The 53,840-nt window shown below is 57.9% G+C and carries 61 protein-coding genes, 1 other RNA gene and 2 pseudogenes (1 of these 64 running past the window's edge); 27 read left to right on the top strand and 37 right to left on the bottom strand.

The window, feature by feature from the left end; genetic code table 11:
- From ACLD9W_RS00005 to ACLD9W_RS00065, 13 genes are all read right to left on the bottom strand, one after another.
- A partial coding sequence (locus tag ACLD9W_RS00005) for a transposase (protein ID WP_410840238.1) occupies window positions 1-170 on the bottom strand: 170 nt, incomplete at its 3' end.
- Between the two features lie 334 nt (window positions 171-504).
- Entirely contained in the window at window positions 505-897 is a 393-nt protein-coding gene (rpsI, locus tag ACLD9W_RS00010) for a 30S ribosomal protein S9 (RefSeq protein WP_009426226.1), read from the bottom strand.
- A 9-nt stretch (window positions 898-906) separates the two neighbouring features.
- On the bottom strand, window positions 907-1,338 hold the full coding sequence (gene rplM, locus ACLD9W_RS00015; RefSeq protein ID WP_009426225.1) for a 50S ribosomal protein L13: 432 nt from the start codon (window positions 1,336-1,338) through the stop codon (window positions 907-909).
- Between the two features lie 144 nt (window positions 1,339-1,482).
- A non-coding RNA gene (gene ssrS / locus ACLD9W_RS00020) (6S RNA) lies at window positions 1,483-1,664 on the bottom strand.
- An 18-nt stretch (window positions 1,665-1,682) separates the two neighbouring features.
- Window positions 1,683-1,982, bottom strand: coding sequence for a cell division protein ZapA (locus ACLD9W_RS00025; protein ID WP_410840105.1), 300 nt, complete (start codon window positions 1,980-1,982; stop codon window positions 1,683-1,685).
- Complete coding sequence (locus tag ACLD9W_RS00030; RefSeq protein WP_395428702.1) at window positions 1,979-2,335, bottom strand: hypothetical protein; 357 nt, start codon at window positions 2,333-2,335, stop codon at window positions 1,979-1,981. Before ACLD9W_RS00030 ends, ACLD9W_RS00025 begins: the two co-directional genes overlap by 4 nt.
- Before the next feature lie 47 nt (window positions 2,336-2,382).
- On the bottom strand, window positions 2,383-3,372 hold the full coding sequence (locus ACLD9W_RS00035; protein WP_410840106.1) for an NAD(P)H-dependent glycerol-3-phosphate dehydrogenase: 990 nt from the start codon (window positions 3,370-3,372) through the stop codon (window positions 2,383-2,385).
- Window positions 3,373-3,613: 241 nt separating this feature from the next.
- Window positions 3,614-3,823 carry a hypothetical protein gene (locus ACLD9W_RS00040; RefSeq protein ID WP_410840107.1) on the bottom strand — a complete coding sequence of 70 codons (210 nt, stop codon included), beginning with the start codon at window positions 3,821-3,823 and terminating at the stop codon, window positions 3,614-3,616.
- A gap of 11 nt (window positions 3,824-3,834) precedes the next feature.
- On the bottom strand, window positions 3,835-3,972 hold the full coding sequence (locus ACLD9W_RS00045; RefSeq protein ID WP_410840108.1) for a hypothetical protein: 138 nt from the start codon (window positions 3,970-3,972) through the stop codon (window positions 3,835-3,837).
- 134 nt (window positions 3,973-4,106) lie between these two features.
- Complete coding sequence (gene glmS, locus ACLD9W_RS00050; protein ID WP_410840109.1) at window positions 4,107-5,945, bottom strand: glutamine--fructose-6-phosphate transaminase (isomerizing); 1,839 nt, start codon at window positions 5,943-5,945, stop codon at window positions 4,107-4,109.
- Window positions 5,946-6,116: 171 nt separating this feature from the next.
- Window positions 6,117-7,487 (bottom strand): bifunctional UDP-N-acetylglucosamine diphosphorylase/glucosamine-1-phosphate N-acetyltransferase GlmU, encoded by a 1,371-nt coding sequence (gene glmU, locus ACLD9W_RS00055; protein ID WP_410840110.1) that lies wholly within the window; start codon window positions 7,485-7,487, stop codon window positions 6,117-6,119.
- 134 nt (window positions 7,488-7,621) lie between these two features.
- Window positions 7,622-7,879: a spore cortex protein gene (locus ACLD9W_RS00060; RefSeq protein WP_410840111.1), complete on the bottom strand. Its 258-nt coding sequence runs from the start codon at window positions 7,877-7,879 to the stop codon at window positions 7,622-7,624.
- Window positions 7,880-8,010: 131 nt separating this feature from the next.
- A complete protein-coding gene (locus ACLD9W_RS00065) occupies window positions 8,011-8,802 on the bottom strand; it encodes a peptidoglycan DD-metalloendopeptidase family protein (protein WP_410840112.1) in 792 nt (263 codons plus the stop codon).
- A 246-nt stretch (window positions 8,803-9,048) separates the two neighbouring features.
- Here ACLD9W_RS00065 and ACLD9W_RS00070 point away from each other — a divergent pair, with 246 nt between their 5' ends.
- From ACLD9W_RS00070 to ACLD9W_RS00110, 9 genes are all read left to right on the top strand, one after another.
- Window positions 9,049-9,531: an FxsA family protein gene (locus ACLD9W_RS00070; RefSeq protein ID WP_410840113.1), complete on the top strand. Its 483-nt coding sequence runs from the start codon at window positions 9,049-9,051 to the stop codon at window positions 9,529-9,531.
- 149 nt (window positions 9,532-9,680) lie between these two features.
- Window positions 9,681-10,823: a molecular chaperone DnaJ gene (dnaJ, locus tag ACLD9W_RS00075; protein WP_410840114.1), complete on the top strand. Its 1,143-nt coding sequence runs from the start codon at window positions 9,681-9,683 to the stop codon at window positions 10,821-10,823.
- 180 nt (window positions 10,824-11,003) lie between these two features.
- Window positions 11,004-11,747 carry a UDP-2,3-diacylglucosamine diphosphatase gene (locus tag ACLD9W_RS00080; RefSeq protein ID WP_410840115.1) on the top strand — a complete coding sequence of 248 codons (744 nt, stop codon included), beginning with the start codon at window positions 11,004-11,006 and terminating at the stop codon, window positions 11,745-11,747.
- 165 nt (window positions 11,748-11,912) lie between these two features.
- Window positions 11,913-12,146, top strand: a complete 234-nt coding sequence (rpmB, locus tag ACLD9W_RS00085) for a 50S ribosomal protein L28 (protein WP_036496141.1) — start codon at window positions 11,913-11,915, stop codon at window positions 12,144-12,146.
- A 32-nt stretch (window positions 12,147-12,178) separates the two neighbouring features.
- Complete coding sequence (gene rpmG, locus ACLD9W_RS00090) at window positions 12,179-12,334, top strand: 50S ribosomal protein L33 (protein WP_009117634.1); 156 nt, start codon at window positions 12,179-12,181, stop codon at window positions 12,332-12,334.
- A 240-nt stretch (window positions 12,335-12,574) separates the two neighbouring features.
- Window positions 12,575-13,936, top strand: coding sequence for a Na+/H+ antiporter family protein (locus ACLD9W_RS00095; protein WP_410840116.1), 1,362 nt, complete (start codon window positions 12,575-12,577; stop codon window positions 13,934-13,936).
- Window positions 13,937-14,161: a SlyX family protein gene (locus ACLD9W_RS00100; protein WP_410840117.1), complete on the top strand. Its 225-nt coding sequence runs from the start codon at window positions 13,937-13,939 to the stop codon at window positions 14,159-14,161. It begins immediately after the preceding gene.
- A gap of 190 nt (window positions 14,162-14,351) precedes the next feature.
- On the top strand, window positions 14,352-14,570 hold the full coding sequence (gene rpmE / locus ACLD9W_RS00105) for a 50S ribosomal protein L31 (RefSeq protein WP_410840118.1): 219 nt from the start codon (window positions 14,352-14,354) through the stop codon (window positions 14,568-14,570).
- Between the two features lie 101 nt (window positions 14,571-14,671).
- The gene (locus tag ACLD9W_RS00110) at window positions 14,672-15,469 is read left to right on the top strand and encodes a competence/damage-inducible protein A (protein WP_410840119.1); all 798 of its coding nucleotides are present in this window, start codon (window positions 14,672-14,674) and stop codon (window positions 15,467-15,469) included.
- A 124-nt stretch (window positions 15,470-15,593) separates the two neighbouring features.
- Here ACLD9W_RS00110 and ACLD9W_RS00115 read toward each other — a convergent pair whose 3' ends face one another.
- Entirely contained in the window at window positions 15,594-16,067 is a 474-nt protein-coding gene (locus ACLD9W_RS00115) for an FKBP-type peptidyl-prolyl cis-trans isomerase (RefSeq protein WP_410840120.1), read from the bottom strand.
- 493 nt (window positions 16,068-16,560) lie between these two features.
- Here ACLD9W_RS00115 and ACLD9W_RS00120 point away from each other — a divergent pair, with 493 nt between their 5' ends.
- The 7 genes from ACLD9W_RS00120 to ACLD9W_RS00150 all read left to right on the top strand — a co-directional run bounded on the left by ACLD9W_RS00120 (window position 16,561) and on the right by ACLD9W_RS00150 (window position 21,735).
- A complete protein-coding gene (locus tag ACLD9W_RS00120) occupies window positions 16,561-16,815 on the top strand; it encodes a hypothetical protein (protein ID WP_410840239.1) in 255 nt (84 codons plus the stop codon).
- 193 nt (window positions 16,816-17,008) lie between these two features.
- On the top strand, window positions 17,009-18,379 hold the full coding sequence (locus tag ACLD9W_RS00125) for an FAD-binding oxidoreductase (RefSeq protein WP_410840121.1): 1,371 nt from the start codon (window positions 17,009-17,011) through the stop codon (window positions 18,377-18,379).
- A gap of 74 nt (window positions 18,380-18,453) precedes the next feature.
- Window positions 18,454-18,921, top strand: a complete 468-nt coding sequence (gene rnhA / locus ACLD9W_RS00130; RefSeq protein ID WP_410840122.1) for a ribonuclease HI — start codon at window positions 18,454-18,456, stop codon at window positions 18,919-18,921.
- 2 nt (window positions 18,922-18,923) lie between these two features.
- The gene (locus ACLD9W_RS00135) at window positions 18,924-19,370 is read left to right on the top strand and encodes a DciA family protein (RefSeq protein ID WP_410840123.1); all 447 of its coding nucleotides are present in this window, start codon (window positions 18,924-18,926) and stop codon (window positions 19,368-19,370) included.
- Window positions 19,371-19,502: 132 nt separating this feature from the next.
- Complete coding sequence (gene azu, locus ACLD9W_RS00140) at window positions 19,503-20,099, top strand: azurin (protein WP_410840124.1); 597 nt, start codon at window positions 19,503-19,505, stop codon at window positions 20,097-20,099.
- 185 nt (window positions 20,100-20,284) lie between these two features.
- Window positions 20,285-20,812, top strand: a complete 528-nt coding sequence (locus ACLD9W_RS00145; protein ID WP_410840125.1) for a hemerythrin domain-containing protein — start codon at window positions 20,285-20,287, stop codon at window positions 20,810-20,812.
- A complete protein-coding gene (locus ACLD9W_RS00150; protein WP_410840126.1) occupies window positions 20,812-21,735 on the top strand; it encodes an SMI1/KNR4 family protein in 924 nt (307 codons plus the stop codon). Before ACLD9W_RS00145 ends, ACLD9W_RS00150 begins: the two co-directional genes overlap by 1 nt.
- 145 nt (window positions 21,736-21,880) lie before the next feature.
- Here the strand turns inward: ACLD9W_RS00150 and ACLD9W_RS00155 are convergent, their stop codons facing one another.
- The 4 genes from ACLD9W_RS00155 to yjgA form a co-directional block, all read right to left on the bottom strand.
- Window positions 21,881-22,417, bottom strand: coding sequence for a MarR family transcriptional regulator (locus ACLD9W_RS00155; protein ID WP_410840127.1), 537 nt, complete (start codon window positions 22,415-22,417; stop codon window positions 21,881-21,883).
- A 186-nt stretch (window positions 22,418-22,603) separates the two neighbouring features.
- Window positions 22,604-23,833: a YihY family inner membrane protein gene (locus ACLD9W_RS00160; protein ID WP_410840128.1), complete on the bottom strand. Its 1,230-nt coding sequence runs from the start codon at window positions 23,831-23,833 to the stop codon at window positions 22,604-22,606.
- A 283-nt stretch (window positions 23,834-24,116) separates the two neighbouring features.
- A complete protein-coding gene (locus ACLD9W_RS00165; protein WP_410840129.1) occupies window positions 24,117-24,587 on the bottom strand; it encodes a DUF2750 domain-containing protein in 471 nt (156 codons plus the stop codon).
- Window positions 24,588-24,622: 35 nt separating this feature from the next.
- The gene (gene yjgA / locus ACLD9W_RS00170) at window positions 24,623-25,144 is read right to left on the bottom strand and encodes a ribosome biogenesis factor YjgA (protein ID WP_410840130.1); all 522 of its coding nucleotides are present in this window, start codon (window positions 25,142-25,144) and stop codon (window positions 24,623-24,625) included.
- 110 nt (window positions 25,145-25,254) lie between these two features.
- On the opposite strand from yjgA, the gene pmbA reads away from it, so the two are divergent.
- Together pmbA and ACLD9W_RS00180 are read left to right on the top strand one after the other, a co-directional pair.
- The gene (gene pmbA / locus ACLD9W_RS00175; protein WP_410840240.1) at window positions 25,255-26,586 is read left to right on the top strand and encodes a metalloprotease PmbA; all 1,332 of its coding nucleotides are present in this window, start codon (window positions 25,255-25,257) and stop codon (window positions 26,584-26,586) included.
- 457 nt (window positions 26,587-27,043) lie between these two features.
- Window positions 27,044-27,427, top strand: coding sequence for a hypothetical protein (locus ACLD9W_RS00180; RefSeq protein WP_410840131.1), 384 nt, complete (start codon window positions 27,044-27,046; stop codon window positions 27,425-27,427).
- Window positions 27,428-27,614: 187 nt separating this feature from the next.
- Here the strand turns inward: ACLD9W_RS00180 and ACLD9W_RS00185 are convergent, their stop codons facing one another.
- Window positions 27,615-27,749 (bottom strand): hypothetical protein, encoded by a 135-nt coding sequence (locus ACLD9W_RS00185; RefSeq protein ID WP_410840132.1) that lies wholly within the window; start codon window positions 27,747-27,749, stop codon window positions 27,615-27,617.
- Between the two features lie 211 nt (window positions 27,750-27,960).
- Between ACLD9W_RS00185 and ACLD9W_RS00190 the strand changes: the two genes are divergently transcribed.
- On the top strand, window positions 27,961-28,167 hold the full coding sequence (locus tag ACLD9W_RS00190; protein ID WP_410840133.1) for a hypothetical protein: 207 nt from the start codon (window positions 27,961-27,963) through the stop codon (window positions 28,165-28,167).
- A 285-nt stretch (window positions 28,168-28,452) separates the two neighbouring features.
- Here ACLD9W_RS00190 and asd read toward each other — a convergent pair whose 3' ends face one another.
- Together asd and hemN are read right to left on the bottom strand one after the other, a co-directional pair.
- The gene (asd, locus tag ACLD9W_RS00195) at window positions 28,453-29,568 is read right to left on the bottom strand and encodes an aspartate-semialdehyde dehydrogenase (protein WP_410840134.1); all 1,116 of its coding nucleotides are present in this window, start codon (window positions 29,566-29,568) and stop codon (window positions 28,453-28,455) included.
- Window positions 29,569-29,793: 225 nt separating this feature from the next.
- Window positions 29,794-31,200 (bottom strand): oxygen-independent coproporphyrinogen III oxidase, encoded by a 1,407-nt coding sequence (gene hemN / locus ACLD9W_RS00200; protein ID WP_410840135.1) that lies wholly within the window; start codon window positions 31,198-31,200, stop codon window positions 29,794-29,796.
- Window positions 31,201-31,336: 136 nt separating this feature from the next.
- Here hemN and fnr point away from each other — a divergent pair, with 136 nt between their 5' ends.
- A complete protein-coding gene (gene fnr / locus ACLD9W_RS00205; RefSeq protein WP_410840136.1) occupies window positions 31,337-32,071 on the top strand; it encodes a fumarate/nitrate reduction transcriptional regulator Fnr in 735 nt (244 codons plus the stop codon).
- Between the two features lie 346 nt (window positions 32,072-32,417).
- A pseudogene (locus tag ACLD9W_RS00210) lies at window positions 32,418-33,426 on the top strand (IS5 family transposase).
- Between the two features lie 309 nt (window positions 33,427-33,735).
- Here the strand turns inward: ACLD9W_RS00210 and ftnA (ACLD9W_RS00215) are convergent.
- Entirely contained in the window at window positions 33,736-34,233 is a 498-nt protein-coding gene (gene ftnA, locus ACLD9W_RS00215; protein ID WP_003686798.1) for a non-heme ferritin, read from the bottom strand.
- Between the two features lie 16 nt (window positions 34,234-34,249).
- Window positions 34,250-34,735: a non-heme ferritin gene (gene ftnA, locus ACLD9W_RS00220; protein WP_003686837.1), complete on the bottom strand. Its 486-nt coding sequence runs from the start codon at window positions 34,733-34,735 to the stop codon at window positions 34,250-34,252.
- 404 nt (window positions 34,736-35,139) lie between these two features.
- Here ftnA (ACLD9W_RS00220) and ACLD9W_RS00225 point away from each other — a divergent pair.
- Together ACLD9W_RS00225 and znuD are read left to right on the top strand one after the other, a co-directional pair.
- A pseudogene (locus tag ACLD9W_RS00225) lies at window positions 35,140-35,412 on the top strand (transposase); the annotation flags it as partial.
- A gap of 241 nt (window positions 35,413-35,653) precedes the next feature.
- Window positions 35,654-37,942, top strand: coding sequence for a TonB-dependent zinc receptor ZnuD (znuD, locus tag ACLD9W_RS00230; protein ID WP_395429096.1), 2,289 nt, complete (start codon window positions 35,654-35,656; stop codon window positions 37,940-37,942).
- A gap of 163 nt (window positions 37,943-38,105) precedes the next feature.
- Here znuD and ACLD9W_RS00235 read toward each other — a convergent pair whose 3' ends face one another.
- Together ACLD9W_RS00235 and ACLD9W_RS00240 are read right to left on the bottom strand one after the other, a co-directional pair.
- Window positions 38,106-39,113, bottom strand: coding sequence for an IS5 family transposase (locus ACLD9W_RS00235; protein WP_410840137.1), 1,008 nt, complete (start codon window positions 39,111-39,113; stop codon window positions 38,106-38,108).
- 67 nt (window positions 39,114-39,180) lie between these two features.
- Window positions 39,181-40,131, bottom strand: a complete 951-nt coding sequence (locus tag ACLD9W_RS00240) for a LysR substrate-binding domain-containing protein (protein WP_410840138.1) — start codon at window positions 40,129-40,131, stop codon at window positions 39,181-39,183.
- Window positions 40,132-40,531: 400 nt separating this feature from the next.
- Here ACLD9W_RS00240 and ACLD9W_RS00245 point away from each other — a divergent pair, with 400 nt between their 5' ends.
- Together ACLD9W_RS00245 and thiL are read left to right on the top strand one after the other, a co-directional pair.
- Complete coding sequence (locus ACLD9W_RS00245; RefSeq protein ID WP_410840139.1) at window positions 40,532-41,278, top strand: OmpA family protein; 747 nt, start codon at window positions 40,532-40,534, stop codon at window positions 41,276-41,278.
- A gap of 140 nt (window positions 41,279-41,418) precedes the next feature.
- Window positions 41,419-42,378 carry a thiamine-phosphate kinase gene (gene thiL, locus ACLD9W_RS00250; RefSeq protein ID WP_410840241.1) on the top strand — a complete coding sequence of 320 codons (960 nt, stop codon included), beginning with the start codon at window positions 41,419-41,421 and terminating at the stop codon, window positions 42,376-42,378.
- Between the two features lie 211 nt (window positions 42,379-42,589).
- On the opposite strand, the gene ACLD9W_RS00255 is transcribed toward thiL, so the two are convergent.
- Window positions 42,590-43,765: an MFS transporter gene (locus tag ACLD9W_RS00255; RefSeq protein WP_410840140.1), complete on the bottom strand. Its 1,176-nt coding sequence runs from the start codon at window positions 43,763-43,765 to the stop codon at window positions 42,590-42,592.
- A gap of 7 nt (window positions 43,766-43,772) precedes the next feature.
- The gene (gene dtd / locus ACLD9W_RS00260; RefSeq protein ID WP_410840141.1) at window positions 43,773-44,234 is read right to left on the bottom strand and encodes a D-aminoacyl-tRNA deacylase; all 462 of its coding nucleotides are present in this window, start codon (window positions 44,232-44,234) and stop codon (window positions 43,773-43,775) included.
- A gap of 404 nt (window positions 44,235-44,638) precedes the next feature.
- Between dtd and ACLD9W_RS00265 the strand changes: the two genes are divergently transcribed.
- Complete coding sequence (locus tag ACLD9W_RS00265; RefSeq protein ID WP_410840142.1) at window positions 44,639-45,196, top strand: hypothetical protein; 558 nt, start codon at window positions 44,639-44,641, stop codon at window positions 45,194-45,196.
- Between the two features lie 162 nt (window positions 45,197-45,358).
- On the opposite strand, the gene ACLD9W_RS00270 is transcribed toward ACLD9W_RS00265, so the two are convergent.
- Together ACLD9W_RS00270 and ACLD9W_RS00275 are read right to left on the bottom strand one after the other, a co-directional pair.
- Window positions 45,359-45,544: a hypothetical protein gene (locus ACLD9W_RS00270; RefSeq protein ID WP_410840143.1), complete on the bottom strand. Its 186-nt coding sequence runs from the start codon at window positions 45,542-45,544 to the stop codon at window positions 45,359-45,361.
- A 199-nt stretch (window positions 45,545-45,743) separates the two neighbouring features.
- On the bottom strand, window positions 45,744-46,091 hold the full coding sequence (locus ACLD9W_RS00275; RefSeq protein ID WP_410840144.1) for a hypothetical protein: 348 nt from the start codon (window positions 46,089-46,091) through the stop codon (window positions 45,744-45,746).
- Window positions 46,092-46,302: 211 nt separating this feature from the next.
- Here ACLD9W_RS00275 and ACLD9W_RS00280 point away from each other — a divergent pair, with 211 nt between their 5' ends.
- Window positions 46,303-46,656: a hypothetical protein gene (locus ACLD9W_RS00280; protein ID WP_410840145.1), complete on the top strand. Its 354-nt coding sequence runs from the start codon at window positions 46,303-46,305 to the stop codon at window positions 46,654-46,656.
- A 34-nt stretch (window positions 46,657-46,690) separates the two neighbouring features.
- Here ACLD9W_RS00280 and ACLD9W_RS00285 read toward each other — a convergent pair whose 3' ends face one another.
- The 8 genes from ACLD9W_RS00285 to ACLD9W_RS00320 form a co-directional block, all read right to left on the bottom strand.
- Window positions 46,691-47,380, bottom strand: a complete 690-nt coding sequence (locus tag ACLD9W_RS00285; protein ID WP_410840242.1) for a hypothetical protein — start codon at window positions 47,378-47,380, stop codon at window positions 46,691-46,693.
- Window positions 47,280-48,095, bottom strand: a complete 816-nt coding sequence (locus ACLD9W_RS00290; protein ID WP_410840146.1) for a DNA cytosine methyltransferase — start codon at window positions 48,093-48,095, stop codon at window positions 47,280-47,282. The genes ACLD9W_RS00285 and ACLD9W_RS00290 overlap by 101 nt, the downstream gene beginning before the upstream one ends.
- 84 nt (window positions 48,096-48,179) lie before the next feature.
- Window positions 48,180-48,287, bottom strand: coding sequence for a Com family DNA-binding transcriptional regulator (locus ACLD9W_RS00295; protein ID WP_410840147.1), 108 nt, complete (start codon window positions 48,285-48,287; stop codon window positions 48,180-48,182).
- Window positions 48,288-48,497: 210 nt separating this feature from the next.
- Window positions 48,498-48,725 carry a hypothetical protein gene (locus ACLD9W_RS00300; protein WP_410840148.1) on the bottom strand — a complete coding sequence of 76 codons (228 nt, stop codon included), beginning with the start codon at window positions 48,723-48,725 and terminating at the stop codon, window positions 48,498-48,500.
- 21 nt (window positions 48,726-48,746) lie between these two features.
- The gene (locus tag ACLD9W_RS00305) at window positions 48,747-50,579 is read right to left on the bottom strand and encodes a hypothetical protein (protein WP_410840149.1); all 1,833 of its coding nucleotides are present in this window, start codon (window positions 50,577-50,579) and stop codon (window positions 48,747-48,749) included.
- Between the two features lie 11 nt (window positions 50,580-50,590).
- Window positions 50,591-50,956 (bottom strand): hypothetical protein, encoded by a 366-nt coding sequence (locus ACLD9W_RS00310; RefSeq protein WP_410840150.1) that lies wholly within the window; start codon window positions 50,954-50,956, stop codon window positions 50,591-50,593.
- 1 nt (window position 50,957) lies between these two features.
- Window positions 50,958-51,845, bottom strand: coding sequence for a hypothetical protein (locus tag ACLD9W_RS00315; protein ID WP_410840151.1), 888 nt, complete (start codon window positions 51,843-51,845; stop codon window positions 50,958-50,960).
- Between the two features lie 82 nt (window positions 51,846-51,927).
- Window positions 51,928-53,840, bottom strand: partial view of a hypothetical protein gene (locus tag ACLD9W_RS00320; RefSeq protein WP_410840152.1) — the 3' portion only. It continues 1,642 nt past the right edge of the window; 1,913 of the gene's 3,555 nt are visible here — the last part of the coding sequence; its start codon lies off the right edge, out of view; the stop codon is at window positions 51,928-51,930.

The following is a 53,840-nucleotide window of genomic DNA, read 5'->3' on the forward strand; positions in this document are numbered from 1 at the left end:
CCGAACTCCTGTGGCAGATCGCGCCACGGACTGCCGGTGCGGACTATCCACAGTACGGCCTCAAGAAACAGGCGGTTGTCTTTGGCGGTTTTACCCGGGTCGGTTTGTTTACCCGGACAAAGCGGTTCGATGGCTGTCCACTGGGCATCGGATAGGGTATATCTGGTCATATCTGTATGATACTGTGAAAAATTGAATGTCAACAGTCCCTAGTGAGTCAAAATAAAAAAGATACAAGGCAGCAAGCCGCAGATAGTACAGGCAGTACGGTGCTGGTTTTCTTGTCATTTTTAATGCCGTAGAAAACCGACCCTCTTTGAGCTAAGGCGCAGCATTTTTTATTTTGGCGCACTGTTGGCCGTCTGGTGTTTTCAGACGGCCTGCTGTTCGCGGCAGGCTGCGGCCGTTCAAACTTATCAAACCCGTACGTTCAGACGGCCTGCCGGTTTTAAAATACGGAAACAAAAACCCTGCCGGAAAAGCAGGGTTTTTGCAGAAAACGGATTAACGTTTCGAGAACTGTTTGGCGCGGCGTGCTTTGCGCAGACCCGGTTTTTTACGCTCCACTTCGCGGGCGTCGCGGGTAACGAAACCGGCTTGCGACAGCGCGGATTTCAATGCGGCGTCGTAGTCGATCAGCGCGCGGGTAATGCCGTGGCGGATGGCGCCGGACTGGCCGGTTTCGCCGCCACCGGTGACGTTGACTTTGATGTCGAAGGATTCGGCATTTTCAGTCAGAACCAAGGGCTGGCGCACGACCATGCGGCTGGTTTCGCGGGCGAAGAATTCGTCGACGGGACGGCCGTTTACGATAATCTGGCCGCTGCCTTTTTGCAGGAATACGCGGGCAACCGAACTTTTGCGGCGGCCTGTGCCGTAGTAGTATTTACCGTTCATGTTGCGTCCTTATTTCAATTCCAAAACTTTGGGCTGTTGTGCGGCGTGTGCGTGTTCGGCACCAGCATACACTTTCAGTTTTTTAATCATGGCATAACCCAAAGGGCCTTTGGGCAGCATGCCTTTAACGGCTTTTTCCAAAGCGCGGCCGGGGAACTGTTCCTGCATTTCGCGGAAAGTGCGCTCGTAGATGCCGCCGGGGAAGCCGGAATGGCGGTAGTATTTTTTGCCTTCGAATTTGGCGCCGGTTACACGCAGTTTGTCGGCGTTGATGACGATGATGTAGTCGCCGGTGTCGACGTGCGGAGTGTATTCGGGCTTGTGTTTGCCGCGCAGGCGGCTGGCAACTTCGGCTGCTAAGCGACCCAGAACTTTGTCTTCCGCGTCGATCACAAACCATTCGCGCTTCACCTCGTGCGGTTTGGCTGAAAAGGTTTTCATAAGGATTGATCCAAAGAGATATAGAAAGTTGTGGATTTTAGTGTCTTATCGGAAGACTGTCAATCTGAAGTGCAGGAGAATCCTGCGGGTCGGGATAAAGTGTGGGAAAAGGAAAAGCACCGTATGGATTCGGTGCTTTTTTAGGGATTCCCCGCGGGCGGCGTTTCGGCTCAATCCGCTTGAACCTTGTCAAACAAGGCGGCTGTCTCGGGCAGCTTCGGGTGCGTTTCCCGTAGGAACGCTCGCGCCTGCTGCATCTCCCGACAACCTGAAGCGAACTTATTGGTTCAAAGGAATGTATGCCTTGGCGCTCGCCGCAGGGAAAAGGGGGTGGAGGTTGGTTGTCAAGGCACTTTGGCCAGTGCTTTGTCGCACACCTCTGTCATATGGGTTATTCTACGCTCAAATTCGCCTATTGCCAAACCGTCTTTCATCGACATTTTCAGCAGGTCGTGGACGACGTTGAGGGCGGCGATGATGATGATTTTGTCGCTTTCGACGATGCGTCCGCCGCTTTCCACGGCTTCGATTTTTTTGTTGAGCATGTCGAGCGCCTGCAAGAGGGTGTCTTTTTCGGAGGCGGGGGTGCCGATGCTGAATGTGCGCCCCATGACGGAGACGGGGATTTGTTCGATGCTGCTCATGGTTCTGCTCCCGGGTTGTGTGCGGCGGTTTCAGACGGCCTCTCCTGCGGCAGGCGGCCGGACAGGCGGCGCAGTTCGGCGGCGGTGTCGGCCAGGAGGGCGCGGTAGGTTTGGTTTTCGGCGCTCAGGGCGTCGATTTTGCTTTGCAGGTCTTCTTTCAGTTTGCCGACCTGCACCAACAGGGCTTCGCTCAATTCGTCGACGGCGGCCTGATGCTGGTCGTCTTTGCGTTTCTGTTCGGCTTTGAGGCGGACGTTTTCAAGCTGCTGTTTGCGGCTTTCGCTGAGCAGGGTTTCGAATTTCTGCGACAGCTGGTAGACGCGGGCTTCGAGTTTGTCCAATGGTTTGTTCATGTTCGGCTCCTGAGGCTGTCTGAAAGTTTCAGACGGCCTTTTTCGGTTTACTCGGGTTTGGTTTCGCGCAGCATCAGGCATTCGGCAGCGTCGTGTGCCGTGGTTTCGCCGCGCACGAGTCTGTGCAGGGCTTGGGTGACGGGCATGTCGATGTCGTGGCGGTGGGCGGCGCGCAGGACTTCGTCGATGGCGGGCACGCCTTCGGCGACGTGGCCGATTTCGGCGAGGACTTGGGGCAGGGGTTTGCCCGCGGCAAGGCCGAGTCCGACTTTGCGGTTGCGCGAGAGTGCGCCGGTGCAGGTCAGGATGAGGTCGCCCATGCCGGCCAGCCCCATCATGGTTTTCTGCTGCGCACCCATGGCGACGGCGAGGCGGGTAATTTCTGCCAAGCCGCGTGTAATCAGTGCGGCACGGGCGTTGAGGCCGTATTCGAGGCCGTCTGAAAGGCCGGTGGCGATGGCCATGACGTTTTTCACTGCGCCGCCGACGGCAACGCCGACGGTGTCGGTGTTGGCGTAGAGGCGCAGGACGGTGGTGTTGAGTTCGCGGGCGAGGCTGCTTATCCAGGCTTCGTTTTCGGCGGCGAGGACGACGGCGCAGGGCAGTTGCTGCGCCAGTTCCTGCGCGAAACTGGGGCCGGAGAGCAGGCCGGTTTTGTCGTTTTCGGGCAGTACTTCGCGCAAGACCTGATGGGGCAGCAGGCCGGTGGACAATTCGAAACCTTTGCAGGCGGCGAGAACGGGCAAGCTGCCGAATCCTGCTGCTTTGATTTGTTCCGCCGCGTTGCGCAGTCCGGCAACGGGGGTGACGATCAGAACAAGGTCGCTGCCGTTCAGGGCGGCGGCGGGGTCGGCGTGCACGGTCAGTGCGTCGGGGAAGGGGAAGCCGGGGAAGTAGCGTTTGTTTTCGCGTTCGGCCTGCATGGCGGCGGTTTGTTCGCGGCTGCGCGTCCACAGGGAAACGCAGTTGCCGTGCCGGGCGAAGTGTACGGCCAGTGCGCTGCCCCACGCGCCTGCGCCGATAACGGTGATGTTCATGGCTGTTGTCCGTCGGCGGACGGTCTGTTGCAAACGGGCGGCATTATGGCATTTTGAGGGGGTTTTCTCAAACTGAAGCGGAGCGGTGGGAGGCTGTTTGTGAAAAATATTTTTTGCCGTTGAAAGGCTGTTTGAAGTGGAGATTCAGCGAAGTTCAAACTATGTTTAAAGGGTTTTCAGACGGCCTTTGCTTGAAACGGTGAAACTGCGTGTCGCAGGGTGACGACCTGACTGCTGCTTTTCAGACGGCCTTTGTGCTGCCAGAAGCCGTTCCCGCCTGTGCGGGAATGACGTTTCTGAAAACGGTTTGTTCAAGCGTGTCGGCGAATGCGGCCAAATCGCGCCGCCATTGCATGGGGTTGTTTTTGGAAAAATACAGTGAAAGATGAGGGGCGTTTTCGACGTGGCAGCCGTAGCTTTGTTCTATCGGCAACGCGGACAGCTTGCCCATGCCTTCGAATATCAGGCGGACGGCGGCGGGTGCGGCGGGATGGCGCAGCGTCCAAACGGCGGAAATGTCAAACCGTTGCCCGCGGATTCGTCTATTCGCAGGTTGCGGGTGGTGAGTGTGCGGTATAAGTCGTCGAGGTGTCGCTGCATGGTGCGGTCTCTCTATAAGGAATAAGGATAAAGGCCGTCTGAAAAGCGGTTTTCTTTTTTCAGACGGCCTTGCGCTTGTGTCGGAGGGCGTCTGAAACCATGTCTCAAAAGTTTTCAGACGGCCTTTCCGTACCTTATTCCACCGTTACCGATTTGGCCAGGTTGCGCGGCTTGTCCACGTCGGTGCCGCGTGCGAGGGCGGCGTGGTAGGAAAGAAGCTGTACGGGGATGGTGTGCACAATCGGCGAGAGTACGCCGACGTGGCGCGGGGTGCGGATAACGTGTACGCCGTCGGACTCGGTGAAATTGCTGTCCAAATCGGCAAAGACAAACAATTCGCCGCCGCGCGCGCCGACTTCCTGCATATTGGCTTTGACTTTGTCCAACAGCGCGTCGTTGGGTGCGATGACGACTACGGGCATATTTTCGTCAACCAGCGCCAAGGGGCCGTGTTTGAGCTCGCCTGCGGGGTAGGATTCGGCGTGGATGTAGGTGATTTCTTTGAGTTTTAACGCGCCTTCGAGGGCAATCGGGTAGTGGATGCCGCGCCCTAAGAACAGGGCGCTGTCTTTTTTGGCAAACTTTTGCGCCCAAGCGGCGATTTGCGGCTCGAGGTTGAGCGCGTGCTGGATGCTGCTGGGGAGCTGGCGCAATTCGTCGAGGTAGCCGCGCGCCTGTTCTTCGGACACGAAGCCGCGCAGTTTGCCCAAGGTTACGGCCAGACCGAACAAGACGACCAGCTGGGTAGTGAAGGCTTTGGTGGAGGCGACGCCGATTTCCGCACCGGCGCGGGTGTACAGCACCAATTCGCTTTCGCGCGGCAGGGCGGATTCCATCACGTTGCACACCGACAGGCTGTGACTTTGGCCGAGCGATTGGGCGTATTTCAGGGCTTCCATCGTGTCGAGGGTTTCGCCCGATTGCGAGATAGTTACGACAAGCTGCTCGGGGTCGGCAATCACGTCGCGGTAGCGGTATTCGCTGGCGATTTCGACATCGGTGGGGATTTTGGCGATGGATTCGAGCCAGTAGCGGGCGGTGAGTGCAGCGTAGTAGGACGTGCCGCAGGCGAGGATTTTGATGCTGCGGATTTTGCCGAACACCTCGCGTGCGGCCGCGCCGAAGTTTTCCGGCTCGAAGCCGCCGTCGATGAACACTTCGGCGGTGTCGGCGATGGCGCGCGGCTGTTCGTGGATTTCTTTTTGCATGAAGTGGCTGTATGGGCCGAGTTCCAGCGAGGCCAGCGACAGTTCGGACACTTTGACTTTGCGCTCGGCCTCGTTGCCGGTTTTGTCAATCAGGCGGCGGATGCCGTCTGAACCGATTTGGGCGATGTCGCCGTCTTCGAGATAAACGATGCGGCGGGTAAAGGCAATCACGGCCGATACGTCGGAGGCGATAAAGGTTTCATCGTCGCCCAATGCCACCAAAAGCGGGCAGCCCATGCGGGCGACGACCATTTCAGACGGCCGATCCTGCGCCATCACGGCAATGGCGTATGCGCCGTGAAAACGTGCGGCGGCGGTTTGTACGGCGGCAAACAGGTCGCCGCCGTTTTGCGTGTATTCGTGGTTGATGCTGTGGGCGATGACTTCGGTATCGGTTTGCGATTCAAAGGTGTAGCCCAAGCCTTGCAGGCGTTCGCGCTCGGCTTCGAAGTTTTCGATGATGCCGTTGTGCACCACGGCGATGTTGCCGCCGGAGATGTGGGGGTGGGCGTTGGGCTCGGTGACGCCGCCGTGGGTTGCCCAGCGCGTGTGGCCGATGCCGGTGTGGCCGAACAGCCCTTTTTCACGCGCCGCGTCTTCCATCAGCTGCACGCGGCCGACGCGGCGCACGCGCTTGATTTTGCCTTCGGCGTAAACGGCGATGCCGGAGGAGTCGTAACCCCGGTATTCGAGGCGTTTGAGGCCGTCTGTTAAAAAATCGACAACATTATGATTGGCGCGCACTGCGCCGACGATACCGCACATAAAAGTTCCTTAGTATCAGATTGGAGCGGCTGCTCCGTTGGTAAAACCCGCGCCGCTGACTTTCAGACGGCCGCGGGGCGAAAGGGGGAAACAGGTTTTTCACTTCGTTGAAGCTGCGCTTTCAGACGGCCTTTTGCTGCGTTGCACCCGCATCGGAGGCCGTCTGAAACCCTATTTGCGTTCTTTTTCGGGGCGCACCCAGCCTTCGATTATGGTTTGGCGGGCGCGGGCGAGGGCGAGTTTGCCTTCGGGGCAGTTTTGGGTAATCGCGCTGCCTGCGCCGGTGGTGGCGCGGCTGCCTACGGTTACGGGGGCGACGAGTACGGTATTCGAGCCGATGCGGACTTCGTCGCCGATGACGGTGTGGTGTTTGTTGACGCCGTCGTAGTTGGCGACGATTGTGCCGGCGCCGATGTTGGTTTTGCGGCCGACGGTGGCGTCGCCGATGTAGGTGAGGTGGTTGGCTTTGCTGCCTTCGCCGAGGGTGGCGTTTTTGACTTCGACGAAGTTGCCGATGTGTACGCCGTCGGCAAGGCGGGCGTTGGGGCGCAGGCGGGCGTAGGGGCCGATGTGGGCGGCGGCGCCGATTTCGCAGTCTTCGAGATGGGAGAAGGCGGCGATTTTTGTGCCTGCGCCGATTTTGGCGTTTTTGATGACGCAGTTTGCGCCGATTTCCACGCCGTCGGCCAACTCGACTTCGCCTTCGAGCACGACGTTGACGTCTATCACGACATCTTGGCCGTGTTTCAGACGGCCCCGTAAGTCGAAGCGGGCGGGGTCGCGCAGGGTGAGGCCGGCTTTGAGCAGATCGGCGGCCTGCTCGGCTTGGAAGATGCGTTCGAGTTCGGCAAGCTGGACTTTGTTGTTGACGCCTGCGGCCAGATGGGAGGCGCGCACTTGTACGGGGTGTACGGCGATGCCGTCTGCTACGGCCATGGCGATGAGGTCGGTGAGGTAATATTCGCCTTGGGCGTTGCCGTTGGAGAGGCGGTTGAGCCAGCCTGCCAGATATTTGTTGGGCAAGACGAGAATACCGGTGTTGGTTTCTTTGATGGTTTTTTGTGCGGGGTCGGCGTCTTTTTCTTCGACGATGGCAATCACTTTGCCTGCTTCGTCGCGCACGATGCGGCCGTAGCCTGCGGGGTCGTCGGGCAGGTCGGTCAGGAGGGCAACTTCTTTGCCTGCAGCATCGAGCAGGGTTTGCAGGGTGGCGGTGTCGGTAAGGGGTACGTCGCCGTAGAGTACGAGGGTGAGGCCGTTGTCGGGCAGGTGGGGCAGGGCGGTTTTGACGGCGTGGCCGGTACCGAGCTGCTCGGTTTGTTCGACCCATGCGATGTCGCGTTTGATGGTGTCGAGCACCTGCTCTTTGCCGTGGCCGATGACGGCAATGATTTGGGCGGGATTGAGCGCGGCGGCGGTGTCGATGACGCGCTCGAGCATGGGGCGGCCGCCGATTTGGTGCAGCACTTTGGGCATTTTGGAATACATGCGCGTGCCTTTGCCGGCGGCGAGAATGACGATGTGAAGGTTGGGACGGTTCATGGGCATCTCTCTCTTTGCAGATTGTGCGGATAAGGGGAAGGCCGTCTTAAACGGCTTGCGGCTTCGGACGGCGGGAAACGGGGAAAGGCTGTCTGAAAAAACGGTTTCAGACAGCCTTTGTGCCGCGGGGCGGCTTATTGCGGGCGGATTTTTTCCCAGTGCGTGCCGCGTACTTCCTGTTCCTGACCGCTGCGGGCGGGCAGAACGGCGTGTTGTTCGGGGCGGTATTGGTTGTTGCGCATATTGCGCGAGTAGGTGCCGTCCTGATAGGCGACGCCTGTTCCGGCGGGGTATTTCTGACGCAGCGCGGTGCGGCCTTCGCTGTTTTGGTAGGTTTCCCAAGAGCAGGCGGACAGGGCGGCGAGGAGGGCGAGGGGGAGCAGGTAACGCATGGTTTTTCCTTTTTGAAAAAACGCATTCTAGCGGATTTGGCGGGGGAAAGACAGCCGCAGAAAGGCCGTCTGAAAGCAGGTGCGGCGGGCGGAACGCGCTTTCAGACGGCCTCTTGCGCCCTTGCGGAAACTCACTCCGCCGCAGGCGTTTCCGCAGCGGGTGCGGGCGGCGGTTCCTCCGTTTCGGCGGCGACGGCGGTTTCTGCGGCAACGGTTTGCGCCGGTGCGGCGGGAACGGGGAAGGGGACGGGTGTCGGCGCGGCGGACGCAGGCAGCGGCGGCAGATAGTTTTCGGGATTGACGGCCTTGCCTGCGGCGCGCACTTCGAAATGCAGTTTCACGCGTTCGGCATCACTGCTGCCCATCAGCGCCACGGTGTCGCCCGCGCGCACGGTTTGGTCTTTTTGTACCAAGAGTTTGTCGTTGTGGGCGTAGGCGGTGAGCACGCCGCCGCCGTGGCTGATGAGGACGAGGTTGCCGTAGCCGCGCACGCCGTTGCCCGCATAGAGCACCTTGCCCGCGGCGGCGGCTTTCACAGGGTCGCCCGCGCTGCCTGCGAAATCGACGCCTTTGTTCGCGCCGCCGAAACGGGCGAGGACGGGATTGGCGCTGGGCAGGTGCATGGAGAGTTTGTTGGTTTGCGGCACGGGACGGCTTTGGCCTGCGGCGGTATCGGACGTGCGCGGGGCGTTTTTGCCGACGCGCAGCATCTGGCCGACGGTGATTTTCGACGGGTCGCTGAGTTTGTTCCATTTGGCCAGCGTGGCGGGCGACTGGCCGACGCGGGCGGCGATGCGGTGCAGCGTGTCGCCCGGGCGGACGCGGTAGTAGCCGTCGGAAGGGGATTGGGAGGCGCAGGCCGCGAGCAGGAGCAGAGCGGCGGCGGAGAAGGTTTTGAGTGGGGTGGGAAGCGGTGTTTTCATGGCGCAAAGCATAGCAAAAGCCGCTGAGCCCGTGAACAGGGCATACGGGCAGACGCGGAATGCAGACGCCGCTGCGCCGCGCCGCCCGATGCCGTTTGCGCCGCGCTTTCAGACGGCCTCCTGCACCGCGTTTCCCACCGCGCTGCTTTACTTTTTTTTACCGCCCATTGTCGCGCTTCTGCGTTGAAATCGCCGCTTTTGTCTGTATGTTTCGCCCCCGCAACCACTCATTACAAAGGACAAACTATGCGGAACGCCGGTATCGGTTTTCTTGTTTTCATCGTGCTGGAAATTCTGTCGATCGCCCAAGTGGCGGGCAGAATCGGCGCGGCGCCCGCTATCTTGCTGATGGCGCTCAGCGCGATGGCGGGCGTGTTCATGCTGCGGCGCATGGGGCTGTCGGGCGTATTGCTGGCGGCGGCGGCCGTGCGCGGCGGCGGCAAAGTGTCGGCCTACCAGCTTTTGTGGCCGGTGCGCTATGCCGTGGCCGCCATGCTGCTCATCAGCCCGGGTTTTGTGTCCACCGTGCTTGCCGTGCTGCTGATGCTGCCCTTCAAAGGCGGCTCGCCGGTGGAACAGGCGCAGGGCGCGGCGCAGTTCGGCGGCTTCGGCCAAGCACGGCGCGGCGGCGCGGACGACGACATTATCGAAGGCGATTTCCACACGGTGGACGGCAGGCCGTCTGAAAACGGCACAAACCGCCGCATCGAAGACCGCAGCCGTTCTTAAAGCCCGCGTTTTCAAACCAAATCCCGCAGAGGCCGTCTGAAAACACAATGCCGCCGCGTGCAGCGACAATTTTCAGACGGCCTGCTTTAATTTTCAGACGGCCGCCCATACCTACCGCGCCGTTCCAAACTACCCGCAAAAACACAACCATGAGCAACCGCGATTTTTACGAAACACTCGGCGTCGCCCGCAGCGCCACCGACGACGAAATCAAAAAAGCCTACCGCAAGCTGGCGATGAAATACCATCCCGACCGCAACCCCGGCGACAAAGCGGCCGAAGAAAAATTCAAAGAAGTGCAAAAAGCCTACGACACCTTGTCCGACAAAGAAAAACGCGCCATGTACGACCAATACGGCCACGCCGCTTTCGAGCAGGGCGCGGGCGGCTTCGGCGGCGGAGGTTTCGGCGGCTTCGGCGGCGCACAGGGCTTCGATTTCAGCGACATTTTCAGTCAGATGTTCGGCGGCGGAGGCGGAGCCTCGCGCCAGCAGAGCTATCAGGGCGCGGATTTGCAGTACGACGTACAAATCAGCCTCGAAGAAGCGGCGCAGGGCGTGAAAAAACGCTTCACCATACCGACCTACGAAGACTGTGACGTCTGCCACGGCAGCGGCGCCAAACCCGGCACGTCGGCCACCACCTGCTCCACCTGCCGCGGCACGGGCACCGTCCACATCCGCCAGGCCATCTTCCAAATGCAGCAAACCTGCCCCGCCTGCCACGGCAGCGGCAAAGAAATCAAAGACCCCTGCGTCAAATGCCGCGGCGAAGGCCGCGTGAAAGCGAGCAAAACCGTCGAAGTCAACATCCCCGCCGGTATCGACGACGGCCAGCGCATCCGCCTCTCCGGCGAAGGCGAACCCGGCCGCAACGGTGCACCCGCAGGCGACCTCTACGTTGCCGTCCATGTGAAACAGCACAAAATCTTCGAGCGCGACGGCGTTGACCTGCATTGCGAACTGCCCGTCAGCTTCACCGTCGCCGCACTCGGCGGCGAAGTGGAAGTGCCCACCCTCGAAGGCAAAGTCAAACTCACCATCCCGAAAGAAACGCAAACCGGCCGCCGCATGCGCGTCAAAGGCAAAGGCATCAAATCCCTGCGTTCGGGCGCTGTTGGCGACCTCTACTGCCATGTTGTCGTCGAAACCCCGGTCAATCTCACCGACCGCCAAAAAGAGCTGCTGGAAGAATTTGAAAAAATCTCCACCGGCCTCGACCGCAGCCAAACCCCGCGCAAGAAATCGTTTTGGGACAAGGTGGAAGACAAAGTGAACGACTTGTTCAACTAATCTTGTCGCCGCTATTGCCGAAACGGGAGAAAGGCCGTCTGAAACATTCAGACGGCCTTTCTGCACCCGTTGCCTGCCGTTTTAATTTTGTTGAAACTGCGCTTTCAGACGGCCTTCGCCGCAGGCGCGCCAAACCGTTCCGCTATATAATCGCCGCCGTTTTGTCCGACAAACCACCTCATGCGCCGCACCGTTTTCATCGCCGACCTCCACCTATCCGACGACACGCCCGACCTCAACCGCCTGTTCGCGCAGGCGCTGCGCGGCTGGGAAAACGATACCGACGCGCTCTATATATTGGGCGACCTATTTGAAGCCTGGCTGGGCGACGATATGCCCGACAAGGCGGCGCAGGACGCGGCGGCGGCGCTGAAAGCTTTTTCCGCCCATACGCCCGTTTATTTCATCTGCGGCAACCGCGATTTCCTGCTCGGCAAAAAATACGCCGCTGCCGCAGGCATGACTCTGCTGCCCGAGACGGAAGAATTGGTGCTTTACGGCAAAACCTGCCTGATTTCCCACGGCGACGAAATGTGTACCGACGACACCTCCTACCAACATTTCCGACGCGTCATGCGCAATCAAGCCGTGCAGAAAATCCTGCTGTCGCTGCCGCAGAAATGGCGCAGGAAAATCGCTGCCGATATGCGTGCCGCCAGCAAAAAGCGCAAACGCGAAATCGGCATGGGCAGCATCTCAGACGTGACGCAAAAAGGCGTCTGCCAAGCCCTGTCGCGGCATCCGCAGGCCGAAATCCTGATCCACGGCCACACCCACCGCCCGGCCGTTCACCGTCACACCTGCGGCAGCCGAACCGTTACGCGCTACGTCTTGCCCGACTGGCACGACGGGCGCGGCGGTTTTTTGTCGGTATCGGAAAAGGGTTGCGAAATCCTGCCTCTGGTTTTGCATGAGGCCGTCTGAAAAGAATGCGTGCAAAAGCGCGGGGGAAGGGTGTTTGGATAAAAAGCCACATTTTCATCGGTTTGCCCGGCACAAACGGCGTGCGGAAAAAATGTGTGCTTGCTGCGGATTGCGGGTTTGTGGTATAAACCGCGTTTTACTTTTTCAGAAGTTTGGAGTTAAACCATGGCACGAGTTTGTAAAGTGACCGGAAAACGCCCGATGAGTGGCAACAACGTGTCGCACGCCAATAATAAGACCAAACGCCGTTTTTTGCCTAACTTGCAAACACGCCGTTTTTGGGTTGAGAGTGAAAACCGCTGGGTGCGCCTGCGCGTATCCAATGCAGCATTGCGCACCATCGACAAGCTCGGCATCGATGCCGTTTTGGCCGATCTGCGCGCGCGCGGCGAAGCTTGATTTTGAAGATTTTCGATTAAGGAATTACTGCTATGCGCGATAAAATCAAACTGGAATCGAGTGCCGGTACTGGCCACTTCTACACCACAACCAAAAACAAACGTACCATGCCCGGCAAGCTGGAAATCAAAAAATTTGATCCCGTTGCCCGCAAACACGTTATGTACAAAGAAACCAAGCTGAAATAATCCGGTTTCGCCAAAACCGCATAAAGCCGATGGCTTTATGCGGTTTTTTACGGTTTTCAGACGGCCTCTGCCTGCCGAATCCCACATTCGGACGGTTTCATGTTGTTGCTGCCAATATTGTTATGTTAATATTTGCAAAATGTTGACAATTCAGGCCGTCTGAAAACAAGTTCTGCCGCACCGCCGAAGCGGTGGCAGGGATTGCTGTTTTTTCAGACGGCCGTCTGAAAGGAGAAAACCATGAATGCTGTTGTGATTGCCGTAATTGTGATGCTCGCGCTGTCGCTTTTGCGCGTACACGTTGTGTTGAGCCTCACCATCGGTGCGTTTGTCGGCGGGCTTTTGGCCGGCATGCCGCTTGCCGACGTGATGGCGGACGACAAAGTGGTGCAGGAAGGCATCATCACCGTGTTTCAAACCGGCCTCTCTGGCGGCGCGAAAATCGCGCTTTCATATGCCATGCTCGGCGCGTTTGCGATGGCGATTACCCATTCCGGCCTGCCGCAGCAGCTGGCGGGTGCGGTGGTGCGCAAACTCAACCGCTCGGAATCGGACGCGGGCAAACTCAAATGGGGGCTGCTGCTGCTGATTCTGGCGATGGGCGTGATGAGCCAAAACGTCGTCCCCATCCACATCGCCTTTATCCCGATGATTATCCCGCCGCTTCTGCTGGTGTTTAACCGCCTAAAAGTCGACCGCCGCCTGATTGCCTGCGTGATAACCTTCGGCCTGGTTACAACCTATATGTTTCTGCCCTACGGCTTCGGCGCGATTTTCTTAAACGAAATCCTGCTGGGCAACATCGAAAAAGCGGGGCTGAACGTCAAACACATCAACGTGATGCAGGCGATGGCCATCCCTACGCTGGGCATGGTGGTCGGGCTGTTGCTCGCCTTTGTTCGTTTCCGCAAACCGCGCGTGTACCAAAGCAGAGAAATCGATTTGGCCGACAACCAAAGCGCCGCCGACACGCCCGCGCCCTCGTCCTACCGCAGCTTGGTTGCTGCCGTAGCGATTGCCGTGTGCTTTGTCATCCAGTTGGTTTATAAAGACGCGCTTTTGCTCGGCGCGATGGTGGGCTTTGCCGTATTCATGACGCTGGGCGTGGTCAAACGCCATGATGCCAACGACGTGTTCGGCGAGGGCATCAAAATGATGGCGATGGTGGGCTTTATTATGATTGCCGCGCAGGGTTTCGCTGCTGTGATGCAGGCCACCGGCCACATCCGGCCGCTGGTTGACGGCAGCATGCAGATGTTCGGCGGCAGCAAAGGCATGGCCGCGCTGGCCATGCTCTTGGTCGGTCTTTTGGTAACGATGGGCATCGGCTCGTCGTTTTCCACCCTGCCGATTATCACCGCGATTTATGTACCGCTGTGCATCAGCCTTGGCTTCTCGCCGCTGGCCACTGTAGCGATTGTCGGCACGGCAGGCGCGCTGGGTGATGCCGGTTCGCCCGCGTCCGATTCCACGCTCGGCCCCACCATGGGCTTGAACGCCGACGGCCAGCACGACCACATCCGCGACTCGGTTATCCCCACCTTCATCCACTATAACATCCCGCTGACCATCGCCGGCTGGATTGCCGCCATGGTATTGTAAATGAACGACATTCAAGATTTGGAACACCGCATCACCGAGCTGGAAATTCAGACGGCCTTACAGGACGATTTGATTACCCGCCTAAGCGACACCATCGCCCAAATGCGCCAAACGCTCGACTTGCAGCAGTCGCAACTGCAGCTGCTCTACCGCCGGCTGCAAGACAAAAGCAGCGGCGAAGCCGAGCCTTACAGCCTGCGCGACGAAATCCCGCCGCATTATTAGATTAGCCGCATTATTAAACACCGCACGCAAAGGCCGTCTGAAAACCCCGAAACCGTGCTTTCAGACGGCCTGAACGTTCCTATAAAGCTTGCAAAAAACAAGTGCCTGCGCGATAATCCGCCGCTTGCCCGCAAGGGTGCATTGAAGCACAGGTACAGTCCCTGTGCCCGCTAACATAAAGGACATTCACATGAAACAAGGCATTCACCCCAATTACCACGAAGTAAACGTTACCTGCTCCTGCGGCAACAAATTCGTGACCCAATCCGCCATGGAAAAAGAAAACTTCAACATCGAGGTTTGCTCCAACTGCCACCCCTTCTACACCGGCACCCAAAAAATCGTCGACACCACCGGCCGCGTCGACAAATTCAACAGCAAATTCGGCAACCTGTTCAAACGCGGTTAAACCGCCGAAACCTGAAAAAAAAAGACTGCTTACCGGCAGTCTTTTTTGTTTCAAACGGCCTGCCTTGCTATCATGCCCGCTTTTTTCAGACGGCCTCAACCATGAACCGCTTCAACCTCATCATTATCGGCGACGAAATCCTGCACGGCAGCCGCCAAGACAAACATTTCTCCTTTTTCAAAAACCTGCTCGAAACACGCGGCCTCAAGCTCAACCAGGTGCAATACCTGCCCGACGAACGCGGCCTGCTGGTAAGGCAGCTTTCCCGCAGCTTTTCAGACGGCCTGCCCGCCTTCGTCACCGGCGGCATAGGCTCGACGCCCGACGACCACACCCGCCAGGCCGCTGCCGAAGCCCTCGGCCTGCCGCTGGTGCGCCATCCCGAAGCCGCCGCACTGATTGCGGGTGTTACCGCCAAGCGCGGTGAAAGCCCCGATTCTCCCGAACACCGCCAACGCCTGAAAATGGCCGACTTCCCGCAGGGCGCGGACATCATCCCCAACAGTTTCAACAATATCGCCGGATTTTCCATCCGCGAACATTACTTCCTGCCCGGCTTCCCCGTGATGGCGCACCCGATGGCCGAATGGGTGCTGGAAAACCGCTACGCCGACCGCTTCCACCGCCTCCGCAGCGACGGGCGCGGTATTTGGATATTCGGCCTGCCCGAATCGCGCATCACGCCGCTGATGGAGCGTATCGAACGCGATTACGCGGGTATCCGCACATACAGCCTGCCCAGCGTCGGCCGCACCGAAGCCGACGGCAGCCGTGTTGCGCCGCATATCGAGTTCGGCATCAAAGCCGAAGGTGCGGCCTGCACGCTGCTTGATGAGGCTTGGGAAAAGGCGTTGCGCGAATTGGACGCGTTGGGTGGCGAAATGCGTGAAATCGCTTAGGAATAAAGCCGCTTTAAGGCAGACGCCGATATGTCCGAGGCCGTCTGAAAAAAGACGCGGCGGAGCATATAAAGAAAAGGCCGTCTGAAACTTTTCAGACGGCCTTATTAGTGTGGTGCAATGCTTAGTGATGGTGGCCGTGCGGGCCGTGGACGTGGCCGTGCTCGGTTTCTTCTTTTGTCGCTTCGCGGATGCTGTCCACCTTCGCTTTGAAACGGATTTTCATGCCTGCCAGCGGATGGTTGCCGTCGACCACCACTTTGCCTTCGGCCACATTGGTCACGCGGAAGATAACCACGTCACCGTCGGGCATGTCGGCTTCAAACATCATGCCCGGCTTCACTTCGGCGGGGAAAGCGTCGGCCGGTTCGATGCGGATCAGCTCGGGATCTTGCTCTCCGAACGCGTCGTCGGGTTGGAGCACAACATCTACTTCGTCGCCGATGTTTTTCTCGTGCAGGGCTTCTTCCACCAGCGGGAAAATGCCGTCATAGCCGCCGTGCAGGTAAACGATGGGCTGCTGCGTTTCATCGATGAGCTGGTCGTTGGCGTCGAACATTTGGTAATGCAGGCCGACAACGGTGTCTTTTTTAATCATGGCTGTCTTTCGGAACAGGTTGTAAAAGCGCGCATTGTATCATCAAGCCGCAGGCGCAGATGGTTTATTTCGGCCCGTTTTTACGGTGCGATCCGAGTGTTCTGCGGGGGATGTGCGGATGTTGTTGCGTTTTTGCTACCGGAAAACAGAATGGATGGGCTTGGGAGGGCGGTGGACGGGATCAAGGACGGCGTGAAAAATAAAACAGTATGTTTCCAAAAGGTTTTATTGGAGCCGTACGGGAAATGCGGTTTCGCCTGCGTGCTTGCGGCAGCGCTCTGACGTGCCGACGGAAAACGGCGGATACTATCCCGTCGGCACAGCGACGAATGTGACGCAAATCAAAGTATGATTGATTTTGCACGGTCTGATAGGCATAATGGCGGCCGTTCAGCATAAATCCGCAAAAGCCCGCAACGGCAGCGCTGTTGTAGGGCGTTATTATTTGCTGATGTTTTTGGTTAATTTATCTTTTGCAATAGGTGTTTTAAAAATGAAAAAATCTCTTTTGGCCGCTACCCTGATGTCCCTGTTCCTGGCCGCTTGCGGCGACAACGCTGCAAACAACGCCGCTTCTGCCGTTGACGCTGCCGCTTCCGCTGCTTCCGAAGCCGCCGCTTCTGCCGCTTCCATGGCTGAAACTGCCGCTGCTTCCGCAACCGAAGCTACTGAAGCCGCTGCATCTGCTACCGAAGCTGCCGCATCTGCTGTTGAAGCTGCCGCTTCCGAAGCTGCTGCCAGCAAATAATCGGGATTTTCCCTTTGCGACAGAGCGCTTCGGCGCTCTGTTTTGCATGGCGCAAAGGCCGTCTGAACGTTTCAGACGGCCTTTGCGCCTTTGTTCTGAAAACAGCGGCACGAATCGGAACGGCGTGCGGTAGGCGTGCCATTGCGTCCCGCTATATAATCCGCCGCTTTGCCCGACAGCCTTGGAAACGATTATGCCCGCCGACCTCAGCGAACTGGCCGCCCTTTTGCACGAAGACGAAATCCTGCGCGATGCCGACGCCCTGCTCACCGACCAGCGCCGCCGCTACACGGGAAAAGCCGCATTGGTGCTGCGGCCGCAAAGCACCGAATCCGTGCAAAAAATCATGCGCTTTTGCTTTGCAAACCGCATTCCCGTCACCCCGCAGGGCGGCAACACCGGCCTGTGCGGCGCGGCCGTGCCGCAGGGCGGCGTTCTGCTCAACTTAGGCCGTCTGAACCGCATCCGCAGCATCAGCGCCGCCGATAACGCCGTCACCGTCGAAGCGGGCTGCATCCTGCAAAACGTCCAACAGGCGGCCGCCGCAGCGGGGCGGCTGTTTCCCCTCAGCCTCGCCAGCGAAGGCTCGTGCCAGATCGGCGGCAACATCGCCTGCAATGCCGGCGGCCTCAACGTCCTGCGCTACGGCACCATGCGCGACCTCGTCCTCGGCATCGAAGCTGTTTTGCCCGACGGTGAACTCGTCTCCCAACTCGTCCCCCTGCACAAAAACACCACCGGCTACGACCTGCGCCAGCTCCTTATCGGCAGCGAAGGCACGCTCGCCGTCATCACCGCCGCCACCCTCAAACTCTTCCCTCTGCCGCAAACCTGCGAAACCGCCTGGGTCGGCGTCGACAGCATCGATCGCGCCGTCGGACTCCTCGCCCTCGTGCAACAACGCTTCGGCGAGCGGCTCACCAGTTTCGAGCTGGTCGGCAGCCGCGCCCTCGAACTCTCCGCCGCCTACAGCCGCAGCACCGCCCCCGTTTCCGCCCCCTGGCACGTCCTGCTCGAACTGGCCGACGCCGAACCGCGCGACGACCTCGGCGGCCTGCTCGCCGAATACCTGCTGCAACACGGCTTTGACAACAGCGTCCTCGCCCAATCCGCAAGCGAAAGGCAAACCCTGTGGACGCTGCGCGAAAACATCTCCGCCGCCCAACGCAGTCTCGGCGTCAGCATCAAACACGACATCGCCCTGCCCATCGAGCGCGTCGCCGAATTTGTCGGCAGCTGCGGCGCCGCGCTGCGCCAAGCGTTCGCGGGCATCGACATCGTCCTCTTCGGCCACCTCGGCGACGGCAGCCTGCACTACAACACCTTCCTGACCGCCGCGACAGGCAACGACGCCTACGCCTATGAATACGCCGTCAACACCGTCGTTTACGAACACGTCCTCGCCTGCGGCGGCACGATAGCCGCCGAACACGGTGTCGGCATCGTCAAACGCCACTGGCTGCCCCGCGTGCGCAGCGCGGCCGAACTGCGGCTGATGGGCGCCGTCAAAGCCGCCTTCGACCCGCACAACATCATGAACCCCGGCAAACTGCTGCCCGATTGAACCCCGGAGGCCGTCTGAAAGCACATTTCAGACGGCCTGCTATAATCCGCCGCTGCAAAACAGGGCATACCGACATGGAACAAACCGTTTACCTCTACACCGACGGCGCCTGCAAAGGCAATCCCGGCACGGGCGGCTGGGGCGCACTGCTGCGCTACGGCTGCCACGAAAAAGAACTCAGCGGCGGCGCGCGCGACACCACCAACAACCGCATGGAGCTCACCGCCGTCATCGAAGGGCTCAAAGCCCTCAAACGCAAAAGCCGCATCGAAATCTGCACCGACTCGCAATACGTCAAAAATGGCATGGAAAGCTGGATACGCGGCTGGAAGAAAAACGGCTGGAAAACATCGGCCAAACAGCCGGTGAAAAACGAAGACCTGTGGCGCGAACTCGACCGCCTCGTCGCCGAACACGACGTCGTCTGGACATGGGTCAAAGGTCATGCCGGACATCCTGAAAACGAACGTGCCGATGCCTTGGCCAACCAAGGCGCGGCAGCGGCAAAACAAAGCGGCGAGAGGCCGCAGGAGGCCGTCTGAAAATGGATTTGGAACAAATCGGCAAACGCGGCAGCCGCGCCGCTGCCTCCGACGCCGACCCGCAGTTGCAATTTCTCCTGCAAAGCGCCAAAGCGTGGCGGCAGCTCGATAACATCGTCAAACAGGAATTGCCCGCCAACCTGCATCCGCACGTTCAGACGGCCTGCATCGAAGAAGGCGCGCTGGTGCTGCTGGCCGCCAACAACATGGCCGCCTCGCGCCTGAAAATGATCGCCCCCGCCCTGCTGCCGCGCTTGCAGCAGTACAGCGATCTGATACAAAGCGTGCGCGTCAAAACCGTGCCCAAGCCCGCCGCGCCGCCGAAAGAAAACAGCCTGCGCCTGAGCGCCGCCGCCGCCGAAAGTTTCCGCCGCAGCGCCGAGCAGCTGCAACACCATCCGCAACTGGCCGCCGCTCTTCGCCGTTTGGCGGGCAAATATCAAAAATAATTATCTTTCGTTGGGGTTTTGTGGTAGATTCCGCTTCTGACGCCCGCGCCGCAGAGGCCGCAGGCGGAACGGGAGCAAGAGTCAGACCTTTGTTTCCCCGACTTATTTTTTAACATCATCAGGAGATGAAACATGAAGGCATACTTAGCACTGATTTCCGCAGCCGCACTGGCGCTGAGCGCGTGTGGCGACAACAAACCGGCCGAAACCCCCGCCGCGCCGCCTGCCGCTTCTGCCGAAGCCGCGCCCGCGTCTGCCGCCTCCGAAGCCGAACCCGCCGCGCCTGCCGCTTCCGAAGCCGCGCCCGCAGCATCCGCCGAAGCTCCTGCCGCCGCAGCCGGCGCGTGCGAAACCGTGGTCGAATCCGACGACATGATGAACTTCAACACCAAAGAACTGGTTATCGACAAAACCAACTGCAAAGAGTTCAAAGTCACCCTGAAACACACCGGCAAAATGCCGAAAACCGCAATGGGTCACAACATCGTGATTTCCAAAGCCGAAGACACCCAGGCCGTGATTAAAGACGGCGCGGGCGCAGGCGCCGACGGCGACTACGTCAAAGCGGGCGACGAGCGCGTGATCGGGCACACCAAACTGATCGGCGGCGGCGAAGAAACCAGCGTCACCGTCGACACAAGCAAATTCGCCGACGGCGGCAAATACGAGTTCTACTGCTCCTTCCCCGCCCACTCCTCGCAAATGCTCGGCCACATCACCCTGAAATAAGCCCCGCGCATTTTCAGACGGCCTGCCATCCGGCAGGCCGTTTCTGTTTTTGCGGCACACGGAAGGGCGTATACTCCGCGCCTTTCGCAAACCAAAGATTCAGGCCGTCTGAAAGCGCCAAACGCCGCCGCCCGCATAAGATTGGCGGCGCAAAATTGTTCGGACGGCCGCAAGGGACGACAGACATGAACCTTTTCAACACCCGCAGCGTCACTTTCGACGAACCCATCGAAATGCTCTACGCCTGCCACGGCAAAGTGCGCCGCTTCTGCGAACAGGTCGGCATGCTCGACGGCTATATCGCCGAAAACGGCCGCAACGACATCGTCTTGCGCACCATCCGCCAGATTGCGCAGTATTTCGACGTTGCCGCGCCGCTGCACCACGAAGACGAAGAACTCGATTATTTCCCGCTGCTGCTGCGTTACGCGCCGCAGGCGCAGGCCGACGTGGACGAGCTGCTGCGCCAGCACGTTGTCCTACACGCCAACTGGGCGGCGGTGGCCGATGAGTTTGCCAAGCTGGAAGCCGACGAACACTACCGCCCTGATGCCGCCGCCTTCCAAGCCTTTGTCGACGGCTACGCCGTGCATCTGGTTTTGGAAGAAGGCTTGTTCGAGCTGGGCAAAACGCATATCCCCGCCGACGAATTGGCGCGCATCGGCAAGAATATGGCGCAGCGGCGCAAGCCAAGGCCGTCTGAAAGCCCCTGATGCGGCTGTTCCATACCCTGCAAGACCTTGCCGCCGCCCTGCCCGAGATGCCGCGCGACGGCCTGATCCTGATTCCCAAAACGATTGCCGTCCTTATCCATCCCGTCCCGCACGGGGCGTTTTCCGCCCTGTTTTCTCCACAAGCCCGTTTTATCGTCCAAGCCGCCGGCGAGCGCGCGCGCTTTGCTTATCGCGCATGGCTGTCCGTGCCCGTATTCGCCCGCATCGCGCAGAGTCTGCCCGCCGCTGTCGGCGACGGGCAATGGCAGGCCGCGTTGTCCGCCTATTTTGTGCCGCCGCCTGAAATGCCGACGGCGCAAACGCGGCACCATCCCGCGCCCCTGACTCTGCCGCCGCTGCCCGACGAGGCGGCGCGTTTGGCCTGGTGGGCGCAGTGCGTCCGCGCCTACTTGGATTTGTGGGGAGGCGATCGTTCGTTTTTCCCCATTTCCCGCGCCGATTTGGCCGACTGCGAACGGCGTATCGGCTGCCCGCTGCCGCCCGTGCTGCGTGCCTACCACGAACATATCGGCGTGCAGTATCTGGCTTGGACAATTTATACGCCCGAGCTTATCGGGCCGCTGGCCGATGCTTGTTTTTGGTTGGACGGTATTTGGGCGGAACTGCCTGCCGCCGAAGCCGACGCAATCCTCGCACAGGCCGACGGGCTGCTTGTCTTCGGCGAAAGCCCGGACGACGGCAGCCTGTGGTGTTTCCACCGGAACACCGGCCGCATCTGGCGTTGCGGCTGCGGCGACGGATATTTGACGCAGGTTTCTGCCGACGCGGGCGGCTGGCTCGATGCGGTGATGATTCTGTCGGCGGCACGGGCGCACGGACAGGAGGGCGGGGCGGCCGCAGCGCTGTTGCGGCAGAGATTGGGCGGCGCGGCTGCGGATAAGTTGGTGGGGAAGGCCGTCTGAAAGCGTTGAGGCCGTCTGAAACGGGTAAGGGTTTCAGACGGCCTTTTCTGCGTCCGCGCGGCGCCTGCCTGTGTGGGTATGCAAAACGGCGGAGGCCGTCCGAACCGGTTTTTCAGACGGCCTCCGTGTTGCTGCGGGGCAGGGTTTAGTTTTCCTCTTCTTCCTGTCCTTCCTGCGCTTCGGCGTTTTGGCTTTCTAGGTTGTCGATCAGTTTGCCGAGCAAGCGTTGCAGTTCGCGGTGGTCGGCTTCGTCGAAGCCTGCCCAGATGGGGCTGCGTTTTTCGGTAATTTCCGGCTGCATGCGGCGGATGAATGCTTCGCCTTCTTCGGTGAGTTTCAGCACGGTTTGCCGGCGGTCTTGGGCGTTGCCGCCGCGTTCGACCCAGCCGCGTGCGACCATGTCGTCGGACAGGCGGGTGGCGCTGGTGCGGGTGAGGCAGAGCAGGTCGCTCATGCGCGAGGGCAGGGTTTCGCGGTTGGGGGCGGCGTAGAGCGAGAGCAGGGCGAACCAGAGGTTTTCGGTGATGCCTTCGGCTTTGAGGCATTGGTTGAGGTTGGTGCCGAGGCGTTCGGCGGCGAGGCGCACCATACGGAAGGTGAGGGTGCGGTCGAGGGGGAAATCGGGCAGGTTTTCTGCGAGGACGGTGAGTTGTTTGGCGGTTTCGGTGTGGGAAAAGGTCATGCTGCTTCCATACTTTCATTAATGCGGCCTTCCGATGCTATTTGCTTAAAATCATCGGTTTGGCGGTGCGGTATCATAAAACGGTAACAGGTAAACAAGTGTTTTGCCCGATAATCGGTTGCGGAATTTTTTTAAGCGGTAGGAAGCGGGAGGCCGTCTGAAAGCGTGCGGGCGGCTTGGTGTGTTTCAGACGGCCTCCTGCGGCGGCCGGGTGCGGCGGTCGAATGCTTCGAGCGAGAGGTTCATGCTTTCGAGGCCGGGGGTCATGATTTGCGAGACGGCCTGGCCGACGGAGTCGCCGGGGTCGGCAGCGGGGCGGTAGACGAAGAGTTGGAAGAGTTCTTCGAGGCGGATGTTGGCGGCTGTGGTTTTGAGTACCCAGCCGAGGTTGCCGTGGTAGATGTAGCCGTACCGCGCGAGTTTGTCGAGCAAATCGCCCAATTCGTCGTAGCCCATGTCGATGTGGCGGCGGAAGTCTTGGATGCGCAGGGTTTGTCCGCTGCTTTGTGCGCGGTTGAGCAGCAGGAGGATTTTCAACACGTCGTCGAAGCGGCCGCGCGCACCGAAGCTGCGGCGGAAGGCGTCGCCCTGCCAGTAGGACAGGGAGGAGGTGAAGACGGCACCGCCCAGCAGGAGCATCCACAGCAGGTTGAGCCACATGAGGAAGACGGGCACGGCGGCGAAGGCGCCGTAGATGAGGGTGTAGCTGTTGAAGGTGCCGATGTACCAGGCGAAGCCGCGCCGCAGCAGATCGAGAAGGACGGCGGTGAGGGCGGCGCCGATGAGGGCGTGGCGGGCGGGGACGTAGCGGTTGGGCACGAGGTGGTAGAGCAGCCAGAGGGCGGCGGTGTCGAGGGCGAGCGAGCCGGCGGTTTTGAGGCCGTCTGAAAGCCAAGCGGGCAGGGCGGCGAGGCTGCTGTGCGAGAGCAGAAGTTCCCAAACGGAGAAGGCCGCGCCGACGGTGAGCGGGGCGAAGGTGAGCAGCATCCAGTAGACGAGAAACTGCATCCACAGCGGGCGCAGGTTTTTGACCTGCCAGATGCGGTTGAAGGTTTGGTCGATGGTGCGGATGAGCAAAACGGAGGTGACGACGAGGAAGGCGATGCCGATGGCGGTGAGGTTGGCGGCGTTGCTTTGGAAGCGCGCGAGGTATTCGCGCACGACGCCCGCGCCCTGCGGCACGAGGTTGCCGTCGATAAAGCCGAGCACGGAGGCGGACAGGCGGTCGTACATCGGGAAGGCCGAGAGTATGGACAGGACGACGGTCAGCACGGGCACGAGGGCGAGCAGGGAGGTGAAGGTGAGGCTGGCCGACACTTGCGGCACGTCCACTTCGTCGAAGCGGCGGTAGAGGAAGGCGGCGAAACTGAAGGCGCGGGATTCGCGCACGGTGTGCCATGAGAAGGTTTTCCGCATGAGGGTTCTCCGTGGTGTCTGTTTGCCTGTGCGGTTTGCGGCCGTCTGAAAAGGCGGCGCGGGCGGTATGGGAAGCGTCAGGCCGTCTGAAAACGGGGAAACGGGTTTTGACTTCGTTGCAACTTCACTTTCAGACGGCCTTTCGGGTTTCAGACTGTCTTTTGAGGCCGTCTGAAACGGCGGAAGCTGCGCTCCTTCTCCCGTGCGGGCGCAGAGGAGGGGGTGAAAAGGCCGTCTGAAAACGGGGAAACGGGTTTTCAGACGGCCTGATGCGGGGTGGCGTTCAGTTGAGGCGGTTTTGCCCCGCCATTTCGCGTTCCCATTCGAGTCGGTAGTTCATCAGTTCGCCGTAGCCGTCGATCATTTCGGTGCACTGCATCTGTTCGGCGGCATCGAGGATGTCGGCCAGCACTTCGACGGGTTCGATTTCCAGGCCGTAGAGCTGCGGGTCGAAGTCGATGCCCAAGAGCACGGCGTCCTGATCCATGCCCACCAGCCATTCGTGCAGGAAAAAGTCCAGCGGCAGCTCGTCGACTTCGTGATCCGCCCATTCGTCGGCAATGCAGGCTTCGGCTTGGGCGCGGTCGTGCCAGACGCAGAAGACGGGCACGGGTTCGCCGTCGTCTTCTTCGTATTCGGCCGACGGGCATTCGGCAACGTCGTCTTCGGGGGAGACCAGGGTGTAGAGGGTGCGGCTGCCGAGGGCGGCACGGATAAAGCGGTTGTATTCTTCGTCGTCGGGGTGAGGGAACATGGGTTTCCTTTCTGAAAAGGCCGTCTGAAAACGGTTTATTCGTCTGCCGCGCCGCCCGATTCGGTGGCTTCCATTTCGGCTTTCACTGCCTGATAGAGGGCGCGGAAGTTTTTCGGCGGCTTGTTCTGCTCTTTTTCTTTGCGCGCGTTGCGGATGAGGGTGCGCAGCGCGGAGAGGTCGGCCTGCGGGTGGGCGGCGGCAAATTCGGTAAACGCTTCGTCGTCGGCAAGCAGGTGTTCGCGCATCTGCTCGACGCGCTGCAAAAAGGCGTTGTGCGCCTGGTTTTCGCCTTTGAGGCGGGCGAGAAATTCGCGGATGGGCTCGGGGTCGGTGTCGCGCATCAGGCGGCCTATGTATTGCGTTTGCCGTTTCAGGGCGCTGTTGGAGGTGATTTTTTTGTAGTCGCGCACGGCCTGGTGCAAATCTTCGGGCAGGCCGATTTTTTTCAGCGTTTCCGCCGACAGGCGCGTCAGCTCCATGCCCAAATCCTGCAATTCGTTCATGCGTTTTTTCATTTGGGTTTTGCTGACCCATTCTTCCGTGTCGTTTGCGCTCATACGCTTGGTTTCCGCTGTTTGGCAAGGGGCGGCATTTTAGCAGCAATGCGGCTTGTTTTCGCACAAAAGCGGGTAAAATGCCGTCTGAAAACCCCACCACGGAGCATTTTATGTTCAACCACACGCCGCAGGAACTGACGGATTTGTGCGCCTTCGCCCTCGATGCCGCCAAACGCAGGGGCGCAAGCGCCGCCGAAGCCGATTTGAGCGAATCGCTCGGCCAGAGCGTCCAAGTGCGTTTGCAGGAAATCGAGCAGATCGAGCACCAGCAGGACAAATCCCTCGACATCACCGTCTATCTCGGGCAAAGCAAAGGCCGCGCCAGCACCGCCGACTTCTCCCGCCGCGCCATAGAAGAAACCGTGCAGGCCGCCCTCGACATCGCCCGCTACACCGCGCAGGACGACTGCGCCGGCCTCGCCGATGCCGAATTGATGGCCACCCGCTTCGGCGATCTCGACAAATTCCATCCGTGGGACTTGTCCGCCGAAGAAGCCGCCGAACTCGCCCGCCGCTGCGAAGCCGCCGCCCTCGACACCGACCCGCGCATCAACAATTCCGAAGGCGCGGGCATCCAAACCTCGCACTACCAGTTTGCCTACGGCAACAGCCACGGCTTTCTGCAACACGAACGCGGCACGCGCCACAGCGTTTCGTGCAGCGTTGTCGCCGCCGACAGCGACGGCGCCATGCAGCGCGACTACTGGTACGACCTCGCCCGCAGCAAAGAAGAACTCGACAGCATGGAAAACATCGGCCGCACCGCCGCCGAACGCACCGTACGCCGTCTGAACGCCCGCAGCCTGCCCACCGGCAGCGTGCCCGTCCTCTTCGACGCCACCGTCTCCGCCGGCCTTGTCGGCCACATCGTCGGCGGCCTCTCCGGCGGCGCGCTCTACCGCCAGAGCAGCTTTCTCGCCGACAGCATCGGCAAAAAAATCCTGCCCGAATTCCTCAGCCTGCGCGAAGAGCCGCACATCCCCCGCGCCTGGGGCAGCAGCTGGTTCGACAGCGAAGGCGTCGCCACACACCCGCGCTTCGTTATCGAAAACGGCGTCGTGCAGGGCTATTTTTTATCGTCGTACAGTGCGCGCAAACTCGGTATGCAGACCACGGGCAACGCGGGCGGCGCGCACAACCTGATTCTCAACGCCACCTGTCCGACACAGGCCGACCTGCTGCGCCAAATGGGCAGCGGCCTGCTCGTCACCGAATTGATGGGGCAGGGCGTCAATATGCTCACCGGCGACTATTCGCGCGGTGCGGCAGGCTTTTGGGTGGAAAACGGCGTGATCCAATATCCCGTCGAAGAAATCACCATTGCCGGACGCTTGCAGGATATGCTGCTTGGTATTGCGGGCGTGGCCGACGACGCCCTGCGCCGCTCCTCGCACAAAGTCGGCTCGATACTGATAGACAAAATGACCGTGGCCGGGCAGTAGCCGCCGCGTTTGCCCGTAAGCAAAGAGGCCGTCTGAAAAGCATAGGGCAGCCTGAAAACCGCTGCGGAGTAGGTTGGGCATTGATGCCGACATGGTGAACCGGATTTGTCGGATATACCCCGAACTTGTATCTTCCTCCCAACAGGGGTAAACCCGCGATTTACCCCCACCGGTATGGCGGCATTCTGCATCCGACCTTTTATCTGCTTTCAGACGGCCTTAAACTTGAACCGCGTGCGTGGCGAAACCACACCCTACAACTTACACCACCCCACAACAAAAACGCCCCGCCAAAAACAAAGGCGGGGCATCTGCATAATCCAATAATCTTTACAAAAATTTGCGTGCAGTGTGCAGTGTGCAGTGTGCAGTGTGCAGTGTGCAGTGTGCAGTATAATTTTAACAATTTTCATTGATTTGAACGGTATTTTTTAACAACTTTTTTATGGATAAAAACATGAAAACCAACAAAATCTTACAAATTGCAATGATAACAACCTTGCTCGCAGCACCAATGGCAGCATCCGCGTATGAATTGGGGGAGAAAGGCATAAGCGCAGCGGATGCCAAGTTATACAGCCAAATAGGTTATGACAGCACGGGTCGTTATGAGTATTTGAATGGCAGAGCACAGGAATCTTTGGTTAAAGTTAGTGGCAAGGGTGCTGCTAAAAATGGGGTAAAACCAAGTAAGAAACGGGTTGCGAAACAGGCTAAGGGAGAACCTGCTGTTGGAAGTAAAGAATGGAAAGCTAATGTAAGACGTTATGCTCGTGAAACGGCAAGGAAACGTGAAGCTGACCGCAAGGCTGGACGTAGTGTTTTTGATGAATATCTATGATTAAAACATCATCAATAAAAACAGTGCCCAATGGGCACTGTTTTTACATCTGATATTGCTGAGAGTTTCTTTGGTTTTCTTCAACCGTATCTTGCTGGCTATGAACATCTGACAGATTTGGTGTGGGTTGTAGTTTTTTGTGCTCCATATTACTAGGGTGTGTTGACATTCAGCTTGTCAGCACAACCTAACGCGCGTGCCGCTGGCGGTAGGTTTCGACATCGAGCACGCAGATGGGAAAAGACACGCCCGCGTCGGGATGGTTTGCACCGCCGCTCAAGTCCAGGCACAGATCGTCGTAGAGCCATGCCTGCACCGCCATGCCCAGCCGAAAAGCGGCCGGCAGCAGAATTAGAAACAGAATCCGGCGGATGTAAATTCGTTTTTTAACAGTGTTTATAGTCGGCTTTCGGGTTGTGGGAAGGGCATTGCGCTGTAAGGCTGTCTGAAAGGGTTTCAGACGGCCTTCGGGCTTTCAGGCTGCCAAAGCGATAGGTCGGGCATTCATCCCCGACATCTTACTGAACCGGGATTTGTCGGGCATAAATGCTCGACCTACGGAAAATGCTTACCAAGGCTGCGTAGTCGAGCCGATGGTGAACTCGCTTCTTGCCGTGCGCGAGCTGCCCTTTGCCGTGCGCGGCTACGACAAGCTCCTCGTCTGGCACGAGCGCAGCCACGCCGACCCCGCGCAACAATGGTTGCGCGAACAGCTGGCAACAACTGCAAAGGCCGTCTGAAAGGGCAGGGCGGACAGACAAAAAAGGCCGTCTGAAAAGCCCTTTTCGGGGTTTTCAGATGGCCTGATGCAAATCTTGTGCCGCAACTTTGCCGTTTTGCATCAATAAAATAAAGAAAGACACAGGCCGTCTGAAAGCGACTTTTTGCTTTTCAGACGGCCTGTGTCGGATAAAGCGGAGCGGTGTTTCGCGCAGCCTGTTTGCAAACCCAAATCGGGAAAAAGGCCGTCTGAAAAAACCTTTTCGGCTTTTCAGACGGCCTCTACCCGGCCAAACGGTACGGTGTTACAGCGAGCCCAAGATAATCCGCAAGACGCGGCGCAGGGGTTCGGCCGCGCCCCACAGGAGTTGGTCGCCTACGGTAAACGCGCTGATGTATTCGCCGCCCATGCCGAGTTTGCGGATGCGGCCGACGGGTACGGACAGCGTGCCGGTGACTTTGGCGGGAGTCAGCTCATGGATGCTGGCTTCTTTTTCGTTGGGGATGACTTTCACCCAGTCGTTCGCGCCGGCCAAGATGCTTTCGATTTCGGCCACAGGCAGGTCTTTTTTCAGCTTCAGGGTGATGGCCTGGCTGTGGCAGCGCATGGAGCCGATGCGCACGCACAGGCCGTCGATGACAGTAGGATTCGCGCTGCGGCCGAGGATTTTGTTGGTTTCCACGCCGCCTTTCCATTCTTCTTTCGACTGGCCGTTGCCCAAATCGGCGTCAATCCACGGAATCAGGCTGCCTGCGAGCGGTACGCCGAAGTTGGCTTTGGGGTAATCTTCGCTGCGCAAAAAGTCGGACACTTTGCGGTCGATGTTGAGAATCGCGCTGGACGGGTCAGCCAATTCGCCTGCGACTTGTGCGTGAATCGCGCCCATGCCGCTGATGAGTTCGCGCATATTTTTTGCACCCGCGCCGGAGGCGGCCTGGTAGGTCATGCTGGTTGCCCATTCGACGAGGTCGTTTTGGAACAGGCCGCCGAGTGCCATCAGCATCAGGGAGACGGTGCAGTTGCCGCCGATGTAGTTTTTCACGCCGTTTTGCAGACCGGCATCGATGACGTTGCGGTTGACGGGGTCGAGCACGATGATGGCGTCGTCGTTCATGCGCAGTGAGGATGCGGCGTCAATCCAGTAGCCGCTCCAGCCCGAACCGCGCAGGTTTTGGTACACGGATTTGGTGTAGTCGCCGCCCTGGCAGGTAACGATGATGTCCATTTTGGACAACTCGCCGACATCGTTGGCATCGAGCAGCGTTTTGGCGGCCTGGCCGAAATCGGGCGCGGCGCCGCCTACGTTGGATGTGGTGAAGAAATACGCGTCGGGGATGTGGGCGAAGTCGTTTTCTTCGCGCATACGCTGCATCAATACCGAGCCGACCATGCCGCGCCAGCCGACGAAACCTACTTTCATGATGTGTCTCCGTTTGGGTGTTGGTGAAGAAAGGAAAGCGCGCGTTTTAAACCTGCGCGGGGGAAAAGTAAAGTTTTTTATGCGGCACTCTTTTCAGACGGCCTTTTTGGGCTTTGAGGCCGTCTGAAAAGGGTGTTTTCCTGTTTTCAGACGGCCTTTTGCCGGAAGGGTTGACGCGCGGGGAATGGAGCCGTCTGAACGGGTTTCAGACGGCCTTGGTGCGCTTTATACGGTTTGCGAGTATTGGGCGGTGGTTTCGCGGTGGCGCAGGTGGTAGTCGAAGACCATGGCGATGTTGCGGATGAGGAAGCGGCCTTTGGGGGTGACGGTGAGGCCGTTGGTTTTGAGTTTGACCAGGCCGAGGCGTTCCATTTGTTCGAGGTCGGCCAGTTCGTCGGCGAAGTATTGGGAGAAGGGGATGGCGAAGGTGTCTTGGTAGACGCGGAAGTCGAGGGCGAAGCGGCACATGAGGTCTTGGATGATGTTGCGGCGCAGGATGTCGTCGCGGGTGAGGCGGTAGCCGCGCATGATGGGGAGGTGTCCGGCGTCGAGGGCGGCGTAGTAGTCGGTGATGTTGCGCTCGTTTTGTTCGTAGGTGCAGCCGATTTTGCCGATGGCGGAAACGCCGATGGCGACGAGGTCGCAGTCGGCGTAGGTGGAGTAGCCTTGGAAGTTGCGTTGCAGAAAGCCTTCGCGCAGGGCGACGGAGAGTTCGTCATCGGGTTTGGCGAAGTGATCCATGCCGATGAAGACGTAGCCTGCGTCGGAGAGGCGTTCGACGGCGTATTGCAGGATGTCGAGTTTTTCTTCGCTGGAGGGGACGGCATTGGTGTCGATGCGCCGCTGGGGTTTGAAGATGTGGGGGAGGTGGGCGTAGTGGTAGAGGGCGAGGCGGTCGGGGTCGAGGGAGAGGACGGTGTCGATGGTGGGCTTGATGCTTGCGAGGCTTTGGTGGGGCAGGCCGTATATGAGGTCGACGCTGACGGATTTGAAGCCGGCTTCGCGGGCGGCTTCGATAACGGTGCGGGTTTCTTCGACGCTTTGGATGCGGTTGACGGCCTGCTGCACTTTGGGGTCGAAATCCTGGATGCCGACGCTCATGCGGTTGAAGCCGAGGCGGCCGAGGTGGTGCACGGTTTCGCGGCTGACTTTGCGCGGGTCGATTTCGATGGAGTATTCGCCGTCGGACAGGAGGTTGAAGTGGCGGCGTATCATGGCGAAGACGCGGTCGAGTTGGCCGTCTGAAAGGAAGGTGGGGGTGCCGCCGCCGAAGTGGAGTTGGGCGAGGGGATTTTTGCCTCCGAGGTGGGGGGCGAGCAGTTCCATTTCGCGTTCGAGATAGCCGAGGTACTCGTCGGCGCGGGTTTTGTCTTTGGTGATGATTTTGTTGCAGCCGCAGTAGTAGCAGATGGTGTCGCAGAAGGGGATGTGGATGTAGAGGGACAGGGGTTTGTTGAGTGCGCCCGCGCTGCGCAGGGCGAGGGTTTCGATGTATTCGTTTTCACCGAAATCTTTGTGGAAGCGGTCGGCAGTGGGGTAGGAGGTGTAGCGCGGGCCGCTGGCGGGGAGTGAAGCGATGAGGTTGCGGTCGAATTCCGGCTTTTCTTTGTTGATTATGTTGATGATTTTCATGCGGAAGGGTTTGATGTTGGTAAATGTATGGTAGTTTGCTAGAATGGCACAAAGCCAATGATGATACTTTGATATTAGTCAAGGCGAATTGTATACAGTTTGCCTCAGGTGCAAAAAATTAAGGACTGTAACCAGTATGGTCACACACACTTTGCTACAACCGATGAAGACGCTTTGTTCGACCTGTTCGCTGCGCGAGCTGTGCCTGCCCGTCGGCCTGCGTCCCAATGAATTCGAGCAGTTGGACACCGTTATCCGACAGAGCCACAGGCTGAAAAAAGGCGAGTTTCTGTTCCGTTCGGGCGAGTCTTTCCATTCCCTTTTCGCCATCCGCACCGGTTTTTTCAAAACGACTGTCGCTTCGCAGGATGGTCGCGATCAGGTAACCGGTTTTTTTATGTCCGGTGAATTGATCGGGATGGACGGCATCTGCACCCATGCGCACACCTGCGATGCGGTGGCTTTGGAGGACAGCGAGGTGTGTGAGCTGCCGTTCGGCCATATGGAGGAGTTGAGCAAAGTCATTCCGAGCATCCAAACGCATTTCTTCCGCCTGATGAGCCGCGAGATTGTGCGCGATCAAGGCGTAATGTTGTTGTTGGGCAATATGCGCGCCGAAGAGCGGATTGCCGCCTTTTTGCTGAACTTGTCGCAAAGGCTGCACCACAGGGGTTTTGCCGCCAACGATTTCATCCTGCGTATGTCGCGCGAGGAAATCGGCAGCTATTTGGGGCTGAAGCTGGAAACAGTCAGCCGCACGCTTTCGCGTTTCCATCAGGAGGAGCTGATTTCGGTGGAGCACAAGCACATCAAGTTACTGAAGCCGGAAGTATTGAACAGAATGGTGTCCGGCGGTACGCACGCCGTCTGAAAGAGGCCGTCTGAAAAAGCAAAAGCACCGTAGAAAACTTATTCTGCGGTGCTTTTGCTTTTTCAGACGGCCTGAGACCTTTGCAAAAAAGCCCTTCCTTCGACAGCCGGAACCCAAAAACAGGTTTTCGGCTGTTTTCGCCCCCAATCACTCCTGATTTTACCCAAATATCCCCTTAATCCTCCCCAGATACCGGATTATCAGGCATCCGGGCCGCCTTTTAGGCGGCAACAGGCACACTTAGCCTGTTAGCCGCTTTCAACAGGTTTAAACACATCGCCTGAGACCTTTGCAAAATCCCCCCAAAATCCCCTAAATTCCCACCAAGACATTTAGGGGATTTTCCATGAGCACCTTCTTCCAACAAACCGCACAAGCCATGATTGCCAAACACATCGACCGCTTCCCACTATTGAAGTTGGATCAGGTGATTGATTGGCAACCGATCGAACAGTACCTGAATCGTCAAAGAACCCGTTATCTCCGAGACCACCGCGGTCGTCCCGCCTATCCCCTGTTGTCCATGTTCAAAGCCGTCCTACTCGGACAATGGCACAGCCTCTCCGATCCCGAACTCGAACACAGCCTCATCACCCGCATCGATTTCAACTTGTTTTGCCGTTTCGACGAACTGAGCATCCCCGATTACAGCACCTTATGCCGCTACCGCAACTGGCTGGCGCAAGACAAGACCCTGTCCGAATTGCTGCAACTGAATTAACCGCCAACTGACCGAAAAAAACCTAAAAGTAGAGAAAGCATCCGCCGCCGTCATTGACGCCACCATTATTCAAACCGCCGACAGCAAACAGCGTCAGGCCATAGAAGTCGATGAAGAAGGGCAAGTCAGCGGCCAAACCACACCGAGTAAAGATAAAGATGCCCGTTGGACAAAGAAAAACGGCCTCTACAAACTCGGTTACAAACAACATACCCGCACCGATGAGGAAGGCTATATCGAGAAACTGCACATTACCCCCGCCAATGTCCATGAGTGCAACCACCTGTCGCCTTTGCTGAAAGGGATAGCCGAAGATACGACCGTCTATGCCGACAAAGGCTACGACAGTAAGGAAAACCGGCAACATCTGGAAGAGCATCGGTTACTGGACGGCATTATGCGCAAAGCCCACCGCAACCGCCCGCTAACAGAAGACCAAACGAAGCGCAACCGATATTTGTCGAAAACCCGTTATGTAGTCGAACAAAGCTTCGGTACGCTGCACCGTAAATTCCGCTATGCGCGGGCAGCCTACTTCGGACTGAGCAAAGTGCGTGCGCAAAGCCATCTGAAGGCGATGTGTTTGAACCTTTTAAAAGCCGCCAACAGGCTAAGTGCGCCTGTAGCTGCCTAAAAGGCGGCCGGATGCCTGATTAATCAGGTATCTAAGGGGGATTAAGGGGGTGTTTGAGTAGAATCAGTGGATATTTGAAACAAAAACAGCCGAAAACCTGTGTTTGGATTTCGGCTGTCGGAGGAAAAGGAATTTTGCAAAGGTCTCTGCCCGTAAGACAAGCATATCTGCCTGTCTTACAGGCATTTCAAAACCTAATCGGCGGTAAGAATGAACCGTTAAAGCACCGCACTTTTAGACAAAAGTAGCTAGATTTTGATATAAAAAAAGCTAAATCGATAATGACTTAGCCTTTTTCATCAGACTTGATTAGTTGTTTGTTGTTAATGCGCCTAAATCTTTATCAACTAAGAACAAACCTTTACCATCTTCACCAAGAAGATTTAATTTATCCAAAATTCCACTGAATAATTTTTCTTCTTCATGTTGTTCAGCCACATACCATTGTAAGAAGTTAAAGGCAGAGTAGTCTTTCTCTTCAAAAGTTCTACCAACTAATTCATTGATTTTAGAGGTAATTAACTTTTCATGTTCATAAGTTAATTCAAGTACTTGTTTCAATGATGAAAATTGATGAGGTGGTTCATCAATTTGTGTGATGATAGCCAATGCGCCGGTCTCATTTAAATAAGTGAAGAGTTTACGCATATGCTGCATTTCCTCAGCCGCATGCTCTGATAAAAATTTTGCAGCTCCTTCGAAACCTTGTTGTTCGCACCAGGCGCTCATTTGTAAATATAAGTTAGAAGAATAAAACTCTAAATTCATTTGATCATTTAATAGTTTAATCACGCTATTTGATAACATTTTATTTCTCCTATTCTTATAAAGTTTTTAATTCACGATCAATGTAGTAGAGCGCTGTACCACTTTCACCAAGAAGTTTGAATTTATCAACAATACTGTTAAATAATTTTTCTTCTTCATGCTGTTCAGCTACATACCATTGTAAGAAGTTAAAAGTAGAGTAATCCTTTTCTGCAAAAGTACTCTCAACTAACTCATTAATTTTAGATGTCACTAGTTTTTCGTGTTCAAGTGTTGTTTCAAAAACTTCTTTTAATGAAGCGTAATCGTGTTTAGGGGCGTCAATTTTACCTAACAAAGGCATTCCACTGGTTTCGCTCACATAAGTAAACAACTTTTGCATATGTTCCAATTCTTCATCGGCATGACGAAGTAAAAATGCTGCAGCGCCTTCATAACCATGTTTATGGCACCATGCACTCATTTGCAAATAGACATTTGATGAATACAACTCGAGATTAATTTGTTCGTTTAATTTTGCTGTAATTGACTTACTTAGCATAACTAACTCCTTTTCTTAATGCGGTTAATAGATGTATCACAATACAAAATTTGTATTTGCGGATGAATTTTACTCATTTTATTGAGAATAGTCAATTTTATTTTATCAATTTTATTGTAACCCATTAATTTAAAAGGATTTTATAAATAAATCATTCTCATTTGGTTCCATTTAATGAAATGAGTTATCAATATCGCCTTTGCCTAAATTCTCTAGAGAAATGATGAGGTGTTGGAAGGAGAATCGTAGATTTCCAAAGTTTTTTGCTCTCACTTGAGACCTTTGCAAAATTCCTTTTCCCCCAACAGCCGAAACCTAAACACAGGTTTTCGGCTGTTTTCTCCTCCAATCACTCCTGATTTTACCCAAATACCCCCTTAATCCTCCCCGGATACCTGATTATCAGGCATCTGAAAGAACATCGGTTGTTGGACGGCATTATGCGCAAAGCCCACCGTAACCGTCCGCTGACGGAAAATCAAACGAAGCGTAACCGGTATTTATCGAAAACCCGTTATGTGGTCGAACAGAGCTTCGGGACGCTGCACCGTAAATTCCGCTACGCCCGGGCAGCCTATTTCGGTCTGTGTAAAGTGAGTGCGCAAAGCCATCTGAAGGCGATGTGTTTGAACCTGTTGAAAGCGGCTAACAGGCTAAGTGTGCCTGTTGCCGCCTAAAAGGCGGCCGGATGCCTGATTAATCAGGTATCCAAGGGGGATTAAGGGGGGGTATTTGGGTAGAATCAGTGGATATTTGAAACAAAAACAGCCGAAAATCTTTATTTAGATTTCGGCTGTCGGAGAAAAAGGAATTTTGCAAAGGTCTCGGCCTTTTTTTCTCAAAAATCTTATCATATAAACAATAAAATGCTATATAATAACATAATAACAGTCTTTCGAAATATGATGAGAAACTAAAATGACACAAACCACACTCAAACCCATTGTTTTATCTATTCTTTTAATCAGCACCCCCATCCTCTCCCAAGCGCATGAAACCGAGCAGTCGGTTGACTTGGAAGAGGTTACCGTCGTCGGTAAAAGCCGTCCGCGCGCCACTTCGGGTCTGTTGCACACTTCGACCGCCTCCGACAAAATCATCTCCGGCGATACCTTGCGCCAAAAAGCCGTCAACTTGGGTGATGCTTTAGACGGCGTACCGGGCATTCATGCCTCGCAATACGGCGGCGGCGCATCCGCTCCCGTTATTCGCGGTCAAACAGGCAGACGGATTAAAGTATTGAACCATCACGGCGAAACCGGCGACATGGCGGACTTCTCGCCCGACCATGCCTTGATGGTGGACAGCGCCTTGTCGCAACAAGTCGAAATCCTGCGCGGTCCGGTTACACTCTTGTACAGCTCGGGCAATGTAGCCGGTTTGGTCGATGTTGCCGATGGAAAAATCCCCGAAAAAATGCCTGAAAACGGCGTATCGGGCGAAGCCGGATTACGTTTGAGCAGCGGCAATTTGGAAAAACTGACATCCGCAGGCATCAATATCGGCTTGGGCAACAACTTCGTGCTGCATACTGAAGGCTTGTACCGCAAATCAGGCGATTACGCCGTACCGCGCTATCAAAAAGAAGAAGGCCGTCTGAAACGACTGCCCGACAGCCATGCCGATTCAAAAACAGGCAGCATCGGCCTGTCTTGGGTTGGGGATAAAGGTTTCCTCGGCGTGGCGTACAGCGACCGTCGCGACCGCTACGGCCTGCCTGCCCACAGCCATCTCTACGACGACTGCCACGCCGACATCATCTGGCAGAAAAGTTTGATTAACAAACGCTATTTGCAGCTTTATCCGCACCTCTTGACCGAAGAAGACGTCGATTACGACAATCCGGGTTTGAGCTGCGGTTTCCACGACGATGATAATGCACACACCCATGTCCACAACGGCAAACCGTGGATAGACCTGCGCAACAAACGCTACGAACTCCGCGCCGAATGGAAGCAACCGTTCCCCGGTTTTGAAGCCCTGCGCGTACACCTGAACCGCAATGACTACCACCACGACGAAAAAGCAGGCGATGCAGTAGAAAACTTCTTCAACAATAAAACACACAACGCCCGTATCGAGTTACGCCACCAACCCATAGGCCGTCTGAAAGGCAGCTGGGGTGTGCAATATTTGGGACAAAAATCCAGCGCGCTTTCCGCCATTCCCGAAACCGTCCAACAACCGATGTTGATTGACAACAATGTGCGCCATTACAGCTTTTTCGGTGTAGAACAGGCAAACTGGGACAACTTCACGCTTGAAGGCGGCGTACGCGTGGAAAAACAAAAAGCCTCCATCCAGTACGACAAAGCATTGATTGATCGAGAAAACTACTACAACCAACCCCTGCCCGACCTCGGTGCGCACCGCCAAACCGCCCGCTCGTTCGCACTTTCGGGCAACTGGTATTTCACGCCACACCACAAACTCAGCCTGACCGCCTCCCATCAGGAACGCCTGCCGTCAACGCAAGAACTGTACGCACACGGCAAACACGTTGCCACCAACACCTTTGAAGTCGGCAACAAACACCTCAACAAAGAGCGTTCCAACAATATCGAACTCGCGCTGGGCTACGAAGGCGACCGCTGGCAATACAATCTGGCACTCTACCGCAACCGTTTCGGCAACTACATTTACGCCCAAACCTTAAACGACGGACGTGGCCCCAAATCCATCGAAGACGACAGCGAAATGAAGCTCGTGCGCTACAACCAATCCGGCGCCGACTTCTACGGCGCGGAAGGCGAAATCTACTTCAAACCGACACCGCGCTACCGCATCGGCGTTTCCGGCGACTATGTACGAGGCCGTCTGAAAAACCTGCCTTCCCTACCCGGCAGGGAAGATGCTTACGGTAACCGTCCTTTCATCGCACAGGACGACCAAAACGCGCCTCGCGTTCCGGCTGCGCGCCTCGGCTTCCACCTGAAAGCCTCGCTGACCGACCGTATCGATGCCAATTTGGACTACTACCGCGTGTTCGCCCAAAACAAACTCGCCCGCTACGAAACACGCACGCCCGGACACCATATGCTCAACCTCGGCGCAAACTACCGCCGCAATACGCGCTATGGCGAGTGGAATTGGTATGTCAAAGCCGACAATCTGCTCAACCAATCCGTTTACGCCCATAGCAGCTTCCTCTCTGATACGCCGCAAATGGGCCGCAGCTTTACCGGCGGCGTGAACGTGAAGTTTTAAAATCGGACAGGCCGAGACCTTTGCAAAATTCCTTTTTCCCCGACAGCCAAAATCTAATTAAAGATTTTCGGCTGTTTTTGTTTCAAATATCCACTGATTCTACTCAAATACCCCCCCCTTAATCCCCCTTGGATACCTGATTATCAGGCATCCGGGCCGCCTTTTAGGCGGCAACAGACACACTTAGCCTGTTAGCCGCTTTCAACAGGTTCAAACACATCGCCTTCAGATGGCTTTGTGCGCTTACTTTGAGCAGACCAAAATAGGCTGCCCGGGCGTAGCGGAATTTACGGTGCAACGTTCCAAAACTCTGTTCGACCACATAACGGGTTTTCGACAAATACCGGTTACGTTTGGTTTGCGCTTCCGTCAGCGGACGGTTGCGGTGGGCTTTGCGCATAATGCCGTCCTGTAGCCGATGCTCTTCCAGATGTTGTCGGTTTTCCTCACTGTCATAGCCTTTGTCGGCATAGACGGTCGTGCCTTCGGCTATCCCTTCCAGCAAAGGCGACAGGTGGTTACACTCATGGACATTGGCGGGGGTGATGTGCAGCTTCTCGATATAGCCTTCCTCATCGGTGCGGGTATGTTGTTTGTAACCGAGTTTGTAGAGGCCGTTTTTCTTTGTCCAACGGGCATCTTCATCTTTGCTCGGTGTGGTTTGACCGCTGACTTGTCCTTCCTCATCGACTTCTATGGCCTGACGTTGTTTGCTGCCGGCGGTTTGAATAATGGTGGCGTCAATGACGGCGGCAGATGCTTTCTCTACTTTTAGGCCTTTTTCGGTCAGTTGGTGGTTAATCAGTTCCAGCAATTCGGACAGGGTGTTGTCTTGCGCCAGCCAGTTGCGGTAGCGGCATAAGGTGCTGTAATCGGGGATGCTCAGTTCGTCAAAACGGCAAAACAGGTTGAAATCGATGCGGGTGATGAGGCTGTGTTCGAGTTCGGGATCGGAGAGGCTGTGCCATTGTCCGAGCAGGACGGCTTTGAACATGGATAGCAATGGATAGGCGGGACGGCCGCGGTGGTCTCGAAGGTAACGGGTTCTTTGACGATTCAGGTACTGTTCGATCGGCTGCCAATCAATCACCTGATCCAACTTCAATAGTGGGAAGCGGTCGATGTGTTTGGCAATCATGGCTTGTGCGGTTTGCTGGAAGAAGGTACTCATGGAAAATCCCCTAAATGTCTTGGTGGGAATTTAGGGGATTTTGGGGGGATTTTGCAAAGGTCTCGGCCTAAATCGAAAAGTCTTCGACAACGGGTGTGTACAGCAGCTGGTCAAGCCGCGCTTTGTTTAAAGACGGGTCGAAGAGTTCGATAAAACCGTAGACATATCCACGCAGGTAGCTGTCGCCGCGCAGCAGCAAGCCGGTATGGCAGGGTTCGGTGAGATAGGGAATGTCGACCAGCGTCAGATCCGCGTCGGCCGTTTTGTCGTAGGCCGGTTTGGCCATCAGACCGATGCCCAGTCCCAAACGGACGTAGGTTTTCAGCGCATCGTTGTCAGCCACCGAAACGGCGGCTTCCGGTTCAGCGATGTCTGCCTTGGCGAACGCGCGCGAAAGCACGCTGCCGCGCGTGAAAGCCGATTCGTAGGTGATTAAAGGATAGGACGCGATGTCGCGGACGGACAGCGCTCCTTTGTGGTCGAGCAGCGGATGGTCGTTTGGAACGAGCAGGCCGTAATGCCAGCTCGAACAGGAAATGCCGCGCAGCTCCGTGCCGTAGTCGGAAAGTTCCGATGTCACAGCAAAATCCGTCAGGCCGTCTGAAACCATGCGGCGGATTTCCTCAGGCGTTCCCTGGCGGATAACCAGCCGTACTTTCGGATAGGCTTTGGCAAACTGCGTCACTACCGGCGGCAGAACGTAACGCGCCAGAGTGTGCGTGGCCGCGAGTGTGAGTACGCCCCCGTTCTGCTTGGCAAACTCGCTGCCGATGTTTTTGATGTTTTGGATGTCGTGCAAAATCCTCTCGGCCGTCTGCAAAACCGCCTTTCCCGGCTGCGAAACCGAAACGATGCGCTTGCCGCTGCGGATAAAGATGCGGATGCCGAGTTCTTCCTCCAAAAGGCGGATTTGTTTGGAAACCCCGGGCTGCGACGTAAACAGCGCGTCTGCCGCTTCGGAGACGTTGAGATTGTGTTTGTAGACTTCGAGCGCGTAGCGCAGCTGTTGCAGTTTCATAAGTATGGCGTCGGGATACAGAATCGGGCTGCGGACTTTAACATAAAAACAAATCCGAATGTCGGAAAACGACGGTAAATAAAGAGCCGGGACGCCGTACCGACAAGCGGAGCGAGTGCTTTGAAATGGAAAGTTCCTGTTGTTTTTGCGCAACTTTAATAAAGCCGGTAGCGTTTTTTCCGGTAAATAAGTGACAGAAAATTGATTTTTCGGCATGATGCGGCACTAGGAAACAGGCTGCTGCCCGCACAGAAGGCAGTGGGATATTGACAGTTCGCATCGGGATTTTTATAGTGCGGACTTGTATATTCTGGTTGCCGTCACGCTGCGGCCTGTATATTGTGCTTTGTAATGGTCTCACAGGTCATTGCATTAACAATCTTTTGATGAGGGAATAATAATGACCAAACAGCTTAAATTAGGTGCATTAATCGTTGCCGCTATCGCTTCTGCCAACGCTTTGGCAGCCAGTGAGCCGCATACCAAACACGGCTACACCGTCAGCCGCCTGTCTCAGGAAATCGTCCGCAACAACTACGAAGAATGCTGGAGAAATACTTATTTCGATAAGGAAACCCAAGGCCGCGTAGAGTGTGGCGATGCAGTTGCCCAGGCACCTGCCGCTCCCGAGTATGTTGACGAAACCGTTGCATTGTCTGCCAAAACCCTGTTTGGTTTCGATAAAGACAATCTGCGTCCGCAGGCGATAGAAACTCTGAACAACTTGGCAGCACGTCTGTCCAACGAGTCCGTTCAAAGCGTCCGTGTCGAAGGTCATACCGACTTTATGGGTTCCGAGCAGTACAACCAGGCTCTGTCCGAGCGTCGTGCTAATGTTGTTGCTAACTACTTGGTTAACCAAGGTGTTCCTGCCGGTAAAATTTCTGCTGCCGGTTTGGGTGAGTCTCAGGCTCAGATGACTGCTACTTGTGAAGCCGAAGTTGCAGGCAAAAAACTGTCTAAAGCCAAACGTCGTGCACAGCTGATCGCATGTATCGAACCCGACCGCCGTGTGGATGTGAAAATCCGCAGCGTGGTTCAGCGTCAGGTTTCTACCGGTGCTGAAGCTGTCGGCGAGCGTCCTGCCAGCGACAACCACTGGTTGCCGGGCGAGCGTTCCAGCATCCACGGTTACACCCGTTGGTAAGATGATTTTGAAAAACCCCGCGAATGCGGGGTTTTTTCTTTTTGTCGGTTTTATACGATATGTTTTTTGTTTATACGATATGTTTTTTAAAGCATGAAGAATAATAAAATGAAAAATGGAAATACATGAGGCAGCCGAAAATGAACGAGTTCGACTTTATCAAAACCTATCTTGCAAATGTGCCGAAAGACAAGGCGGTGCTGTTGGGGATTGGCGATGATGCCGCTGTGGTTCGTCCCGATCTAGGCAGGGATTTGTGTGTCAGCAGCGATATGTTGCTGGAGGGGAGGCATTTCTTTGCCGATGCGGCGCCGCAGGATGTGGCGCACAAGGTTTTGGCGGTCAATTTGTCGGACATGGCGGCGATGGGTGCGCGGCCGCGCTGGGTGTTGCTGAGTGCGGCGCTGCCCGAGCTGGATGCAACATGGCTGCGCTTGTTTTGCGACAGTTTTTTCGCGCTTTGTGCCGAATACGGCGTTTCGCTGATTGGTGGGGATACCACCAAAGGACATTCAGTCTTCAACGTCACGATTATCGGCGATGTGCCGCAGGGCTTGGGATTGCGCCGCAGCGGGGCGCGGGTGGGCGACGATGTTTGGGTGTCGGGGCATATCGGCTCGGCGGCGGCAGCTTTGCAGCATATGCTGGGCAAGGCGGTTTTGCCCGAACCGGCCGCAGAGCATTGCCGCTGGGCTCTGCTGCGCCCCGTGCCGCGCGTGGCTTTGGGACAGGCACTGTTAACGCTGGCCAATGCCGCGCAGGATATTTCAGACGGCCTGATACAGGATTTGACGCATATTCTCGATGCATCGGGCGTCGGCGCGGAGATTGAGGAAGACAGGCTGCCCGTTCTGCCTGTCTTGCGGGAGTGCCTGCCCGAAGTGGTGCGGCGGCAATGCGTGCTGGCAGGCGGCGACGATTACGAGCTGCTGTTTACCGCTTCTCCGGCGCGGCGCGCCGAAGTGGAGCAGGCGGCGCGGCAGTGTCAAACGGAGGTCTGCCGCATCGGCAGGATTACGGCGCAACGCGGCCTGCAGGTGCGCGATGCGGCGGGGCGGCCGATACGCTTGGCGCGCGGCGGTTACGACCATTTTGCCTGAGCGGCCGCATTTGAAAACCGTTCGGAGTTTCTGACATTGCGGCCAATGTATCGGCAGTTCCGCGCAAAGCCTCTAAGGCGATATCTTCGTGGGAATAACATTGTTGAAAGCGAAGGTTCAATGGAGTGAAATCGCGTCTGTGCTCTGTCAAAAAGGCCGTCTGAAAGTTCTTTCAGACGGCCTTTCCCGCATCCGCAACCCATGTCCGCCCTCAGCGGATAATTTCCGGCTTGGCGGCAAACCAGGCCAGCACGCATTCGAACGCCATCAGCGCCGTCAGCAGCGACAGCGAGGCCGACCACGAACCGAAGCGGTCGTAGAGCATGCCCATGCCCAGCGGGCCGGCCACGGCGATGGAGTAGCCCACCGTCTGCGCCATGCCCGACAGCGCGGCCGTGGTACGGCTGTCGGAGGCGCGCAGGGCAAACAGCATCAAGGCCGAGGAAAAACTGCCCGACGCGCCCGCGCCCGCCAGCATCACCCACAGCCACGCGCTGCCCGCAGGCGCGAGCCACAAGCCCAGCACGCCGAACAGCATCAGCGAGGCCGTTGCCAGATTGAAAAGCTGCCTGCGCCCGCTGCGGGCAAACCGTGCCGACACCGCCAGGCTGCCAGCCAGCGTGCCGATTTGGAACAGCGAAACATAATTGCCCGCCGCTGCCGCGTCCGCCCCTTTTTCCGCCAGCAGCGAGGGCAGAAAGTTCACCAGCGTGTAAAACAGCAGCGACTGCACGCCCATAAACGCGCTCAAACACCACGCGGCGGGCAGTTTCCACGCATTGAGGCCGTCTGAAACCGCCGTTTCAGACGGCCTTTGGGCACCCCGGCGGCAGAGCGGCAGCCAGGCGGCACACGCGGCCAGCGCGGCAAACAGCCACACCGCCAGCGACCACTGCCAGCCGAAACGCACCGCCAGCGGCACGGCGGCTGCGGCAGCCAGCGCCGACGACAGCGACATCCCCGCCGACAGCGTGCCCACCACCAGCCCGACGCGTGAGGGCAGATTGCGTTTGGCCAACGCCGGCAGCAGCACATTGCCCATCGCCACCGCCGCCGCCAGCAGCAGCGTGCCGAGTGCCAGCAGCGTTTCAGACGGCCCCCACGAGCGCACCGCCATGCCCGCCGCCATCAGCGCCGCCGCCGCCGCCAGCACCCTTTCCGCACCGAAACGGGCGGACAGGCGCACCGCCAGCGGCGAAAACAGCGCGAACGCCAGCATCGGCAGCGCCGCCACCACGCCCATAAACGTGCCCGAGCTGCCCAAATCCGCCCGTATCATCCCCACCAGCGGCCCCAAAGCGGCCAGCGGCGCGCGCAGGTTGGCCGCCAGCAGCGCGACGGCAATCAGAAACAGAACCAGCGGCGCGGTATTGCGTGCAGTCTTCATTGCGGTCTCAAAACAGTTTTTTCGAATCGAGCAGCAGCGTCACCGGCCCGTCGTTGCACAGCGACACCTGCATATGCGTGCGGAAACGCCCCGTCTCCACGCGGATGCCCCGATCGCGCAGCATCTGCGCCGTCAAAAGATACAGCCGCTCCGCCTCGTCGGGCTTGGCGGCGGCGGAAAACGACGGCCGCCTGCCGCTGCGCGCGTCGCCGTGCAGCGTGAACTGCGATACCAAAAGCACCGCTCCGCCCGTTTCGCGCAGCGACAGATTCAGCTTGCCCGCTTCGTCTTCAAAAATACGCAGGCCGGCGGTTTTGTCGGCGATATAGCGGGCGTCGTCTTCGCCGTCGTCCAGCCCCACGCCCAGCAGCACCAAGAGGCCGTCTGAAATCTGCCCGACGGTTTCACAGCCGCCCCCGTGCACAATCCCGACTTCGGCACGGGTGACTTTTTGGATAACGGCACGCATGGTTTGTTCCTTTCGTGTAAATGTTTTCGTTAAGGATTGTATAGTGAGCCAAAATAAAAAATCTACGGCGTTGCTGCGCCTTAGCTCGAAGAGGGCGGTTTGCTACGGCATTGGAAATGCCAAGAAAACCTGCCCCGTACTACACCTGTACTGTCTGCGGCTTGCTGCCTTGTATCTTTTTTATTTTGACTCACTATAACGCATCTGCCGCCGCAAGCCGAACGTGGGAAAAGCCGATAAGGCCGTCTGAACGCGGGAAACAGGCTTTCAGACGGCCTTATCTACCCGATTTGCGGGGCGGGCGGACAGGTTTGTCTGCGGTTGATATGTATTCCGCTTAAAACGGTTATATAATCCGCACGTTTTTTAACACATAGGAAACAGAAAACATAAAGAAATTGTCTTTGGCGGTATTGGGCGCGCTGTTGCTGGCGGCCTGCGGCGGTCACGAGCAATATGAAGGCTATTGGAAACGGCAGGGCGACGGCGACAAGCGGCCGGACGTCATGCAAATCGTGAAAGAAGCCAGCAAAACCTATCTGCTCAAAGAAAACCTGCTGCCCAACCGCAAAGGCGAAGTGCACGAAAAAAACCTCGTCCTCTCGCAGAAAGACGACGGCACGCTGGCCGTAGACACCGGCTTCGGCAGCATCCCGCTGGTGCTGTCGGAAGACGGCAAAACCCTGCGTGCGGAACGCAGGGCATATGACAAAATCAGTGTAGGAGATTTTGACGGCATCCGGCAGCAAGTCGAGCAGGAAAACGCCGAGTACGCGAAAAACGAACAGCTTTGCGAAGCGATGGAAAAAGAATACCGCGCCGAGAGGGATGCCCATCCCCAGCCGCAAGTAGGCGGCGGCACGGAGGCTTGGGATCGGTGGCGTGAAGAAGATAAAGCATTGAAAGAGAAGTTTAAAGCCAAACGCGACGCCATTGACCACTGCCATTTTCTGATTTTCTGACCCACTGACGTTTTTACAAACGCCCCCCCCCCTGCCTGCGGACATAACAGCCTAAGAATAAACTGCTACCGTTTGCTGACGGCGGCGGTTTATTATGCAAGGCCGTCTGAAAGTGCGGTTTCAACGGTGTTAAAAACCGAAACGGGCTTTCAGACGGCCTTTCTATGGCTGGCAGGCTTCGCAACCCCGAATCTGCTCGAGCGGCGTTATTTCCACGCGGGCGGGAATCTTGGCGGTTCGACAATTCCGTATCGCCCAAAAGATTTCCGTCTGCACGGGAATGACGGTGCTGCTTGGTTTCAACCCCGTTGGCGGCTTTTTCAGACGGCCTTTGGTCTTGAATGCCACAGGCGTTTGTCTGCATAGTTTTCTGTAAAACCCGCGTGCGCCGCTTTGGCAGTACACGCTGACGCGGCGGCAGAGGCCGTCTGAAAGCCGTGTGTGGGGTGTGTTGCACGGCAAATGCACGCGGGTTTATGCAGTGCCTGGCGTTTTCTTTGTTTCCGTACCGAAAAGGCCGTCTGAAAGGTTTTCAGACGGCCTGTGTTTATGGTGCGGGCGCGGCGTTTTGCCATGCGTTGATTTGGTCGAACTGCGCGCGGCTGCATCGGATGTTGAAGAGGGGTTTGCCGCTGTCGGCGCGGATGGCGGCAAGCTCTCCCGCCTGCCAGTCCAGTCGGACGCTGTGGCGAGGCAGGTTGGCCTTGCCGCCCTGTTTGCAGGCGATGATGTAGCTGATGCGTTCCTCACCCAGGCTGATGCTGCCGCAGTCGGGATTGGTTTCCGTGGCGAGGTTGAGCACCAGTCCGCCGTTTTGTGCTTGGATGCGGACGACGTGGGGTACGGGGGTGCAGCCTGCCAAAGCCAGCAGGATGGGGATGAGGGAGAGTTTCATATTATTACCGTTTTGTGTTTCGGCTTCGCGGAAGACTGCAAAACTGTAACGTCGCGCGAGTTTTGTCACGCTTTTGCGTTTTTTTTGCCACTGGCCGATTGGTCTCGGTGACAAAACTCGCGCGAAATTTCTCCCCGTTTTATCTCCATCTCTGCTTGGCTCGCGCTTCGAGGTGCGGCAACATGCTCTTGTCTTGAACAAGGAGCCAAACATGAAAACACCCCAAACCCAAAACCTGATTTTCGGCTTTTACGGCACGATGCACCTCGCGGGCTTCAATGCCGCGTCTTTATGGGACACAGCGGTGTCCGCCGTCAAACGGGCGACGCTACATGAAGACACTGCCGACATCGCGACGTGGTTGGACAGCAAGGACGGGCGGCACTTTGCCGATTATGTGGTTGACGGCCTGCGGCAGGACAAACCGGTAAATGCCGCCATAAACAGCGCGGTGCGCTGCTGGATGGCGATGAGGCCGGATGCGGAGATGGTCGGGCGGCACGGCGTGCCGGCAGATACGCCTTATTTGGTGGCAGCGCTTCGGCTGATTGCAGACTGGAAATAATGAAAACAAAGGGGCGCAGCCCCTTTTATTATGCCTACTCGGGAGTGAATCGGTAAATCATATTGTCCTCATAGCGGACGGCTTTGGAGATGCCGCCGGTGATTCTGACATGCTCGAATCCACCCCACTTCTCCCACTCCTGCGGGCGGTGCTGCCGCAGGTATTCGAGGTAGGCGGCAAACTCGCTGCGGGTGCTGCTGAAAAAGACAAACGGCGGCCGCACCATCGCAGTCAGAATCAGGAAGGGTATCATGCCGAAGTAGGCTTGGTTGGCGTACATCCCCTGCTGGGTGCAGACGTAGGGCGGGTCGAGCACCAGCAGGGTGTTTTCCCGTCCTGCGTATCGGGGCAGTAGGGTCTCGAAGGATTCGTTTGTGATTTCGAGGCCGTCCAGATAGTCCGCCGCTTCGGGATACGGGCTGCGCCGCAGGCAGTTGTACATCGTCTCCTTATATAGGTGCTCGAGTGTCGGTGCTTCTTTGCCGCTGTACAACAGCCATGAACGCAGGCAGTTGAGGTCTTTGTACCCGTCGAAGTTTTCGATGGCGTTGATAACGGCGGACTTGGTGTCTTTGTCCAGCCGCTTTTCGCGCGGCTTGTTGTCCAATATCGCGGCCAGTCTGTCACGCAGGCGGTTGGTGTCGGGTATGCTGCGCAGGCGCTCGGCGTAGCCGTCGAAGTCGTTGTAGATGACGCGGGCGGCGGGTTTGCAGCGTTTGGCCACATGCGACAAGAGACCGCTCAACCATCTGATGCCTGCTGTCGGCGACAGCGACGATATTTCCACCCGAGATGTCGATATTTGTCCCGTCGGCGAAACCTGCAAGCAGCGTAGGGTGAGCGTCCGCCCAGGGGCTGCCCGCTTCCGTCTTGCCAGATATACGTTCCACTGTTCCGGCATCACCCAGCAGCTCGATTGGGGGCAGCTCTCGAAAACCTGCGACCACGAATACGCGGCGGCGTTTTGTGGGGACTCCGAAATAACGGCTGTCCAGCACGCGCCAGTATCCCACATACCCGCATTCGGCAAGCGTTTCAAGGACTGTTTGGAAGTCGCGGCCATCGTTTGAAAAGAGCAGGCCAGGGACATTTTCAAGCACCAGCCAGCGCGGTTGAAGGGTTTGCACGATGTGCATCGCGTCGAAGAACAGCCCCGTGCGGCTGCCTGCGAGGCCGCGTCGTTTGCCCATTGCCGAAACGTCTTGGCAGGGGAAGCCGCCGACGACAACATCGACACGGGAGAGTGCGGGCAGGCAGGTCTGCACGTCTTCGTGCTGCACGGCATGCGGGAATCGGTTGGCGAGGACGGTGCGGCAGACGGGGTTGATTTCAACCTGCCACGCAGTTTTGAATCCGGCTTGTTCAAAGCCGAGGTCGAAGCCACCGATGCCTGCGAACAAGCTTCCGACGGTGGGATTTGAGGCGCTTGGCGCATCCATATTTTCCTCTCGAAAAGGCCGTCGGGCGGCTCTGTGTGAAAAAATACGGTGCTCTCGGCACTCTGTGAAAAAACCTTTGAAAAATCAGTTGAAACGGTTGATGTTTTTGCAGCGGCAGCACTTGATTTCCACCGTGCCGCAGCCTTTTCCCAACAGTTTGTTGCAGGCTGTGCAACGCAATTCGCGGTACATGTTTGCATTTCCTTACGGTTTGATTACAATCCCGCCCGTCTGTACAGACAAGACGGCCTCGAAGTCAATGCAGCTTGTTCCTGCTTGGCTGGCGCGGCGGTGTCCCATCACTTCCGCGTCGCCGTCCCTCTTCAAATATTCCTCTCTTCTTGTTCCAATATCCCCATTCTAGGCTTTCAAGCAATCCCGCCCGCCCTTCTCCGCTTCACTTCACACGGCAATGTCCGTGATGTCCAGATCGGGGGCGGGGGCGAGGATTTGGCCGGTGTGGGCGTCGTAAAAAAACCGTTTGCCCGTTTCGCCGTGGCCGCGCAGGATGACTGTGCGGCCGCTTTGCGTTTCGGCTTCCCATGTGCCGCCGCCGAGGGAGGCGGTGATTTTGGCGGCGGCGCGGCTTTCGCGTTTCATCAGGTCGGTAAGCCGGTGGTAGAGGTTCATGTTTTTTCCTTTCAGACGGCCTTAGCCCAAGTAGCGGTCGATGGTGACAGTCTGCATGACGACGGGGGCGTCGTTTTCGATGTTGACGCTGAGGGTGACGCCGGTGACCGTGCCCTGCCAGTTGCCCGAGGGTTCTTGGATTTGCCAGATTTGGCCTAATTCGGCGCGCGGTAGGGCGTATTGCTCGGCAATAGGCAGGGTGACGTTTTCGCTTTTGTGCGTGCCCGCTTCGTTGAGGGCGGCTATGCCTGCGGCTTCGAGGACGGGCAAATCGGTGTACAGCACGCTTGTCAGGGCGGCGGCGCGGGGTTCGCGGCTGCTGCCTTTTTTGTGGACGTCGGCGGCGCGGCCTTGGTTGTGTTCCGCGTAGACGAAGACGCCGTTTGCTTCGGCACGGACGCTGCGGCTGCCGCTGATTTTGGTGATGACGGCAGCGGGGACGGTGGTGTCCGGCAGGGCGTCGGCTTCCTGCCATGCGGGCGTTTTGCGGCGCGGCAGGACGCTGATTTCGGGCAGGGAGGGATGGCTGTAAACAAACGCGCCCGCCGCGTCGGCCAGTTCGTTTAAGACGGCCACCGGGGTTTTGCCCTCGGTGGAGTAGACGCCGCCGGGGATGAGCCAGTCGGCGGCCTGCCACGCTTTGACGGTGACGCCCGTGTATTTGAGGATTTGGTCGGCGATTTGGCGGGCGTAGACGGGGTTGGCGATGAGGCCGCCGCGCTGTGCGGCGTAGTCCGCGCCGAGGCGGGCGGTGGGGCTGCGGCCGGTGACGGTGTAGCTTTTGTCGGCAAAGGCGCGGTTGTCGCGGTATTCCTCGGCGAGGATGACGAAGCTTTCGTTGTCGATGGTGACGGTAATCACGGCCTCTTTGCCTTTGGTGCGGCCGTCGATATTGAGGCGGGCGAAGTCGTCGCTCGGGACGGTGAGACTGCCCTGCCAGCAGTAGCCGGAAGTGTCGGCGGTGAAGGAGGCGGCCAGAAGCTCGAGCGGTTGGCCGTCGTCGAAGGAGGCGGAGATGCGGTGGCGAATCATATAAACCTTCAATACAGGGGTAAATGCGCGGGTGCGGCAGGCAAAGGGCAGCGGGATGTGGTGGGTGTGGTGGGCGATGTGTCTGCGGGTCAGCGGCAGCGGCAGGCGGTTAAATGGCGGGCGTTTGCCGCAGATATAGGTGTCCGGCTCGGGCTTGGGCGGCACGGGGATGTCGTGCCACTCGCAGGGGACGGAGGCGGGCGGGGTGTAGCGCGGGGCGAAACAGGCTGCAAAGCGTTGCGGCAGGGGCTGCGACAGGCGGCGGCAGGCGGCGAGGCTTTGCTGTGCCGATATGGTTTGGACGGCGCAGCGGTGCGGGCGGGCAATGGCCGTCTGAACGGCGCGGGCGCAGCCGTTTAGGGAAGCGGCGGCGTTGGTCGGGCTTGTGTTGCAGCGGCGCAGCTCGGCGGTGGCGGCGGTTTCGGCGCGGGTGCAGGCAGCAAGGCTTTGCTGCGCGGAGGCCGTCTGAACGGTGCAGAGGTAGAGCGGCGGCATACCGGCAATGCTTGTGCGCCAACAGGCGGCCAGCGGCAGGACTTCGGTGGCGACACCCGTGTAGTCCGACTGCGTGCGCAGGCCGAGGGCGCGGCCGCTACGGCAGATGCCGGTTGACGCCGCAGCGGCGCTCGAAAAGGCGAAGGCGGCGGCAACGGGGGCATAGCGGTTTTGCGGCGGCTGCGGTTGCGGCGGTTGCGGCGGCGGCGCGGGGGTGTCGTCGTCCTGTCCCAACAGGCGGACAAAGGGCAGCGGCAGCGCGGCGGCGTCTTTGTCGGCAAGAGGCCGTCTGAAAGGCAGGGGCAGTTTGTCGGCTGGGATGCTCATTTTCAGACGGCCTATGGTGTGTCTTCGACGGGGCGGACGTAGTCGTAGGCGACGGGTTCGTATTGGCGCTTGTGGTCGAGGGCGATAATCAGGTATTCCCGCGCGGTGTCGAGATAATCGAACAGGTAGTTGCCGCTCTCATTGCTCCACACGGAGCGGCACACTTGGAAATTGCTGCGGTCGACAAGCAGGATGCGGCGCGAGGCGGGCTGCCCGCCGACGGTGACGATGCCGACGCCGCGCCCGGCGATGATGCCTGCGCCGTGGGTGCGGCCGTAGTGGCGCAACAGGCCGTGCGGCCACAGGCGGCGGTGGCGGCGACCGTGGCGCGGCGGGACAAAGCGCAGCAGGCCGTGGGCAAAAAGACGTTTGGCCATGTCAGATTTCCCAGGCGGCGGTGTTGATGAGGACGGGGCATTTGTCTTTGTCGCCGAGCGAGGCGTAGACAAAGGTGTCGCCGCTGCCGTCGATGTTGTCGAACACCGTGCCGAAGGGAACGGCGGCCATGTTGTTGGCAACCGAGGCGATGCCGGGCAGGAGGCCGCGTATGCCGCGTTTGTCGCCGATTCTTTCCACAATCATGCAGGGGAAGGCTTCAAAGCCGCCGGAAACGGGCGAGGGATAAGGCAGGTCGTTGCTTTGCACGCCCGCGGCCGCCGTAGCGAACGACGCTTCCACGCCCGTTGCCAGCCCGTCGGCGGATTTGAGGATAACGCCGGTGGTTTGGTAGGTGCTGATATTAAAGCCCGAAGGCGAAAAGGATGAGTAGTTGCCGCTTTGGTTTATGCCCTGCGGCAGAAACAGGGTGTTGCCGGTGTCGGCGGCGGCCAGCGAAGGGAAGTCCGACAGATAAAGAAAGGACGAATAGCCGCCCTGAAAGGACACAAAGACAAAGCCGCGTGCGCAGGCGGCCAGCAGCCATTTTTGTACGGTGCTGTTGGCATAGCTGACGGGGCGGCGCTCGGATGCGGCCTTGCCTTTTTCAAAGCCTTCGGTCTTTTGATACAGCGACACTTGGGCGGTGCGTCCTGCGGTGTCGTTGACATGGAGGGCGGCGCCCGTCGATTTGCCGTCGGCGCTTTTCAGGGCGATTTTATTGCTTTCCTCAAACAGCACTTCCCAGCCTGCGCCCAACTTTGTGCCGTAGCCGGTGACGAGGCAGGCTTTGAGGACGGTTTTCAATGCGCCGGCCGTTTGGGTGATTTGCGGCGCGCCTTCGTCGGCGGAAGTGTAGAGGGTGACGGGATAACGGGTGGTTTGCAGCATGGTTTTGTCCTTTCTTATGTCGGCGGCAACTGTGTCGCCGACATGGGCTTGCACAATGTTTTAAAAAGGGTTTCAGACGGCCTCAATCTTCGGCCACGGTGTTGCCGCGCAGGCAGGCAGTAAAGCCGTCGCGCCTGCTTTGCCGTTCGGGTGACGGCTGGACGGCACGCAGTATCCACACCGGCAGCGGCGTGCCGTAGGTGTTGAAACGGATGCAGTTGCGCGGCGCCCAGCCGCCGCCGAAGGCAAGGCGCGGCAGGGTGAAATAGGGTTTGCCGGTGGCGGGGTTGGCGGGGGCGAGGTCGGTGAGGGTGTCGCCTTTGGCCACCAGGCCGAGGGTTTCGCCGTACAGCTCGAACTGAGTGTCGGAGGTAAACTGAATCAGCCAGCGTTGCGTCACTGCGCCGTCACTGGTCAGCACGAAGGGGTAGTTGCGCACGTCCAGCCGCGCCAGTATTTCGTCGCCTTCGATTTCGTCTTTCCAGTGTTTTCCCCACGCCTGCTGCGAGAAGGGTTCGGAGGCGCGTACCAGCAAATCGCCGCCGATCAGGGCGGATGAAACGTAAGTACCCTGCTGCGGATAGTCGCGGGAAACGGGAAACTGCAGTTTCAGACGGCCTGATATGTCGGCGCGGGCGATGCGGTTTTCTTCTTCCCACGCCTGCACGGCGGTGAGCGGCATCTGATAGGCCGACAAGTCCAGCGGGTCGGCAAAGGTAAGCGTACCGGCGGCAAGGTCGGCGGTGTAACGGTCGGCGGTGACGTGTTTGCGTTGTGCGTCGATCAGGCACAGGCGGTCGAGGTTCTGCCGATCGAGGGTGATTTTCTGCCCCGCCGTGAAGGCGCTGCCGATGTCCTGTTTCAGGCGGTTGCCGATGACCACCATGTCGCCCTTGCGATAGATGGGCACGCGGCCGTCGGCGGGCAGGCGCACGGCGTCGATGCCGATAATGGAGGAATCGAGCGGGATGTCGTCCTGCGTGACGGCGTTGTAGCGCAGGGTGTCGGGCAGGAAACCGTCTTGCCGCGCTATGGTGAAAAAGCCGGTGCGGTAGTCGATTTCGCCGGTGAAGTCGCCTTCGATTTTGCCGTCGGCGGTGGAGCGCCCCGTCAGGAGGCCGTCGCGCCCTGTGGCGTAGACGGTGAAACTTTCGGGCTTGACGGGTGCGCCGCCGACACGGGCGCAGAAGCGGTAGGCGGGTTTGGCGTCTGTCGATACCACGCCTGCGGTGACTTTCAGGCCGGACAGGTTGAGCGCGGCGTCGGCAATCTGCACGTTGCCGTTTGCCAGATTCAGACGGCCTACGGCGTCGCCGCGTCCGGTCTGCGGGTTGAAGTTGCGGTACAGCACGCCGCCGCGCTCGATGATTTTCACGCCGTTGAGGTCGAACGCCCAGGTGTCCTGCACGGGGCGGCTGCCCGAAAGTGTGCCGTTGATGACGTTCGCCCACACGTTGGACGGCGTTTCGGTGAGGCGCACTTGGCGGGTGTCGTCGCTGTCGTGCCAGCGGTAGGCGGCGGCTTGGATTTGGTAGGCGACTTGCGTAATCACTTTTTCGCGGCCGAAGTCGGCGCTTTGGCTCGCACCCGGCAGAATCTGATGGCTGCCGACGTCCCAACCGAAGCCCGCTATCGGCAGGCCGAGGCGGTCGGGTGCGGGGATGTGCACCTTGCCCGTGCCGTAGTCGACCGTCGCGCCGGTGAGGGTTTTGCCGTCGAGCATCAGGCCGCCCGCACCGTTGTCGGTGAAGGTGATTTCCTGCGCGCCGAAGATTTCCTTTTTGTCGTAGGCCAGTTTCAGGTCGTGTTTTTCCGCCTGCACGACCTGCGCGGCGGTGGTAAACCAGTCGCCCGCCTTCATGCGGTTGTATTTCATCTGCACCCAGCCCTGTGTCTGCACGAGGGCGCGGGCTTTGTAGGCCACGCGCAGGCACAGGCTGCCGGGGGCGGTGCGGCCGAGTGTCAGGTCCAGCTCGCCGCCCGTCTGCTGGCCCA

The organism is Neisseria sp. WLZKY-1 (assembly GCF_046546535.1).
In the GTDB taxonomy this organism is placed as follows: domain Bacteria; phylum Pseudomonadota; class Gammaproteobacteria; order Burkholderiales; family Neisseriaceae; genus Neisseria.

Excerpts from the sequence above, each read along its gene's own strand:
- rpsI (WP_009426226.1), bottom strand. The coding sequence starts at position 897 with ATGAACGGTAAATACTACTACGGCACAGGCCGCCGCAAAAGTTCGGTT.
- rplM (WP_009426225.1), bottom strand. The coding sequence starts at position 1,338 with ATGAAAACCTTTTCAGCCAAACCGCACGAGGTGAAGCGCGAATGGTTT.
- ACLD9W_RS00025 (WP_410840105.1), bottom strand. The coding sequence starts at position 1,982 with ATGAGCAGCATCGAACAAATCCCCGTCTCCGTCATGGGGCGCACATTC.
- ACLD9W_RS00030 (WP_395428702.1), bottom strand. The coding sequence starts at position 2,335 with ATGAACAAACCATTGGACAAACTCGAAGCCCGCGTCTACCAGCTGTCG.
- ACLD9W_RS00035 (WP_410840106.1), bottom strand. The coding sequence starts at position 3,372 with ATGAACATCACCGTTATCGGCGCAGGCGCGTGGGGCAGCGCACTGGCC.
- ACLD9W_RS00040 (WP_410840107.1), bottom strand. The coding sequence starts at position 3,823 with ATGGGCAAGCTGTCCGCGTTGCCGATAGAACAAAGCTACGGCTGCCAC.
- ACLD9W_RS00045 (WP_410840108.1), bottom strand. The coding sequence starts at position 3,972 with ATGCAGCGACACCTCGACGACTTATACCGCACACTCACCACCCGCAAC.
- glmS (WP_410840109.1), bottom strand. The coding sequence starts at position 5,945 with ATGTGCGGTATCGTCGGCGCAGTGCGCGCCAATCATAATGTTGTCGAT.
- glmU (WP_410840110.1), bottom strand. The coding sequence starts at position 7,487 with ATGAACCGTCCCAACCTTCACATCGTCATTCTCGCCGCCGGCAAAGGC.
- ACLD9W_RS00060 (WP_410840111.1), bottom strand. The coding sequence starts at position 7,879 with ATGCGTTACCTGCTCCCCCTCGCCCTCCTCGCCGCCCTGTCCGCCTGC.
- ACLD9W_RS00065 (WP_410840112.1), bottom strand. The coding sequence starts at position 8,802 with ATGAAAACACCGCTTCCCACCCCACTCAAAACCTTCTCCGCCGCCGCT.
- ACLD9W_RS00070 (WP_410840113.1), top strand. The coding sequence starts at position 9,049 with ATGCGGAACGCCGGTATCGGTTTTCTTGTTTTCATCGTGCTGGAAATT.
- dnaJ (WP_410840114.1), top strand. The coding sequence starts at position 9,681 with ATGAGCAACCGCGATTTTTACGAAACACTCGGCGTCGCCCGCAGCGCC.
- ACLD9W_RS00080 (WP_410840115.1), top strand. The coding sequence starts at position 11,004 with ATGCGCCGCACCGTTTTCATCGCCGACCTCCACCTATCCGACGACACG.
- rpmB (WP_036496141.1), top strand. The coding sequence starts at position 11,913 with ATGGCACGAGTTTGTAAAGTGACCGGAAAACGCCCGATGAGTGGCAAC.
- rpmG (WP_009117634.1), top strand. The coding sequence starts at position 12,179 with ATGCGCGATAAAATCAAACTGGAATCGAGTGCCGGTACTGGCCACTTC.
- ACLD9W_RS00095 (WP_410840116.1), top strand. The coding sequence starts at position 12,575 with ATGAATGCTGTTGTGATTGCCGTAATTGTGATGCTCGCGCTGTCGCTT.
- ACLD9W_RS00100 (WP_410840117.1), top strand. The coding sequence starts at position 13,937 with ATGAACGACATTCAAGATTTGGAACACCGCATCACCGAGCTGGAAATT.
- rpmE (WP_410840118.1), top strand. The coding sequence starts at position 14,352 with ATGAAACAAGGCATTCACCCCAATTACCACGAAGTAAACGTTACCTGC.
- ACLD9W_RS00110 (WP_410840119.1), top strand. The coding sequence starts at position 14,672 with ATGAACCGCTTCAACCTCATCATTATCGGCGACGAAATCCTGCACGGC.
- ACLD9W_RS00115 (WP_410840120.1), bottom strand. The coding sequence starts at position 16,067 with ATGATTAAAAAAGACACCGTTGTCGGCCTGCATTACCAAATGTTCGAC.
- ACLD9W_RS00120 (WP_410840239.1), top strand. The coding sequence starts at position 16,561 with ATGAAAAAATCTCTTTTGGCCGCTACCCTGATGTCCCTGTTCCTGGCC.
- ACLD9W_RS00125 (WP_410840121.1), top strand. The coding sequence starts at position 17,009 with ATGCCCGCCGACCTCAGCGAACTGGCCGCCCTTTTGCACGAAGACGAA.
- rnhA (WP_410840122.1), top strand. The coding sequence starts at position 18,454 with ATGGAACAAACCGTTTACCTCTACACCGACGGCGCCTGCAAAGGCAAT.
- ACLD9W_RS00135 (WP_410840123.1), top strand. The coding sequence starts at position 18,924 with ATGGATTTGGAACAAATCGGCAAACGCGGCAGCCGCGCCGCTGCCTCC.
- azu (WP_410840124.1), top strand. The coding sequence starts at position 19,503 with ATGAAGGCATACTTAGCACTGATTTCCGCAGCCGCACTGGCGCTGAGC.
- ACLD9W_RS00145 (WP_410840125.1), top strand. The coding sequence starts at position 20,285 with ATGAACCTTTTCAACACCCGCAGCGTCACTTTCGACGAACCCATCGAA.
- ACLD9W_RS00150 (WP_410840126.1), top strand. The coding sequence starts at position 20,812 with ATGCGGCTGTTCCATACCCTGCAAGACCTTGCCGCCGCCCTGCCCGAG.
- ACLD9W_RS00155 (WP_410840127.1), bottom strand. The coding sequence starts at position 22,417 with ATGACCTTTTCCCACACCGAAACCGCCAAACAACTCACCGTCCTCGCA.
- ACLD9W_RS00160 (WP_410840128.1), bottom strand. The coding sequence starts at position 23,833 with ATGCGGAAAACCTTCTCATGGCACACCGTGCGCGAATCCCGCGCCTTC.
- ACLD9W_RS00165 (WP_410840129.1), bottom strand. The coding sequence starts at position 24,587 with ATGTTCCCTCACCCCGACGACGAAGAATACAACCGCTTTATCCGTGCC.
- yjgA (WP_410840130.1), bottom strand. The coding sequence starts at position 25,144 with ATGAGCGCAAACGACACGGAAGAATGGGTCAGCAAAACCCAAATGAAA.
- pmbA (WP_410840240.1), top strand. The coding sequence starts at position 25,255 with ATGTTCAACCACACGCCGCAGGAACTGACGGATTTGTGCGCCTTCGCC.
- ACLD9W_RS00180 (WP_410840131.1), top strand. The coding sequence starts at position 27,044 with ATGAAAACCAACAAAATCTTACAAATTGCAATGATAACAACCTTGCTC.
- ACLD9W_RS00185 (WP_410840132.1), bottom strand. The coding sequence starts at position 27,749 with ATGGCGGTGCAGGCATGGCTCTACGACGATCTGTGCCTGGACTTGAGC.
- asd (WP_410840134.1), bottom strand. The coding sequence starts at position 29,568 with ATGAAAGTAGGTTTCGTCGGCTGGCGCGGCATGGTCGGCTCGGTATTG.
- hemN (WP_410840135.1), bottom strand. The coding sequence starts at position 31,200 with ATGAAAATCATCAACATAATCAACAAAGAAAAGCCGGAATTCGACCGC.
- fnr (WP_410840136.1), top strand. The coding sequence starts at position 31,337 with ATGGTCACACACACTTTGCTACAACCGATGAAGACGCTTTGTTCGACC.
- ftnA (WP_003686798.1), bottom strand. The coding sequence starts at position 34,233 with ATGTTATCAAATAGCGTGATTAAACTATTAAATGATCAAATGAATTTA.
- ftnA (WP_003686837.1), bottom strand. The coding sequence starts at position 34,735 with ATGCTAAGTAAGTCAATTACAGCAAAATTAAACGAACAAATTAATCTC.
- znuD (WP_395429096.1), top strand. The coding sequence starts at position 35,654 with ATGACACAAACCACACTCAAACCCATTGTTTTATCTATTCTTTTAATC.
- ACLD9W_RS00235 (WP_410840137.1), bottom strand. The coding sequence starts at position 39,113 with ATGAGTACCTTCTTCCAGCAAACCGCACAAGCCATGATTGCCAAACAC.
- ACLD9W_RS00240 (WP_410840138.1), bottom strand. The coding sequence starts at position 40,131 with ATGAAACTGCAACAGCTGCGCTACGCGCTCGAAGTCTACAAACACAAT.
- ACLD9W_RS00245 (WP_410840139.1), top strand. The coding sequence starts at position 40,532 with ATGACCAAACAGCTTAAATTAGGTGCATTAATCGTTGCCGCTATCGCT.
- thiL (WP_410840241.1), top strand. The coding sequence starts at position 41,419 with ATGAACGAGTTCGACTTTATCAAAACCTATCTTGCAAATGTGCCGAAA.
- ACLD9W_RS00255 (WP_410840140.1), bottom strand. The coding sequence starts at position 43,765 with ATGAAGACTGCACGCAATACCGCGCCGCTGGTTCTGTTTCTGATTGCC.
- dtd (WP_410840141.1), bottom strand. The coding sequence starts at position 44,234 with ATGCGTGCCGTTATCCAAAAAGTCACCCGTGCCGAAGTCGGGATTGTG.
- ACLD9W_RS00275 (WP_410840144.1), bottom strand. The coding sequence starts at position 46,091 with ATGAAACTCTCCCTCATCCCCATCCTGCTGGCTTTGGCAGGCTGCACC.
- ACLD9W_RS00280 (WP_410840145.1), top strand. The coding sequence starts at position 46,303 with ATGAAAACACCCCAAACCCAAAACCTGATTTTCGGCTTTTACGGCACG.
- ACLD9W_RS00290 (WP_410840146.1), bottom strand. The coding sequence starts at position 48,095 with ATGGATGCGCCAAGCGCCTCAAATCCCACCGTCGGAAGCTTGTTCGCA.
- ACLD9W_RS00295 (WP_410840147.1), bottom strand. The coding sequence starts at position 48,287 with ATGTACCGCGAATTGCGTTGCACAGCCTGCAACAAACTGTTGGGAAAA.
- ACLD9W_RS00300 (WP_410840148.1), bottom strand. The coding sequence starts at position 48,725 with ATGAACCTCTACCACCGGCTTACCGACCTGATGAAACGCGAAAGCCGC.
- ACLD9W_RS00305 (WP_410840149.1), bottom strand. The coding sequence starts at position 50,579 with ATGAGCATCCCAGCCGACAAACTGCCCCTGCCTTTCAGACGGCCTCTT.
- ACLD9W_RS00310 (WP_410840150.1), bottom strand. The coding sequence starts at position 50,956 with ATGGCCAAACGTCTTTTTGCCCACGGCCTGCTGCGCTTTGTCCCGCCG.
- ACLD9W_RS00315 (WP_410840151.1), bottom strand. The coding sequence starts at position 51,845 with ATGCTGCAAACCACCCGTTATCCCGTCACCCTCTACACTTCCGCCGAC.